Source organism: Pseudomonas sp. CBZ-4 (assembly GCF_000346755.1).
Classification (GTDB): domain Bacteria; phylum Pseudomonadota; class Gammaproteobacteria; order Pseudomonadales; family Pseudomonadaceae; genus Aquipseudomonas.
Genome location: NZ_ANNV01000063.1, coordinates 1 through 57671, shown reverse-complemented (window position 1 = coordinate 57671; position 57671 = coordinate 1). Strand labels below are relative to the sequence as shown.

Here is a 57671-nt window from a genome sequence, read left to right as displayed (position 1 = left end):
AATGGCGTCACGCCCGACGATGGGCTAAAAAAATACCTGTTGGAGCTGGTCAGCAAGGAAATCGGCAGCTTTGCCAAGCCGGAACTGATCCAATGGGCGCCGGCCTTGCCGAAGACCCGATCCGGCAAAATCATGCGCAGGATTTTGCGCAAGATCGCCTGCAACGAACTGGACAGCCTCGGTGACACGTCCACCCTGGCCGATCCCAGCGTGGTCGATGGCCTGATCGACAAACGCCTGAACCGATAGGAAAACCTGAGTCGCCATGGAATTTATCCGCAGCCGTATCGAAACCCAGTTGATGAGCCTCACGGGCTTGTCACTGGGCCAACTGGACCTGGAAAACCCCAAGGGCGACCCCGGCCTGTTCGGGCCGGACTCGGTCAGCTGGCAAGTCCATGGCGACTTCAGCAGCATGTTGATCGGCGGCATCAGCGCCTTGATGCTGCAAGCCTTGCACCCGCTGGCCCTGGCCGGCGTGTGGGATCACTCGAACTTTCGCCAGGACATGCTCGGGCGCTTGCGGCGCACGTCGCAGTTCATTTCCGGCACCACCTTTGGTTCGCGCAAGGACGCCGAATGGCTGATCGAAAAAGTGCGCACCATTCACCTGCAAGTGGTCGGCCATGCGCCGGACGGGCGGGCGTATGCGGCCAGCGACCCGGAGTTGCTGACCTGGGTGCATGTGGCGGAAGTGAGCAACTTTCTCGCCGCCCACCTGCGCTACCGCAACCCGCACCTGTCGGGGCGTGACCAGGACCGCTACTACGCCGAAATCGCCCTGGTCGCCGAACAACTGGGCGCGCGGCATGTGCCGCGTTCGCGGCAGGAAGTGTCGGATTACCTGGCGCGTATCCGCCCACAACTCTTGTGCGACGAGCGCAGCCGCGAAGTGTTGCGCCTGCTGCTCGATGCCCCGGCGCCAAGCACCCTGGCCAAACCGTTTGGCGCGCTGATGATGCAGGCCGGGATCGACCTGTTGCCGGACTGGGCCAGCGCCATGCTTGACCAGCACCAGAGCCCGCTGCAACGCCAGATGATCCGCGCCGGGGTCAAGCGCAGTGCACCGCTGCTGCGCTGGGCGATGCGCAATGGTTCGGTACAACGGGCGCATCGGCGGATGGGGCTGATGTAGGCCAGGCCCTATAGCTGTTAAACTCCGCGCCCACATTTACCCCCATTACTTAAGCAAGGCGCGCTCCATGTCTCCCTTGAATCAGGCGCTGCGCGCCGCCCTCGATCATCGCCAAGACCTGATCAACGAGCTGCACGCCCAAGGCACCGACTGCTACCGCTTGTTCCATGGCAGCCAGGAAGGCGCCGGCGGCCTGACCATCGACCGCTACGGCCCGCAATTGCTGGTGCAGAGCTTCCACCAGTCGCTGCAAACCGACGAGTTGCTGGACCTGCACCAACTGATCAACCAGTACATCGGCCTGGAATTGCTGCTGGTGTACAACGACCGTTCCCGTGGCAACTCGCGGATCGATCGCGAAGACACGGTGTACCGCGCCGAACCTGCAGCACTGGAAGACTTGGTCGGCCACGAATGGGGCCTCAACTACCGTGTACGCGGGCGCCATGCCGGGCAGGACCCGCTGCTGTTCCTCGACCTGCGCAACACCCGCGGCTGGGTCAAGGCCCACAGCGCCGGCAAAAGCGTGTTGAACCTGTTCGCCTACACCTGCGGCGTCGGCCTCAGCGCGGCGGCGGGTGGTGCCCGCGAGGTGTGCAACCTGGACTTTGCCGAGGGCAACCTGGCGGTTGGTCGCGAAAACGGCGAGCTGAACCCGCAATTGCCAGCCATGGAATTCGTGCAGTCCGACTACTTCCCGGCGATCCGCCAACTGGCCGGCCTGCCCATTACCCAGCGTCGCGGCCAGAAACTGCCGAGCTACCCACGCCTGGAACAGCGTCAGTACGACCTCGTATTGCTCGACCCTCCGGCCTGGGCCAAGAGCGCCTTTGGCACCGTCGACCTGTTGCGTGACTACCAAAGCCTGCTCAAGCCCGCACTGCTCGCCACGGCCGACAATGGCGTGCTGATCTGCTGCAACAACCTGGCGAAGGTCAGCATGGATGACTGGCGCGAACAGGTTCTGCGCTGCGCGGAGAAGGCCGGGCGCCCGGTACGCGACTGGAAAATCATGACGCCGGGGGTGGATTTCCCTTCACAAGACCAGCAGCCACCGCTGAAAACTCTGATACTGCAGCTGTAGGACGTTTCCCAATAGCCCTGCTCTTCGGAACCGAAAACCCGTGCCATACTCCAAGGCACTCCTGTTTGACATAGATGGCGCCGCCCCATGCCCAAAGGATTGATTCGCGCCACTGGCGCCTTGTTGACCGCCGTTGCCCTGTACAGCTTGCTGGGCTTTCTGATTTTGCCCGGCATTGCCCTGCGCATTGCCAACCAGCAACTGGCCAATTACGCCACGGTGCCGGCACGGATCGAGCGCATCGAGCTCAACCCGTTCAGCCTGGAACTGACGGTCTGGGGCCTGAAGATCGGCGAGCCGGGCAAAGAACAGATCGGTTTCGAACGCCTCTACGCCAACCTGCAGATCGACAGCCTGTGGACCCGCGCGCTGCACCTGGCCGATGTGCAATTGGACCAGCCGAAGACGCAGCTGCTGTTCGACAAGTCCGGCCAGTTGAACCTGGCGCAACTGTTCAAGATTCCGCCCAGCGAGCCCACCCCGGCCGACCCGAATGCCAAGCCCTTTCCCTTGCGGATCGACGCCATCAAGCTGGCCGGCGGCTATGTGCACTTCGAAGACTTGCGTCCCAGCGAGCCCATCGAATTCCTCTACGACAAACTCGACTTCGAGCTGAAAAACCTCAGCACCCTGCCCGAAGACAATGCCGACATGACCCTGGTCGCCGCCGGCCCGGAAGGCGGGCAGATCGACTGGAAAGGCAACTTCAGCCTGGTGCCGATCACGTCCGAAGGTACGCTGAAAGTCACCGACGGCAAGATGAAGGCCTGGTGGCCGTATGTCCGTGATGCGCTGCCGCTGGTGCTTGAGGACGGCGTGCTGAACTTCAGCACCGACTACAAATTCAGCCTGGACAAAGAGACCGAGCTGAACCTGACCAACACCGCCGCCAGCATCGCACCGTTTGCCCTCAAGGCCCCGGATGGCCGGCCGCTGGTGCGCCTGGAGCGCCTGGACGTCAGCGAAACCACCGTGGACCTGGCCAAGCAACAAGTGGTGGTGGGCAAGATCCGTAGCAACAAATTGGAAACCTGGGCCGCCCGCGAAGCCGACGGTCAACTGGACTGGCAGAAACTGTTTGCCAGCCAACCGAGCAAGTCGGCCCAGAAGCCGGAAGCCGCCACAGCGCCGGCTACCGCCGACTCCCCCAAACCGGCACCGGCAGCGCCCAGCAAACCGTGGCAAGTGCTGCTCAAGGACGTGCAACTGCGTAACTATCAGGTGCATCTGGCCGACCGCCAGGTCAAACCTGCCGTCGCGTTGGAGCTGGGCCCGCTGAACGTCGACGTGCAGAACTTCGACAGCCTCAACCAAAGCCCGTTTACCCTGAAGGTCGATACCGGCCTGGGCAAGCAGGGCAAGATCCTCGCGACGGGCGAGGTCAACCTGAACCCGATCAGCGCCAAGCTCAAGGTCAATACCCAGGACATCGACCTGCGGGTTGCCCAGGCCTATATCAGCCCGTTCATACGCCTGGAACTGCGTAGCGGCATGCTCGGCAGCAACCTGGACGTGAACCTCAAAAGCGCCGATCCACTCAAGCTGCAAATCACCGGACGCGCCCAGGTCGACCAGCTGCATACCCTCGACACCCTCAAGACCCGCGACTTCCTCAAATGGCAGCGCCTGGTGGTCGAAGGCGTCAACTACCAGCACGGCGAGAGCCTGTCGATCGACAAGGTCAACCTGCTGCAACCCTATGCGCGTTTCATGATCAACGACGACCGCACCACCAACGTCGATGACTTGCTGATTCCACAGGCGCCCGATAAGAGTCCGAAACCGGCCAGCAAAGACAAGCCGCTGGGCATTCGTATCGGGCAGATTGCGATCAACGACGGTTCGGCCAACTTTGCCGACTTCAGCCTGACCCCCAACTTTGCCACCGCCATTCAACAGCTCAACGGGCAGATCGGTACGATCGACAGCCGCCAGGCCAAACCGGCCAGCGTCGACATCAAGGGCAAGGTGGATCGCTACGCGCCGGTGACAATCAAGGGCAGCGTGAACCCGTTTGATCCGATGGCGGCGCTGGATATCGCCACCAGCTTCAAACGGGTCGAGTTGACGACCCTGACCCCCTACTCCGGCAAGTTCGCCGGTTTCCGTATCCGCAAGGGCCGGCTCAATCTCGACCTGCATTACGTGATCACCAAAGGCCAGCTGAAAGCCGAAAACAAAGTGGTGGTCGAGCAACTGCAACTGGGTGAGAAAGTCGACAGCGCCGACGCCGTGGACTTGCCGATCCGCCTGGCCATCGCGTTACTCAAGGACTCCGATGGCAAAATCTCCATCGAGCTGCCAGTGACGGGCGACCTCAACAACCCACAGTTCAGCGTGATGCCGATCGTGTGGCAGACCCTGCGCAACCTGGTGGTACGCGCCGCAACGGCACCGTTCAAGTTTATCGGTGGGTTGGTTACCGGCGGTGGCGCGGAGGACTTGGGCAATGTGTCCTTCGCCGCAGGTTCCAGCGAACTGAACAAGGATGCCGAAGGCGCCTTGAACACGCTGGCCAAGGCGCTGAAAGAACGCCCGGCCCTGCGCCTGGAAATCGAAGGCACGGCCGCTGCCAGCAGCGACGGGCCGTTCCTGGCCGCAGAGCGTCTGGAGCGTGAATACCAATACAACTACTACAAGATCCTTCAGCGCCGTGGCGACAAGGTTCCCGCCCAGGCTTCGCTGCTGGTTGTACCGGAGAAGGAAAAGGCGCCATTGCTGGAAGGCATCTACCGCACCCGCCTGAAACAGCAACCTCCGGCGGAATGGAAGGACCTGAGCGACAGTGACCGCACTGCGAAGCTGCGTGACGGCGTGATCAAGTTCTGGAGCGCCAGTGACGTACTGCTGCGCCAACTTGGCCAGGACCGTGCGAGCACGATCAAGGACTACCTGGTGGACAAGGGCCAGCTGGAAGATGACCGGGTGTACTTCATTGATGCCAACCTGGGTCAGGCGGAGAAAGATGGGCGGGTGGTGACACCGATGCATCTGGATGCCGAGTAAGCCACAAACATGTGGGTGGGCTTGTGTGGGAGCGGGCTTGCCCGCGATAGCGGTGGGTCAGCTTGAACAGCTTTGACTGATCCACTGCAATCGCGGGCAAGCCCGCTCCCACATTTGATCTTCATCGACTTATCGTCGGTATTCCAAGCCACAATAGAACAGGCCCCGACACAAGTGCCGGGGCCTGTAATGACCACATCCCTGTGGTCGGTCGCATGAACACGTGAGGTGCATTGAGTGGATATCTGGCTCACTCGTTGCCGCCGACGTTTTGTTCAAGACGATACGTTGGGCATTACTCTGCTTTCAGGCCATCGGCCGATACAGCTTTAACGCCTTTGATTTGCTTGGTGATGTTCACCGCGGTGGTTTTCTGTGCTTCGGTCACTGCGGCGGTCGAAGACAGGGAAACAACACCTTTGTTGGTTTCGACTTTGATGTCGGTGCCAGGAATGCCTTTCTCGGTCACCAGGTCAGCTTTCACTTTGGTGGTGATCCAGGTATCGGAAGTAGACTCTTTGGCGCCGGCGGCAGCGCTCTTGGTCTTGTCGACATTGTCGGCTTTGTAGGCGCCGCCTGCATGCAGGCTGTCGGCAGAGACCGCTTTCACGCCTTTGATTTTCTTGGTGATAGCGACAGCGGTCGCTTTCTGCGATTCGGAGATTTCTACGTCAGACGACAGGGTAACCACACCTTTGTTGGTTTCAACCTTGATGTCCGAACCTGGAATACCTTTTTCGGTCAGCAGATCAGCTTTTACCTTGGTGGTGATCCAAGTGTCCGAGGTGGACTCCTTGGCTTTGGTCACTTCGCCGGCTGCCAGAGTCATAGGCGCTTGGGAAGTCTGAGCAAAGGCTACGTTAGCAGCCATGGCCATGGTCAGAGCGGTAGCAGTAGCGAGAGCGAACTTCTTCATACGAGTAACTCCTGTTTTATTAAAAGTCTGCAGTGTGTGTACCTTGATGCTGCAGCGTTAACAGAGATATTGCAAGCGCTGTGCCAAGTTTTGCAGACCTATAAAATCCTTTTAAAACAACAAGTTAGAAAATCTCTCAATTTTCGGAATCGTGCAACTTGCATGAAGCCCATCGTGCCTGCGTGCAAGTTGCGGCTTTTTCCACAGCGTGGGCGGTGTTGATTTTCCTGCACTTTTTGCGCGCCCATAAAAAAAGGACTCCGAAGAGTCCTTTTTTTCAGCGTGAAGCCTGGGGGTGATTAAACGCCCGAAGCCTTGGCTGCTGCTACGTCCTTGATGGACAGCTTGATACGGCCGCGGTTGTCCACGTCCAGTACCAGCACTTCCACTTCCTGGCCTTCTTTCAGAATGTCGGTCACTTTCTCGACACGAGCGTCGCTCAGCATGGAGATGTGCACCAGACCGTCTTTGCCCGGCAGGATGTTGACGAACGCGCCGAAGTCGACGATACGCTCAACCTTACCGACGTAGATCTTGCCGATCTCGGCTTCAGCGGTAATGCCCAGGACGCGCTGGCGTGCAGCCTCAGCCGCTTCCTTGGTTTCGCCGAAGATCTTGATCGAGCCGTCGTCTTCGATGTCGATCGAAGCCTTGGTCTCTTCACAGATCGCACGGATAGTCGCGCCGCCTTTACCGATGACATCACGGATTTTGTCGGTGTCGATTTTCATCGCGATCATGGTCGGAGCATTTTCCGACAGTTCGGTGCGGGACTGACCAATGATCTGGTTCATCTGGCCGAGGATGTTCAGGCGCGCTTCCAGGGCTTGGCCCAGGGCGATCTCCATGATCTCTTCGGTGATGCCTTTGATCTTGATGTCCATCTGCAGCGCGGTCACACCTTTGGAGGTACCGGCTACTTTGAAGTCCATGTCGCCCAGGTGGTCTTCGTCACCCAGGATGTCGGTCAGGATGGCGAACTTCTCGCCTTCTTTAACCAGGCCCATGGCGATACCGGCAACCGGCGCCTTCATCGGCACACCGGCGTCCATCAGGGCCAGGGAAGCACCGCAAACGGAAGCCATGGAGCTGGAACCGTTGGACTCGGTGATTTCCGATACAACACGGATGGTGTATGGGAACACGTCGGCAGCCGGCAGCATGGCGGCGATCGAACGACGGGCCAGACGGCCGTGACCGATTTCACGACGACCAGCGCCACCCATGCGACCACACTCGCCCACCGAGAACGGCGGGAAGTTGTAGTGCAGCATGAACGGGTCTTTTTTCTCGCCTTCCAGGGTGTCCAGCAGCTGTGCGTCACGGGCGGTGCCCAGAGTCGCGACTACCAGGGCCTGGGTTTCACCACGGGTGAACAGCGCCGAACCGTGAGTCTTCGGCAGAACGCCGACTTCGATATTCAGCGGGCGTACGGTGCGAGTGTCGCGACCGTCGATACGTGGCTTGCCGTTAACGATGTTTTCGCGAACGGTGCGGTATTCGATTTCGCCGAAAGCGGCTTTGACTTCGCTGGACGAAGGCTGGCCTTCTTCACCGGACAGCTTGGCAACAACCTGATCCTTCAACTCGCCCAGGCGAGCGTAGCGATCGGCCTTGACGGTGATGGTGTAGGCGTCGGAGATCGCAGCGCCGAACTCGGAGCGGATAGCGCCCAGCAGTTCGGTCGCTTCGGCCTGTGGAGCCCAGGTCCAGGTTGGCTTGGCAGCTTCGGCAGCCAGCTCGGTGACAGCCTTGATAACAGACTGGAACTCGTCGTGGGCGAACAGTACTGCACCCAGCATCTGGTCTTCGGTCAGCTCTTTGGCTTCCGATTCAACCATCAATACGGCTTCCGAGGTACCGGCAACGACCATGTCCAGGCTCGATGCTTTCTGTTGCTCGTAAGTCGGGTTCAGCAGGTAGCCGGTGCTTTCGTGGAAAGCAACACGGGCGGCGCCGATCGGGCCGTCGAACGGAATGCCCGAGATAGCCAGGGCAGCCGAGGTACCGATCATCGCAGCGATGTCCGGATCGGTTTTCTTGCTGGTGGAAACGACGGTGCAGACAACCTGCACTTCGTTCATGAAGCCTTCTGGGAACAGCGGACGGATCGGACGGTCGATCAGTCGGGAAGTCAGGGTTTCTTTCTCGGAAGGACGGCCTTCGCGCTTGAAGAAACCACCAGGGATCTTACCGGCAGCGTAAGTCTTTTCCTGGTAGTGAACGGAAAGAGGGAAGAAGCCTTTGCTTGGGTCAGCGGTCTTGGCGCCAACAACGGTCACCAATACGGTAACGTCGTCGTCAACGGTAACCAGCACTGCGCCGGAGGCTTGACGGGCGATACGGCCTGTCTCAAGGGTAACGGTCGACTGACCGAACTGGAACTTTTTGATAACCGGGTTCACGGTGTCCTACCTTCTTTGTGGCTCTTGGGGAACTTGTCTTCTTGCGAAATTCTTGGGCAATCTCGGGAATCGGCCCGAGCCTCGTCCAGGGTAAAACGTGTATCCAGATAAAACTTGAGGCTGGGAGCCTGCCATGGGCCAGCGGGAATCCCACTGACACACGGCAGACAACCAACCTCTAGCGCAATCGCTTATTAGCGACGCAGACCCAGGCGACCGATCAGAGCCTGATAACGACCCAGATCCTTGCCTTTCAGGTAGTCCAGCAGCTTACGACGCTGGTTTACCATGCGGATCAGACCACGACGGGAGTGGTGGTCTTTACCGTTGGCCTTGAAGTGACCTTGCAGCTTGTTGATGTTGTGAGTCAGCAGTGCAACTTGCACTTCTGGCGAACCAGTGTCACCAACAGCTTGCTGATAGTCAGCAACGATTTGTGCTTTTTCTTGAACGTCGAGAGCCATGAGGCAATCCTTTTTTCAGGAAACCGCCCAAAGGGCAGTCTCAACAGGCCAGGGACAAATCCCTGTATCTAAAAATGAGTGTTGACCGTGCCTGTTAACAGCCACACTCGTTCGGTCATTCTGACCGAATCAGTCGACGCGGCGCGATGCGCCCGTCTTCGCTCACTTCACCGATACCGATAAAGCGACCGTTATGATCTTGTACCCGCACCATGCCGAACTTCGGCGCGTCCGGGGCACGTACCGGCTGGCCGTTGAGCCAGTAGAACGCGCTGTGCTCCGAGAAGTGCAGCAATGGCCAATCCAGCAAACCGCTGTCCGATGGCATCAGGAAGCGATCAACTGCTTCATTGCCGCCTTCGGCATGCACCGCTTCCAACTCTTCCAGCGTGACCGTCTGGGCCAGGGTGAAAGGGCCGGCCTGGGTGCGTCGCAGTTCTGCAACGTACGCGCCGCAACCGAGCTTTTCACCAATATCTTCCACCAGGGTACGGATATAGGTGCCTTTGCTGCAGTCCACGGCCAGGCGCGCAGTGTCACCTTCACAGGCGAGCAATTCCAAGCGCGCAATAGTAACAGAACGCGGTTCGCGCTCCACTACTTCGCCCGCACGTGCCAGCTTGTAAAGAGGCTGCCCATCACGCTTGAGCGCCGAGTACATGGGCGGTATCTGACTGATTTGCCCACGAAAACCGGGTAAAGCCGCTTCAATATCTGCACGACCAACGGTCACGTCGCGAACCTGCAAAACATCACCTTCGGCATCGGCCGTGGTGGTGGTCTTGCCCAGTTGCATCAGGGTTTCGTAACCCTTGTCGGAATCGAGCAGGTATTGCGAGAACTTGGTGGCCTCGCCAAAGCACAACGGCAACACACCGGTGGCCAGGGGATCGAGGCTGCCGGTGTGCCCGGCCTTCTCGGCATTGAGCAGCCAGCGAACCTTCTGCAAGGCGGCATTGGAGGTAAAGCCAATGGGCTTGTCGAGCAGAATGATGCCGCTGACGTTGCGACGGATACGTTTGACCTGAGCCACCACTTACTCCTTGGCGTCTTCAGGTGTGGACGGGTGCTGGCTGTCTTCAGCCACGGCGCGCTCGATCAGTGCCGACAGGTGCGCACCACGCACGACACTTTCGTCGTAGTGGAAGTGCAACTGGGGAACACTGCGCAGCTTCATTTCACGGGCCAACTGCATGCGCAGGAAGCCTGCGGCCGAGTTGAGCACCTTGATGCTTTGCGCGATTTCTTCGCTGTTGTCCTGCCCCATCACGGTGATGAAGATCTTGGCGTGACCAACGTCACGGCTCACTTCAACGGCGGTGATGGTCACCAGGCCAACGCGCGGGTCTTTGACTTCACGACGGATCAGTTGGGCCAGCTCGCGCTGCATCTGATCGCCGATACGCTGGGTACGGCTGTATTCTTTTGCCATGTCTTGTTACCTGTTACTGCCACACGGTGAAACCCGTGGGGTCTGAAAGCGGCAAACGCCCGGCCTGACAAAAGCCAGACCGGGCGTTGCGTTTAGAGTCCGTACGCTGCACGGGGCATTTGCATGCCCACACGCTGCGTGGCTCCGGAAGTGCGCGAGTTAGAGGCTGCGAGCAACCTGAACCTTCTCGAAGACTTCGATCTTGTCGCCAACCTTGACGTCGTTGTAGCTCTTGACGCCGATACCGCATTCCATGCCGGCACGTACTTCGGAAGCGTCATCCTTGAAGCGGCGCAGGGATTCCAGCTCGCCTTCGAAGATAACGATGTCTTCACGCAGTACACGGATTGGACGGTTACGGTACACGGTGCCTTCGACAACCATGCAACCGGCGATCGCGCCGAATTTCGGCGAGCGGAACACGTCACGTACTTCGGCGATACCCAGGATGTTCTCCCGGACGTCGCTGCCAAGCATGCCGGTAAGGGCTTTCTTGACGTCTTCGATGATGTCGTAGATGACGTTGTAGTAACGCATGTCCAGGCCTTCCTGCTCGACGATCTTGCGAGCGCCAGCATCGGCACGCACGTTGAAGCCGAACAGTACAGCGTTGGAAGCCAGTGCCAGGTTGGCGTCGGATTCGGTGATACCACCGACACCGCCACCGACAACGCGCACTTGCACTTCGTCGTTACCCAGGCCGTTCAAGGCGCCGTTCAACGCTTCGAGGGAACCACGTACGTCAGATTTGAGGACGATATTAAGCGTCTTCTTCTCTTCCTGGCCCATGTTCTCGAAGATGTTTTCCAGCTTGCCGGCGTGAGCACGGGCCAGCTTGACTTCGCGGAACTTGCCTTGACGGAACAGAGCCACTTCACGGGCTTTCTTCTCGTCGGCCACTACGCTCATCTCGTCGCCAGCGTCCGGCGTACCGTCCAGGCCGAGGATCTCGACCGGGATAGCAGGACCTGCTTCCTTGATTGGCTTGCCGTTCTCGTCGAGCATGGCACGTACACGGCCGTAGTTCGAACCGACCAGGACCATGTCGCCTTGGCGCAGGGTACCGTCTTGAACCAGTACGGTCGCAACCGGGCCACGGCCCTTGTCGAGACGGGACTCAACCACGACACCACGACCAGGGGCCGATGGGGTAGCGGTCAGTTCCAGGACTTCGGCTTGCAGCAGAACGGCTTCGAGCAGTTCGTCAACGCCGGTACCCATCTTCGCGGAAACCGATACGAATGGCGTCTCGCCGCCCCACTCTTCGGACGTCACGCCGTGAACCGACAGTTCGCTACGGATGCGATCGAGATCAGCGCCCGGCTTGTCGATTTTGTTCACGGCAACGACCAGCGGAACACCGGCAGCCTTGGCGTGCTGGACAGCTTCAATGGTCTGCGGCATCACGCCGTCGTCCGCTGCAACGACCAGGATCACGATGTCGGTCGCCTTGGCACCACGGGCACGCATTGCGGTAAACGCAGCGTGACCAGGGGTGTCGAGGAAGGTGACCATGCCGCGCTCGGTTTCTACGTGGTACGCACCGATGTGCTGGGTGATACCGCCGGCTTCGCCAGCAGCAACCTTGGCACGACGGATGTAGTCGAGCAGGGAAGTCTTACCGTGGTCAACGTGGCCCATTACGGTCACGACCGGCGCACGGGAAACTGCCTCACCTTCAAACTTCAGGGACTCGGCCAGGGAATCTTCCAGGGCGGTGTCGCTGACCAGGGTCACTTTGTGGCCCAGCTCTTCAGCAACCAGTTGGGCAGTTTCCTGATCCAGTACCTGGTTGATGGTGGCCGGAGTGCCCAGCTTGAACATGAACTTGATGATTTCAGCTGCCTTGACCGACATCTGCTGGGCAAGATCGCCAACAGTGATGGTCTCGCCGATCTTCACTTCACGCACGACAGGGCCGGTTGGGCTCTGGAAACCGTGGGCGTTGCGTTTTTTCAGCTTGGCCTTGCCGCGACCACCACGACGGAAGCCATCGCTTTCTTCGTCGGTAGTCCGTGGGGCAACGCGTGGAGCAGGCGCTTTCTCTTTGACCGAAGCACGATGCGGAGCGTTTTTGCGCTCGCCATCGCCACCGCCGCTACGACGATTGTTATCGTCGGCACGTGGTTTGTCCGGGCGACGAGGTTCGTCACGCTTGCGAGCGTCGGCTGCAGGAGCAGGTGCAGCGGCAACCGGAGCGGCCTCACGCACAGCTTCAACAGGCGCAGCGACCGCTTCAGTACCAGCAGTTTGCGCAGCAGCAGGCTGGCGACGCGCTTCTTCTTCGGCGCGACGCTTGGACTCTTCTTCAGCCTTCTGACGAGCAGCATTTTCTACTGCGCGACGTTCTTCCAGTTCGCGCTTGCGCTCGGCTTCGATTTCTTCCGGGCTGCGTTGTACGAAGACTTTCTTCTTGCGTACTTCAACGCTGATGCTCTTGCTACCAGCAACACGCAGGGTGCTGGTGGTTTTGCGCTGCAATGTAATCTTGCGCGGTTCTTCCACTTTCGCCTTGTGGCTGCTCTTCAAGTGAGTCAGCAAAGACTGCTTCTCACTATCGCTCACACCTTCATCGGCGGCGGTGTGCGGCAGACCTGCCTCACGCATCTGCTGCAACAGGCGCTCTACCGGTGTTTTGACCTCATCGGCCAGTTGTTTCACCGTGACTTGCGTCATGCACTTCTCTCCTCAGGCCGCGCCTAGTTACTCGAACCAATGGGCTCGGGCGGCCATGATCAACTTGCCGGCACGATCATCGTCAATGCCGTCGATGTCGAGCAGATCGTCAATAGACTGCTCGGCCAGGTCTTCGCGGGTAATTACGCCGCGCACCGCCAGTTCCATCGCCAAATCCTTGTCCATACCCTCAAGCGAGAGCAGGTCTTCGGCCGGATGGGCGTCTGCCAGCTTTTCCTCAGTAGCGATGGCTTTAGTCAACAAACGATCCTTGGCCCGAGCGCGAAGCTCGTTGACGGTGTCTTCGTCAAAGCCGTCGATGTTGAGCATTTCTTCCAACGGTACGTAGGCAATCTCTTCCAGACTGGTGAAGCCTTCATCTACCAGCACCTGCGCCAGGTCTTCGTCGACTTCCAGCTCGTCGATGAAGTTGCGCAGGATGTCACCGGTTTCAGCTTGCTGCTTAGCCTGGATGTCCGATTCGGTCATCACGTTCAGGGTCCAGCCGGTCAGTTGGCTGGCCAGACGCACGTTCTGACCACCACGACCAATGGCCTGAGCCAGATTGTCTGCGCCAACGGCGATGTCCATTGCATGGGCATCTTCGTCAACGATAATTGCCGCCACTTCAGCCGGCGACATGGCGTTGATCACGAACTGCGCCGGGTTGTCGTCCCACAGGACGATGTCCACACGCTCACCGCCCAATTCGCCCGACACTGCCTGGACGCGCGAACCGCGCATACCAATGCAAGCGCCTTGCGGGTCGATGCGTTTGTCCTTGGAACGGACCGCGATCTTGGCACGCGAACCCGGGTCGCGGGACGCAGCCATGACTTCGATCAGGCCTTCGGCGATTTCCGGCACTTCGATACGGAACAGCTCGATCAGCATTTCCGGCGCGGTACGCGACAGGATCAACTGAGGGCCGCGGTTCTCGGTGCGGATTTCCTTGAGCAGCGCACGCAGACGCACGCCAACACGGAAGGTTTCGCGAGAGATGATGTCTTCACGGGCCAGCAACGCTTCGGCGTTGTTGCCCAGGTCGACGATCACGTTGTCGCGGGTCACTTTTTTCACGGTGCCGGAGATGATTTCACCCAGGCGCTCGCGATAAGCGTCAACGACTTGCGCGCGCTCGGCTTCGCGGACTTTTTGCACGATGACTTGCTTGGCAGTCTGTGCAGCAATGCGGCCGAACTCGATGGACTCGATCTTTTCTTCGACAACATCACCGACCTTGGCGCCAGGGTGCGTTTGCGCAACCTTGCTTGGCCAGGTTTCGATGGCCGGATCATCAAGATCGTCCTCTTCGACAACCGTCCAGCGACGGAAAGTCTCGTAGGCACCGGTGTGGCGGTTGATTTCCACACGCAGATCAACTTCGTCTTCAAAACGCTTTTTGGTAGCAGTGGCCAGGGCCAGCTCCAACGCTTCAAAAATCACGCTTGCCGGTACACCCTTTTCGTTGGATACCGACTCAACAACCAGCAGTACTTCTTTGCTCATCGTACGCCTCGCCTTTCGCAAGCCATTGGATCCGCGGGATCCGCGTCTCAGTCAAAACTGGGAATAATGTTGGCCTTGTCGATCATATCGATCGGCAACAGGAACTCATGGTCGTCTACCTGCACCACGACATCCTGTTCTTCTACACCGCGCAGAAGGCCCTGAAAATTGCGTCGCCCTTCAAAAGGGGAGCGCAGCTTGATCTTCACTTGGTCACCGGCATATTTGGCAAACTGCTCGATAGTGAACAGTGGGCGTTCCATGCCTGGCGAGGAAACTTCGAGGGTGTATTCAACGGAGATTGGATCTTCAACATCCAGGACACCGCTGATCTGACGGCTGACAATGGCGCAATCGTCCACCAGCACACCGCCCTCTTTATCGATATAAACGCGCAACATTGAGTGGCGACCTTGAGCCGAAAACTCAATACCCCAGCATTCATAGCCTAGGGCCACGACCACCGGGGCCAGCAAGGCCTGCAACTCTTCTAGCTTGCTCGACACCTGAACCCCCTCGTGCATGTATGTGCATGCTGTGCAAAATAAAAAAATGGGCGAAACGCCCATCCTTGAAACGCCGTCGAACAGCGGCGTTGAAAGTGTCCAGCTAACAAAAAGCCCCTTAAAAGGGGCTCCGCTAAAACTGGTTGCGGGGGCCGGATTTGAACCGACGACCTTCGGGTTATGAGCCCGACGAGCTACCAGACTGCTCCACCCCGCGACAAAGCTGGGGCGGAAGTATACGACCGATCCCTTGCAGGGTCAATGTAACCTTCCACCTACAAGAAAGCCCGCAACAGCGGGCTCTCCTGATAATTGGTACCGAGAAGGGGACTCGAACCCCTACACCCTATGGGCACAACCACCTCAAGGTTGCGTGTCTACCAATTCCACCACCTCGGCAATACAGCGTTTACAACCCTTCTTACTTCTGCTCTTGAGCTTGAGGTACGTCAGTCGCTGGAGTAGCCGACTTTTGCTCTTGAAGCACCGGGACATCGTCAGAAGCCGGTTTTGCTTTTGGTACTTCCAGCACCGCTGGGTTTGGCAAGCCTACTTGAGTCAGCACATGAGCTTTCTCTTTAGCAAAGTAACCTAACCCTAAGCTGGTTATGAAAAAACCTGCGGCAAGTATAGCAGTAAACTTACTAAGAAAGGTAGAGGAACCTTGGCTTCCGAACACAGTATTTGAAGCACCTGCACCGAAAGACGCACCAGCATCCGCACCTTTACCCTGTTGCAACAAAACCAGGGCAACTACGCCCAGGGCAGCCAACAGATGAAAAACGACTACGACTGTTTCCAGCATTTTTTCAGTTTCCCGCGGCGCGACAGATCGCACCGAACTCATCTGCATTCAGGGAAGCTCCACCAATGAGCCCCCCATCGATATCCGGCATGCCGAACAGTTCGACCGCATTGGCCGCCTTCACGCTGCCGCCGTATAGAAGCCGCACACCTTGTGCGACCTCAGAATTCTCTGCCGCCAACTGCGCGCGGATGGCTGCGTGCACATCCTGCGCCTGTTGCGGTGTAGCAGTCAGCCCGGTACCAATGGCCCAGACCGGCTCGTAAGCAATTACTGCCTTTGCAAACGCACCAACACCCAGCTCCTCGATGATGCTGCCCAGCTGACGCGAGACAACTTCAAGAGTCTTGCCCGATTCGCGCTCCGCCAAGGTTTCCCCTACGCACAACACTGGAATCAAGCCACAAGCCTGTGCCGCTGCGAACTTGCGGTTGAGTGTTCCATCACGCTCGCCCATCATCTGACGACGCTCGGAGTGCCCAACGAGCACATAGGAACAACCCACATCAACCAGCTGACTCGGCGAAATCTCACCGGTCAACGCACCTTGCATCGCTTCCACCGCAGAGTTCTGCGCGCCGACCTGAATCGACTTGCCTTTCAAGCCATCAACCACTTGGGCGATATGCAAGCAAGGCGGAAATACAGCGATATCAACACCGCTAGGCAAGGCCAAGTGACGAAGGCCATTTACCAGCTCAGCGACACTGGCGCGGGTACCGTGCATCTTCCAGTTACCAGCTACCATAGTGCGACGCATGCTGTACCTCGTCGGTCAAAGTGGGCGCAGATGTTACCCAACCACATCATCACTGGCAAGCCGAATTCAGGCGCAAACTTCACTTACCAGTTTTGCCAGGCTTTCAGCGTGCTCGCGAACCTGTGTTTCATCGTCACCTTCGACCATGACACGCACCAGAGGCTCTGTGCCGGACTTGCGCAACAACACGCGCCCACGCCCCGCCATTGCTAGCGTTACGCGCTCGCACGCCTCTTTGACAGCCGGGTGCTCGATCGGGTTTTCGCCACCCGCGAAGCGCACATTGAGGAGCACCTGCGGACACTTGCGCAGCGCCTGACGCGCCTGGGCAAGACTCTCTTCACGGCGGCGCAACGACAGCAACACCTGCAGCGCAGCAATAATCGCGTCGCCCGTGGTGGTGTGCTGGAAGCAGACCACATGCCCGGAGTTCTCGCCGCCGACCTGCCAGTTACGTTCCAGCAACTCGGCAATCACATAACGGTCACCCACGTTGGCGCGAACGAAAGGTATGCCGAGATCTGCCAAGGCCAGCTCCAGCCCCAGATTACTCATTAACGTGCCGACTACACCGCCTTGCAGCTTGTCACGCTCATGCAAATCACGCGCAATGATGAACAACAGATCATCGCCATCGACCACGGCCCCCGTGTGATCGACCATCAGCACGCGATCGCCATCACCATCAAAGGCAATACCGAGGTCGGCATGTTTGGCGAGTACGGCGGCCTGCAACTGCTCCATATGAGTGGAGCCGCAGTTTTCGTTGATGTTCAAACCATCCGGCTGAGCCGACAACACGGTGACATCCGCGCCCAACTCCTTGAAGACACTCGGGGCTACCTTGTAGGTCGCACCATGCGCGCAATCGACGACGATTTTCAGCCCGGCAAAATTGGTGCTGGTCGGCACGCTGCTCTTGCAGAACTCGATATAGCGGCCCGAGGCGTCGTTGATGCGCGACACCTTGCCCAATTTGCTGGACTCGACCACGGTCATCGGCGCATCCAGCAACTCTTCGATCATCAGTTCGATTTCATCAGGCAACTTGGTGCCCTGACCGGAGAAGAACTTGATGCCGTTGTCATCATGGGGATTGTGCGAAGCACTGATCACGATACCGGCTTCAGCGTGAAAGGTACGCGTCAGGTAGGCGATCGCAGGCGTCGGCATCGGCCCCAGCAACATCACATCAGCACCGGCGGCAGATAAACCCGCCTCCAGCGCAGACTCAAACATATAACCCGAAATCCGGGTGTCCTTGCCCACCAGGATGCGGCACGCGCCCATACTGCGGAACGCCATGCCTGCCGCCCAACCCAGTTTGAGCATGAAATCAGGGGTAATCGGGAACTCGCCGACCCGACCACGGATACCGTCGGTACCAAAGTATTTTTTAGTCATAAGTGCTCCATCATTCTTATTCGGCGGATTCTACAGCGGCCAGCATGCGCACCACATCGACCGTCTCGGCGACGTCATGTACGCGCAAGATGCGCGCGCCCTTGGTCACGGCAAGCGCCGCAAGCGCCAGGCCACCATACAACCGCTCACCCACTGGACGATTCAAGGCCAGCCCTATCATGCTCTTGCGCGAAACCCCTACCAACAGCGGGCGACCAAGGGCATGGAGGGATTCGATGTGCTTAAACAGACTCAGATTATGTTGCAGGGTCTTGGCAAAACCAAACCCGGGGTCAAGGATGATCTTCTCGGCGGCGATCCCTGCACTGGCGCACTGGGCGATCCTTTCAGCCAGGAAACCACTCACCTCGCCAACCAGGTCGTCGTAATGCGGGCTGTCCTGCATATCCCCAGGCTCCCCCAGCATATGCATCAGGCACACAGGCAAACCGGTGGCTGCCGCCGCATCCAGGGCACCATCACGCCGCAATGAGCGTACATCGTTGATCAGCCCAGCCCCAAGGCGCGCAGTTTCACGCATCACCGCCGGGGTGGACGTATCAACCGAGATAATCACATCCAGTTCACGGGCGATGCGCTCAACAATCGGCGCAACCCGCTCCAGCTCCTCCAAAGGAGAAACCACACGCGCACCGGGACGAGTGGACTCACCACCCACATCAATCAACGTAGCCCCAGCCGCCACCATCGCCTCGGCATGGCGCAAGGCAGCATCAAGCTGACTGAAGCGGCCACCGTCGGAAAAGGAGTCGGGGGTTACATTAAGAATGCCCATCACGTGCGTATGGGCCAAATCAAGAACCCGATTGCCGCAAGGCAACCGGGTGGAGGACAACACAGAAGTCATTTCAAACCTTAAAGGTCAGCCGCAGGGCCGCCGATCGGGGTTTCCGGGCGTTCATTCTGAGCCACTGGCGGGGTACCCGAAGTACCCGAGCCACCTTCCCAATCGCGTGGTTCACGCGGGGCGCGACCCGCCATGATGTCGTCGATCTGGTCGGCATCGATGGTTTCATACTTCATCAGCGCGTCAGCCATCGCATCCAGCTTGTCGCGATTGTCGGTCAGGATCTGCTTGGCCGTGCCGTAGCATTGGTCAATGATGCTGCGCACCTCGGAGTCGATCAGCTTGGCTGTCTCGCCGGAGAAGCTTGCGCTTTGACCACCGCCGCCACGACCCAGGAACACTTCGCCCTCTTCCTCGGCATACATCAACGGACCGAGTTTTTCCGACAGGCCCCACTTGGTCACCATGTTTCGTGCAATCTGGCTGGCACGCATGATGTCGTTGGAAGCACCGGTGGTCACACCGTCGAAGCCCAAGGTCATTTCTTCAGCGATACGGCCACCGTACAGCGAACAGATCTGACTGATCAGTGCACGCTTGGAGAGGCTGTAGCGATCCTCTTCCGGCAGGAACATGGTGACACCCAATGCCCGGCCGCGAGGAATGATCGACACCTTGTAGACCGGATCATGCTCAGGCACAACGCGCCCCACAATGGCGTGACCGGCTTCGTGGTAAGCGGTGTTCTGCTTCTCTTTCTCGGACATGACCATGGATTTGCGCTCAGCGCCCATCATGATCTTGTCTTTCGCCAGTTCGAATTCCTTCATTTCCACGATGCGCTTGCCAGTACGGGCGGCAAACAGCGAGGCCTCGTTCACCAGGTTGGCCAGGTCGGCACCGGAGAAGCCTGGAGTACCTCGGGCAATCACGGCCGGAGCCACGTCGTCGCCCATTGGCACTTTGCGCATATGCACTTTGAGGATCTGCTCGCGACCACGGATGTCCGGCAAACCAACCACCACCTGGCGGTCGAAACGGCCTGGACGCAGCAATGCAGGGTCCAATACGTCTGGACGGTTGGTCGCAGCGATGACGATGATGCCGTCATTCATCTCGAAACCGTCCATCTCGACCAGCAACTGGTTGAGGGTCTGTTCACGTTCATCGTGACCGCCACCCATGCCCGCGCCACGATGGCGACCAACGGCGTCGATCTCATCGATGAAGATGATGCAAGGCGCGTGCTTCTTGGCCTGTTCGAACATGTCGCGAACACGGCTGGCGCCCACACCGACGAACATCTCGACGAAGTCAGAACCGGAAATGGTAAAGAAAGGCACCTTGGCTTCGCCGGCAATCGCCTTGGCCAGCAAGGTTTTACCGGTACCCGGCGGGCCCACCATCAGCACGCCGCGAGGAATACGGCCACCCAGGCGCTGGAACTTGCCCGGATCGCGCAGGAACTCGACCAGCTCACCCACTTCTTCCTTGGCTTCATCGCAACCTGCGACGTCAGCCAGGGTGGTCTTCACCTGGTCTTCGGAAAGCAGGCGCGCCTTGCTCTTGCCAAAGCTCATCGGCCCGCCCTTGCCTCCCGCACCACCTTGCATCTGGCGCATGAAGAACATGAACACGGCGATAATCACCAGGATCGGGAAGCTGGCTACCAGGAGCTGCGTCCAGATGCTCTGCTGCTCTGGCTGCTTGCCTTCGACAACCACGTGGTTGTCCACCAGATCGCCAATCAGGCCGTTGTCCGGGATATTCGGGCGAATGGTCTTGAAGCTATCGCCATCGCTGCGCTTGCCGTTGATCACAAAGCCATCAATCGCTACACGCTCGACCTTGCCATCCTTGACCTGCTGGATGAAGTCGGAATAGTTGAGGGTCTGCGGCTCGTTAGGGCTGGAGAAGTTGTTCATCACCGTCACCAGGACAGCTGCGATGATCAACCACAGGATCAGATTCTTTGCCATATCGTTCAATTAACTACCCTCTGAAGCAAGCTCCGCTACTGGCGCGCGCTTCGCATGATATTCACCGGCCTAACTTACTACATTACCTACAACACTGGCAGGCGCCGTCTGTAACCCTTTGTGAAACTTTGACTACACAATATTCGTAAAGCTTCGTGACGAAAGCGACATAAAAAAACCTATCGCCTTCCTCGGCTTTCTTAAAAACGCTCTTCGCTCGTCGCACCTTCGACGCCACGGAAGCCGCGGCACAGCAGGTATTGTTCCCTGGAGCGGTCTCGGGAAGAGTCTGGCTTACGCGTCTGCACCTTATCGAACAACTTGCGTATGTTCTTGTGGTACTCGTCGAAACCTTCACCCTGGAAGACTTTCACCAGGAAATCGCCACCAGGGCGCAATACCCGACCCGCCAAATCCAGCGCCAGCTCGCAAAGGAACATTGCACGCGGCATATCGACGGCCGGTAATCCACTCATATTGGGGGCCATGTCGGAAATCACAAGGTCTACCTGCGAATTTCCCACCGCCTCGAGGATTTCAGCGAGCACCGTGTCCTGGGTAAAGTCACCATGAACAAAGGTCACGTCAGGGATGCTGTCCATCTCAAGGATGTCGGAAGCGATAAGGCGACCTTGCCCACCAATCAGACGACTGGTCACCTGGGACCAGCCACCGGGGGCGGCACCAAGGTCGATAACGCTCATGCCTGGACGAATCAACTTGTCCTTGTCCTGGATCTCCAGCAGCTTGTAGCTGGCGCGGGAACGGTAGCCGTCCTTCTGCGCCTTTTTGACGTAAGGGTCGTTGAAATGCTCTTGCAGCCACTTAAGGCTAGTTTTGGAACGGGCCACGGGCCACCTCGAAAATAAAACGGGTCGTGATTAACTGGGCGGTCCCGGACTCGCTCGGGTAAACTGGCCGCCGCTTTTTACAAGATCAGACGCAGGGGTCAGATTATGCCGCTCACTCAAGAGCAGAAGAAACAGTACAAATCCATTGGCCACCATCTGAAACCAGTTCTGATTGTGGCAGACAACGGTTTGACTGAAGGTGTGTTAGCCGAACTTGAACGCGCATTGGGCGATCACGAACTGATCAAGATCAAGGTCAACATCCTTGACCGCGAAGCGCGCCTGGCCGCCATTGCAGAACTGTGCAAGGTGGGCAAAGCGGACCTGGTTCAGGTCATCGGCAAGATGGCGCTGCTGTATCGCAAGAATTTCAGCGTCAACAAGCAACTGTCGAACGTTCATCGCTTCAAATGATTCAAAGGGTCACGGGCGTGCTTCGCGCGCCCTGCCACTCCATCCCGGCGCCGGCTGTACCACCAGCACCAAGCCAGAGAACCCCAATACAAGATAGCTGAACAACTGCCAGCGCAACGCTTCCGGCAGCCACACATGCACGATGCAGAACATTGCACACGCATACAGCGCCATCAACAGCAGTTGGCCGCGAATATCCCGCCACAAACTCCCCCAGCCTTCGGCCTTGACCAGCACCAGCGCCTGGAGTGTCACGCACGCCGCCGCAAAACCCACCAGCAGTGCACTCAGTAATCCGCCGATCTCATCGATCAGCAACGGTGCCAGGCCAATCAGGCCCAGCGCCGGCAAAACACCAATGTGCAACAACCACAGGCCGCCTACCCAGAGCATCTGGGAGAGCTGCCAAAGCATGGCGCCCGCACGAAGCGGGCGCCGCCGTTCAGACGTGACGAACTTCAACAATCTCGTACTCGATCACGCCACCCGGCGTCTTGACAGCCACCACATCACCCTCTTCCTTGGCAATCAAGGCGCGAGCGAGCGGCGAGCCGACGGAGATTTTGCCGAGTTTGAAGTCAGCTTCATCTTCACCAACGATGTGGTAAACCACGCTCTCGTCAGTCTCGACGTTGGCGATTTCCACGGTGGTGCCGAAAATCACCTTGCCCGTCTTCGGAATGGTCGTCACATCGATGACCACCGAATTCTGCAGGCGACCTTCGATGTCACGGATCCGCGCCTCGACCATACCCTGCTGCTCACGGGCAGCGTGGTATTCGGCGTTTTCCTTCAAGTCACCCAGCTCGCGGGCCGTACCGATGTCCTGGCTCAGCTTTGGACGTACGACCTTGGTCAGGTGGGCGTGCTCCTCTTCCAGGGCCTTGAAGCCCTGGACGGTCATTGGGTATTTGGTCATGCCTTCAATCCTGCGTGTAGATCCTGCAAGCGGCGCACGGTTTTTTCAGGACCGAACTTGAGCGCTTCGCAGATGGCTTCGCCAGCAGCAATGGTGGTGGTGCAGTAGATCTTGTGCTGCAAGGCGTTACGGCGAATGGAGTAGGAATCCGCGATCGACTGGCGACCTTCGGTGGTGTTGATGATCAGGGTGACTTCGTCATTCTTGATCATGTCGACCACGTGCGGACGGCCTTCCGTCACCTTGTTCACGCGACGCACTTTCAGGCCGGCAGCTTCGATCAGCTTGGCGGTCCCGGCAGTGGCCACGACTTCGAAGCCCAAGTTGATCAGATCACGGGCCACGCCTGCAACCAGTGGCTTGTCGTCATCACGCACGCTGATAAACGCAGTACCGCCGGTCGGCAGCACTTCGCTGGCGCCCATCTGGGCCTTGGCGAAGGCTTCACCGAAGGTATCGCCCACACCCATCACTTCACCGGTGGACTTCATCTCTGGGCCCAGGATCGGGTCCACACCAGGGAATTTGGCGAATGGGAACACCGCCTCTTTCACACTGTAGAAGTTCGGAATGATTTCCTTGGTGAAGCCGATTTCCTTCAGGGTCTTACCGGCCATCACGCGGGCAGCGATCATGGCCAGGGACACACCGATGCACTTGGAAACAAACGGCACGGTACGCGAAGCACGCGGGTTGACTTCGATGACGTAGATGTCTTCGCCTTGCAGCGCCAACTGTACGTTCATCAGGCCGACCACGCCCAGCTCCAGGGCCATTTTCTTGACCTGTTCACGCATCTCGTCCTGGATGTGCAGGGGCAGCGAGTACGGCGGCAGCGAGCACGCGGAGTCACCGGAGTGAACGCCCGCTTGTTCGATGTGCTGCATGATCGCGCCGATCACCACATCAGTACCGTCGCAGACAGCATCCACGTCCATTTCAATGGCGCAGTTGAGGAAGTGGTCCAGCAGCACCGGGCTGTCGTTGGACACTTTCACCGCATCACGCAGGTAACGCTTGAGCTCTTCTTCTTCGTAGACGATTTCCATCGCACGACCGCCCAGTACGTAGGACGGACGCACCACCAACGGGTAGCCGATCTTGCTGGCGGCACGAATGGCCTCGTCTTCGCTGCGCACGGTGGCGTTTGGCGGCTGACGCAGGTTCAGGCGCTCAACCATTTGCTGGAAGCGCTCACGGTCTTCGGCACGGTCGATGGCGTCAGGGCTGGTACCGATGATCGGTACGCCAGCGGCCTCAAGGGCGCGGGCCAGTTTCAACGGGGTCTGGCCGCCGTACTGGACGATCACGCCTTTCGGCTTCTCGACGCGCACGATTTCCAGCACGTCTTCCAGGGTCACTGGCTCGAAGTACAGGCGATCGGAGGTGTCGTAGTCGGTGGAAACAGTTTCCGGGTTGCAGTTGACCATGATGGTCTCGTACCCGTCTGCGCGCAGGGCCAGAGCGGCGTGCACACAGCAGTAGTCGAACTCGATGCCTTGGCCGATACGGTTCGGACCGCCACCCAGGATCATGATCTTGTCGCGACCCGACGGCGCAGCTTCGCACTCTTCCTCGTAGGTGGAGTACAGGTATGCGGTGTCGGTGGAGAACTCGGCGGCGCAGGTGTCAACGCGCTTGTAGACCGGGAAGATCTCCAGCTTGTGGCGATGGGTGCGCAGGTTCTTCTCGGTCACACCCAGCAGCTTGGCCAGACGCTGGTCGGAGAAACCCTTGCGCTTGAGGTGGAACATCATGTCGCGGTCGATGCTGGCCAGACCCAGGGTCTTGACCTTCTCTTCTTCCTTGATCAGATCTTCGATCTGTACCAGGAACCACGGGTCGATCATGTTCATGCCGAAGATGTCTTCGACGGTCATGCCGGCACGGAAGGCGTCAGCCACGTACCAGATACGCTCGGCACCCGGCACGGTCAGCTCGCGCTTGAGCACGCTCATGCTTTCCGGGTTGCTCAGGTCGAGCTTCTCGTCCAGGCCGCAAACGCCCACTTCCAGGCCGCGCAGGGCTTTCTGCAGGGATTCCTGGAAAGTCCGGCCGATGGCCATGACTTCACCCACGGACTTCATCTGCGTGGTCAGGCGTGCGTCAGCCTTGGCGAACTTCTCGAAGGCGAAACGTGGCAGCTTGGTCACAACGTAGTCGATGGACGGCTCGAAGGACGCCGGGGTCTTGCCGCCGGTGATGTCGTTCGACAGCTCGTCCAGGGTGTAACCCACCGCCAGCTTGGCCGCGACCTTGGCGATCGGGAAGCCGGTGGCTTTCGAAGCCAGGGCCGACGAGCGGGATACACGCGGGTTCATCTCGATCACGACCATGCGGCCGGTGTCCGGGCAGATGCCGAACTGAACGTTGGAACCACCGGTCTCCACGCCGATCTCGCGCAATACCGCCAGGGAGGCGTTACGCAGGATCTGGTATTCCTTGTCGGTCAGGGTCTGTGCCGGAGCCACAGTGATCGAGTCACCGGTGTGCACGCCCATCGGGTCGAAGTTTTCGATGGAGCAGACGATGATGCAGTTGTCCTTCTTATCGCGGACAACCTCCATCTCATATTCTTTCCAGCCGATCAGGGATTCGTCGATCAGCAGCTCTTTGGTCGGCGAAAGGTCCAGGCCACGGGCGCAGATTTCTTCGAATTCTTCACGGTTGTACGCGATGCCACCACCGGTGCCGCCCATGGTGAAGGACGGACGGATGATGCACGGGAAGCCCAGGGTCTCGAGGACCGCATTGGCCTCTTCCATGCTGTGGGCGATACCGGAACGCGGGCACGCCAGGCCGATGGACTTCATCGCCTTGTCGAAACGCGAACGGTCTTCAGCCTTGTCGATGGTGTCGGCATTGGCACCGATCATCTCTACGCCGAACTTCTCCAGGACGCCTTCGCGCTCCAGGTCCAGGGCGCAGTTCAGGGCGGTCTGGCCGCCCATGGTTGGCAGCAGCGCGTCCGGGCGCTCCTTCTCGATGATCTTGGCAACGGTCTGCCATTTGATCGGTTCGATGTAGGTGGCGTCGGCCATGTCCGGGTCGGTCATGATGGTGGCCGGGTTGGAGTTCACCAGGATGACGCGGTAACCCTCTTCGCGCAGAGCCTTGCAGGCCTGAGCGCCGGAGTAGTCGAATTCGCAGGCCTGGCCGATCACGATCGGGCCAGCGCCGAGAATCAGGATGCTTTTTATGTCTGTACGTTTTGGCATGGGTTTGTCACTCAAATCCGCAGGTCAGTCGGCAAGCCGTCTTGAACAATCCTTGAAGTGCCCGCGGGGGCCACCGAAATTCGGGGCCGCCCGCAGGTCGCTCAGTCAGCGTCGCTTGGCCATCTCATTGATGAAACGGTCGAACAGCGGCGCTACGTCGTTCGGGCCCGGGCTGGCTTCAGGGTGGCCCTGGAAGCTGAACGCGCTCTTGTCAGTGCGCTCGATGCCTTGCAGGGAACCGTCGAACAGCGACTTGTGAATGGCGCGGACGTTGCCCGGCAAAGTCGCTTCATCCACCGCAAAACCGTGGTTCTGGCTGGTGATCATCACAACGCCAGTGTCCAGATCCTGCACAGGGTGGTTGGCACCGTGATGGCCGTGACCCATTTTCAGGGTCTTGGCGCCGGAGGCCAGGGCCAGCAGTTGGTGACCGAGGCAGATACCGAATACCGGAATCTCGGTCTCCAGCACTTCCTTGATCGCCTGGATGGCGTAGTCGCACGGCTCAGGATCGCCCGGGCCGTTGGACAGGAACACGCCGTCCGGCTGCAGGGCCAGGACATCGCTGGCCGGGGTTTGCGCCGGCACCACGGTCACGCGGCAGCCGCGCTCGACCAGCATGCGCAGGATGTTGTACTTGACGCCGTAGTCGTAGGCCACAACGTGGTATGGCAGGTCAGCGGCTTCGAGGGTCGCGTGGCTGTCGGTCTTCAAGTCCCAGACAGTGGAGCGCCACTCGTAGGATTCCTTGGTGCTGACGACTTTCGCCAGGTCCATGCCTTTCAGGCCAGGGAAACCCTGTGCTGCAGCAATCGCCGCGGCTTCGGAAATGTTGTCACCGACCATGATGCAGCCGTTCTGCGAGCCTTTTTCACGCAGGATGCGTGTCAGGCGGCGCGTATCGATACCGGCGATCGCCACAACGTTGTTGGCTTTCAGGTAATCGGACAGCGACATCGTGTTACGCCAGTTGCTCGCAACCAGTGGCAGGTCACGAATCACCAGGCCGGCCGACCAGATACGATCAGACTCGACGTCTTCCGGTGTAGTGCCGGTGTTGCCGATGTGCGGATAGGTCAGGGTAACAATCTGTTGGGCGTAGGAAGGATCGGTAAGGATTTCCTGATAGCCGGTCATGGCAGTGTTAAACACCACCTCTCCAACGGTCTGACCGTCGGCTCCAATGGCTTCGCCGCGAAAAATGCTGCCATCAGCAAGGGCGAGTATGGCTGGCTTAGTCAAGAAGACCTCCCGTAAATAAAGCCTGAAAGGGCGATCGCAGGTTGTAAAAAAGCGGAGTGACGTATGGACACGTCACCCCGCTTCTTCACTGAATTATTCTGCGCGCTTTTAGTGGACACACTAAAGCTGTAGCTTACAGAAAAAGGCTTTTTTGGTCCACCGCTAATGAGCCTAAAAGGCAGGGGAATGCGACAGGACGTCGCTTAGCGGGTAAAAACGGGGCCTCAGGATAATCCTGAGGCCCCGTTTTAGCTACTGATTAGTGCAGATCCAGCACGTCGCGCATGTCATACAGACCCGGTTCGCGACCTTCCAACCACAGCGCAGCACGTACCGCACCCTTGGCAAAGGTCATGCGACTGGATGCCTTGTGCGTGATTTCCAGGCGCTCGCCCTCAGTGGCGAACAGCACCGTGTGATCACCGACCACATCACCCCCGCGCACGGTCGCAAAACCAATGGTGTCACGCGCACGCTCACCGGTATGGCCTTCACGGCCGTACACCGCCACCTTCGACAGATCACGACCCAGCGCGTCGGCAATTGCCTCACCCATGCGCAGCGCAGTACCCGACGGCGCGTCGATCTTGTGACGGTGATGGGTTTCGATAATCTCGATATCCGCTTCATCGCCCAGCACACGAGCGGCCAGGTCCAGCAACTTGAGCGACAGATTCACGCCGACACTGAAGTTGGCGGCAAATACGACCGGAATCTCCTTGCCCGCCTCCACCAGCAACTGCTTCTGCTCAGCGCTCAAACCTGTAGTACCGATAACCATGGCCTTGCCCGCCTTGCGGCAGAACGCCAGGTTTTTCAGCATCACGTCCGGCAGCGTGAAGTCGATCAGCACGTCAAACTCATCGGCCACCTGCGCCAGGTCGCCCGACAACGGCACACCGATACGCCCCAACGAGGCCAACTCACCGGCGTCCGCACCGATCAGCGTGCTGCCGGGGCGAACGATCGCCGCCGTCAGCCCGGAGACCGGCGAGCGCTGCTGCACCGCCTCGATCAGCGTTTTTCCCATGCGCCCGGCAGCGCCCATCACGGCTATACGTCGCATATTCATTCCTTACAGGTCGCCGAAGAAGCGCTTCACACCATCGAAAAAGCCCGTGGTCTTCGGCGAGTGGGAGTCATCACCCGCCAGCGAACCGCGGAACTCTTCAAGCAGTTCGCGCTGGCGACGGTTCAGGTTGACCGGCGTCTCGATCGCCACACGGCACATCAGGTCGCCAGCACCGCCACCGCGCACCGGCGCAACGCCTTTGCCACGGATACGGAACTGCTTGCCGGTCTGCGTCCCCTCAGGAATCTTGAGCTTCACCCGGCCGTCAAGGGTCGGAATCTCCAACTCGCCGCCCAAGGCTGCATCGACAAAGCTGATAGGCACTTCGCAGAACAGGTGCTTGCCGTCACGCTGGAAGATCGAGTGCTCACGCACATTGATCACCACGTACAGGTCGCCCGTTGGTCCGCCCTGGGTACCCGCCTCGCCCTCGCCCGACAGGCGGATGCGATCACCAGTATCGACGCCCGCCGGCACTTTCACCGAAAGGGTCTTGTACTCTTCGACGCGGCCTTCGCCGTGGCAAGCGTCGCATGGATCGGAAATGATCTTGCCCTGGCCATGGCAACGCGGGCAGGTCTGCTGCACCGAGAAGAAGCCTTGCTGCATACGGACCTGACCAATACCACCACACGTCGGGCAGGTGATCGGCGAGGAGCCTTTCTTCGCGCCCGAGCCATCGCATGGCGTGCAGTTGACCAGCGTTGGCACGCGAATATTGACGCTGGTGCCGCGCACAGCTTCTTCCAGGTTCAGCTCCAGGGTGTAGCGCAAGTCGCTGCCACGCTGGGCGCCACCACGCTGGCCACCACGGCCACCGCCGAAGAAGTCACTGAAGACATCGCCGAAGATATCGGAGAAGTTCTGACCACCAAAACCGGCGCCGCCGCCACCCATACTTGGGTCGACACCGGCATGGCCGTACTGGTCGTAGGCCGCACGCTTGTTGGGATCAGACAGGCATTCGTAGGCCTCGTTGGCCTCTTTGAACAGCTCTTCGGATTCTTTGCTATCCGGGTTACGGTCCGGGTGATGCTTCATCGCCAGGCGACGGTAAGCCTTCTTCAGGTCCGCCTCGCTGGAGCTGCGCTCCACACCCAACACAATGTAATAGTCACGCTTTGCCATAAGTCTTTGCACTCTTAAGGACGTTCGGCCAGACCCTCCTGAGCCCTGCCAAACTCGTTGAGCCCCAATACAGGCCCGGACCCAACTCACGTCAATTCAACGATCCTGGTCATTACTACTTTTAGCCAGGTGCCCGGCCAAAATGCGGTATTTACTGCTCGGAAAGCAGGAGCATTCCCGATCACACCGCCAGCACCCGAACGCTGTCGCATGCTGTAAAAATTCGTATACCCCAGACACGCCAACGCGGGAGCAAGCTCCCGCGCGGCGACATCCTACCAGTCACCGCTTGATAGCGGTCAACCGGGCGACCAACTTACTTCTGGTCTTTGACTTCTTCGAACTCGGCATCGACAACGTCGTCGTGCTTGGCTTCAGGCTCTGCCTGTTGCGCGCCGCCCTCAGGCTGAGCCTGTTGTTCGGCGTACATTTTCTGAGCAACCGGCGCGGAGACTTTCGACAGCTCCTCAACCTTGGCATCGATGGCAGCCTTGTCGTCGCCTTTGACAGCGGCTTCCAGGGCAACCACGGCAGCTTCGATTGCGGTCTTCTCTTCGGCAGTCACTTTGTCGCCTGCATCAGCAACCATTTTGCGCGTCGAGTGAACCAGGGCATCACCTTGGTTGCGAGCAGCGGCCAACGCTACAAACTCCTCATCCTTGGCAGCGTTGGCTTCACCATCACGAACCATCTGTTGAATTTCTTCATCAGTCAGACCGGAGCTGGCCTTGATCGTGATCTTCTGCTCTTTGCCAGTCGCCTTGTCTTTCGCGCCGACATGCAGGATGCCGTTGGCATCGATGTCGAAGGTCACTTCGATCTGTGGCACGCCACGTGGTGCTGGTGGAATCTCGGCCAGGTCGAACTTGCCCAGGGACTTGTTCTGAGCAGCCTGTTTGCGCTCACCTTGCAGCACGTGAATGGTCACAGCGCCCTGGTTGTCATCGGCAGTCGAGAACACTTGCGATTTCTTGGTAGGAATCGTGGTGTTTTTCTCGATCAGCGCGGTCATCACGCCGCCCATGGTTTCGATACCCAGGGTCAGCGGGCTGACGTCCAGCAGCAGCACGTCTTTCACGTCGCCGGCCAATACCGCGCCCTGGATAGCAGCACCCATGGCAACCGCTTCGTCCGGATTCACGTCTTTACGTGCTTCCTTGCCGAAGAACTCGGTGACCTTCTGCTGAACCAGTGGCATACGGGTCTGACCGCCCACCAGGATCACGTCGTTGATCGCGCCAACGTCGATACCGGCGTCTTTCAGAGCAATGCGGCAAGGTTCGATGGTGCGCTGAACCAGGTCTTCAACCAGCGATTCCAACTTGGCGCGAGAAATCTTCACGTTCAAGTGCTTAGGACCGGTGGCGTCTGCAGTGATGTACGGCAGGTTCACGTCGGTCGCATTGCTGGACGACAGTTCGATCTTGGCCTTTTCAGCAGCTTCTTTCAGGCGCTGCATCGCCAGCGGGTCACCCTTGAGGTTCATGCCGCTTTCTTTCTTGAATTCGTCGACGAGGTAGTCGATCAGACGAATGTCAAAGTCTTCACCACCCAGGAAGGTGTCGCCGTTGGTGGCCAACACTTCGAACTGGTGCTCGCCGTCAACTTCAGCGATCTCGATTACGGAGACGTCGAAAGTACCACCACCCAGGTCATAAACGATCACGGTGTGGTCGCCTTTGGCCTTGTCCATACCGTAAGCCAGAGCAGCTGCGGTTGGTTCGTTGATGATACGTTTTACTTCCAGGCCCGCGATGCGGCCGGCGTCTTTGGTCGCCTGGCGCTGGCTGTCGTTGAAGTAGGCCGGAACGGTGATCACCGCCTCGGTCACTGGCTCACCCAGGTAGTCTTCGGCAGTCTTCTTCATCTTTTTCAAGACTTCAGCCGAGATCTGTGGAGCCGACATTTTATTGCCGTTCACTTCAACCCAGGCGTCACCGTTGTCAGCCTTGGCGATTTTGTACGGAACCATCTTGATGTCTTTCTGTACGACTTCTTCGTCGAACTTACGACCGATCAGACGCTTTACTGCGTACAGGGTGTTGTGCGGGTTGGTTACAGCCTGGCGCTTGGCCGACTGACCAACCAGGATCTCACCGTCATTGGCGTAAGCAATGATCGACGGCGTAGTACGCGCGCCTTCGGCGTTTTCGATAACTTTAGCTTTACCGTTTTCCATAACGGAGACACACGAGTTGGTGGTCCCCAGGTCGATACCGATAATTTTGCCCATGATTTACTCTCCCGAAACTTGAATTTGGTTGCCGCAGCAGTGGTGGCTAACTGCGGTAGCACTTAAACGCTTGACTTATAAATGGGGGCCTTGCGGCGGATTTCAAGCCTGCTCATCAATAGAAGGTGCAACAGGTGCAGGAGCCTTGCTCACCACCACCATTGCCGGGCGCAACAAGCGACCGTTGAGCAGATAACCCTTCTGGAACACTTTCAGCACGCTGTTCGGCTCAAGATCATGGCTTTCCTGCATGGCCATGGCCTGGTGATGCTCAGCGTTGAACGGCTCGCCGCCTTGTGGATCAATGGCTTCCAGCTGATAACGCTTCAGGGTGTCCTGGAACATTTTCAGGGTCAGCTCGATCCCTTCGCGCATTGGGCGGATGTTTTCGTCGTCCGCGTTGGACAACTCCAGGCCACGTTCCAGGCTGTCGATGATCGGCAGCAAGTCACCGGCGAATTTTTCCAGTGCGAACTTGTGGGCCTTTTCTACATCCTGCTCGGCACGGCGGCGGACGTTCTGCAGATCGGCGGCAACACGCAAAGCCTGATCATTCGCAGCGGCCAATTGCTCTTCGAGCACTTGCACACGAGTTGCCATGTCATCGCCGGCAGCCGCATTAGCGTCTGGAGTTTGCGTATCCTGCGTCTGTTCGTCAGCCATAGTTTTCTCCTTTCAAAATCATGCGCGAACTCAACTCGCGCTTCTGTTCCGGTATATGGGGCCACAATTTCCAGGTTCAAGGGCGCGAGCATTACCAAAAGTCTTTCGTGTGTCCCGGATCAATTCCGCCACGGTCATTCCTGATTGCGCTAAAAAAATAAGCCATTCAAGCAAATCGAGCTAAGCGTCAGGATTGTCAGCCCAGAACAAAACACTGTATAAATAACCAGACCTAACGCCTGGGAGCGGCCGTCATGCTCGTGCACCTGTCTGTACATAACTACGCCATCGTTGAACACCTGGATCTCGAACTGGATCGCGGGATGAGCGTAATCACAGGCGAAACCGGCGCCGGCAAGTCGATCATGCTCGACGCCCTGGGCCTTACCCTCGGCGACCGCGCCGACAGCGGCGTTGTGCGCCCAGGCGCCGACAAGGCCGACATCCTGGCGACCTTCGACCTGGCGGATATCCCAGAAGCCGAAGCCTGGCTCGCCGAACGCGACCTGAATAACGACGGCCCGTGCATCCTGCGCCGGGTCATCACCGCCGAAGGCCGCTCCCGCGGCTACATCAACGGCACGCCCTGCCCCCTTGGCGATTTGAAAGCCCTGGGCGAGCTGCTGATCGACATCCACAGCCAGCACGAACACCAGTCCCTGCTGAAAACCGACACTCACCGCCGCCTGCTCGACGAGTACGCCGGCGCCACCGACCTTGCGCGCCAAGTCCAGTTGGCCGCCCAGCGCTGGCGCCAGACGCGCCAGGAACTGGAACGCCTGTCCAATTCCGGTGACGAGCAGCGCGCTCGCCACCAATTGCTCAGCTATCAACTCGAAGAACTCGAAAGCCTGGGTCTGGGCGAAACCGAACTGGAGCAACTTGAGCAGGAACACAAGAACCTCACCAACGCCGAAACCCTGCTGGGCATTTGCCGCCAGGTGGTCGAGCAATGCAGCGAGAGCGATTCGGGCAATGTACTCAACGCGCTGACCGCCAGCCTCAATCGTCTGTCCAGCGTGAACAATGCGTCCGGCTCGCTGAACGAAGCGACCACCCTGCTGACCAGCGCGCAGATCCAGGTCGAGGAAGCCGTTGGCGAACTGAATCGCTTTCTGGACCACTTCGATGCCGACCCAGCGCGACTACAGGAAATCGAAGAGCGCCTGGACACTATCTATACCCTGGCGCGCAAACATCGAATCCAACCCACCGAAGTGGCGACGATGCAGCAAAAGCTGCTGGATGAAATCGAAACCCTGAACGCCAACGACGAATCCATTGAACGCCTTGCCGATGAGCTTGCTGCTTTTGCCCGACACTACCAAGAGAAGGCACGAGAGCTGAGCGATCTGCGACAACAGGCCGCCAGCAGCCTCGCCAGCGCCGTGGAACAGGAAATCCAGCGACTGGGCATGCCTGGCGGACGCTTCACCATTGAGCTGCGGGCCAATACCAACAATGAACTGCAACCTCACGGCCTCGAACAGGTAGAGCTGCTGGTCAGCGCCAACCCTGGGCAACCGCTCAAGGCACTGGCAAAAGTGGCGTCCGGCGGCGAGTTGTCGCGGATCAGCCTGGCGATCCAGGTCATTACGGCGCAAACGTCTCGCGTACCAACGCTGGTATTCGACGAAGTGGACGTGGGCATTGGCGGGCCGACAGCGGAAATTGTCGGCCAACTGCTACGTCGCCTGGGGGATCGCGGCCAGGTACTGACGGTCACTCACTTGCCACAAGTAGCGGCCCAGGGGCATCAACACCTGTTTGTACATAAAGTGCGCGGCAGCGATGCGACGCACACGGCCGTGTCCAAGCTGAATAAATCGGAACGCGTGGAAGAAGTGGCGCGGATGCTCGGCGGCATCGACCTGACCAAAGAGTCTTTGGCGCATGCGAAGAAAATGGTGGTGGCGTCAAAAGCCTGATCTGCGATTTTCACCTTTTATAGAAAGCACGAAGGCGACCCTAGGGTCGCCTTCGATCGTTTCACAGGGCAAATCTGCGCTGTTTTTACTTTTTCTTACGGATGTACAACACGAGATTGTGGTCAACCAGATCGAAGCCATGCTCCTCAGCAATTTTGTGCTGGAGCCTTTCGATTTCCGGGCTGGTGAACTCGATAACCTCATTGGTATCCAGGTCAACCATATGGTCGTGATGACCACCGTCAGCCAATTCAAACACCGCATGGCCACCGTCGAAATTGTGACGAACCACCAGCCCTGCGGCCTCAAACTGGGTCAGTACACGGTAAACCGTGGCCAGGCCAACGTCTTCGTTTGAGTCCATCAGCGCCTTGTAGACATCTTCGGCACTCATGTGGCGCTGCTCAGCAGAATCGAGCATTTGTAGAATCTTGACTCGTGGCAGAGTCACTTTAAGACCGGCTTTGCGTAGTTCGCTATTTTCAACCATGGTTAGCTTTCTCGCGGATGCTGCTTCGCAGCTTCTCTTAATACGGGTATGATCGGCGTTTACGTTGTCCCAGCCAAGATAGTGGAAGTCGCCCACCGATGCAAAACACCAAGCTCTTGCTAACCAGTTTCACCTTTGTGGGACTGCTCGCACTCGCCGGTTGTTCATTCCCCGGGGTTTACAAAATCGACATCCAGCAGGGCAATGTCGTCACGCAGGACATGATAGACCAGTTACGCCCGGGAATGACCCGACGGCAAGTACGGTTTATCATGGGCAACCCCCTGCTGACCGACACTTTCCATGCTGATCGCTGGGATTATCTCTACAGCATCCAGCCTGGTGGCGGTGAACGCCAACAGGAACGCGTCAGCGTCATTTTTAATGGCAATGACCAGCTTGTGAGCCTGTCCGGCGACTTCATGCCCGGTGTAAGCCGTGATGAAGCCTTGCTCGGCAAGGACAACGGCACCACCCCGACTGCGCCAGCGCAGGAAGGCGAGAAGCCGAAGTCCGAAGTACCGGCCAAGCCGGGCTCCCTGCTCGACAAGATCCAGAAAGACGTCGACGGCGTGGAAACTGTTCCAGTTCCGACGCCGCAGCCTCTGGACACCAGCCCGCAGTAAGTTTGCGGCGCTCAACAAAAAGCCCGGCATGCCGGGCTTTTTGTTGCCTGCCATTTGGCAAGCCTAGGAATTCTGCTGCCTGGCCAACGCTGCCTTGGCAGCACGCAACCGACGCACCTCCTTTGGGTCCGCCAGCAAGGGCCGATAGATCTCAATCCGATCTCCCGCTTGCACAGCCCGAACCTCAGGGTCCGCAACCACCTTGCCAAATATCCCCAACGGGCATTCCGCCAGCACCACTTCAGGAAACTGCGCCGCGATCCCCGATGCCTGCACCGCCGCCCGCAGGCTGGTGCCCGACGGCACCGCCACCACTCGCAAGACCTGGCGATCCTCGGCGGCGTACACCACTTCAATCTCAACCATGCAGTTGCTTGGCACGCTGGCAGAACGCGTCCACCAGGGTATTGGCCGCCTGATTGAACAAAGGACCCAACGTCGCGCGCACAAGCGGCCCCGCGTAATCAAAGGAAAGATCCAGGCTGATCTTGCACGCCTTGTCAGTCAACGCCTTGAATACCCACACACCGTGAAGCTGGGTAAACGGCCCTTCCTGCAGATTCATTTCGATGGACTTCCCAGGCACCAGGACATTGCGCGTAACAAAGTGCTGGCCAATCCCGCCCTTCGCCACGCCGACACTGGCCACCATGTGTTCATCACTGCTCTCCAGCACCTCGGCGGCCGAACACCACGGCAAGAATTCCGGGTAACGCGCCACGTCGTTGACCAGGTCATAGAGCGCCTGCGCCGGATAGGGCAGCAGGGCCGAACGTTGAATGTGCGTCGTCATGTGAGCGTTATTTCCACTGCTGAGGCAAACATCGCGAAACAACAGGCCGATCCGCGAGAGAAAAAAACCAAAGAACTGCCCGTATTGTCCGGGATTCATCCAACACGCTCAAGCACGCAGGTTGACCGTAGCCGACACGCTCGCAACTCCCTATAATGCCGCCCCTATGGCTAAACAAAAGAAACACCCCACAGGGACCATCGCGCAAAACAAAAAGGCGCGACACGATTACTTCATCGAACATCGGTTCGAGGCTGGCTTGGTCCTGGCCGGCTGGGAAGTAAAGAGTCTGCGTGCCAGCAAGCTGCAACTGGTTGACAGCTACGTGCTGCTCAAGGATGGCGAGGCGTGGCTGCTGGGCAGTCATATCACCCCGCTGACCACCGCGAGCACCCACGTGATTGCCGACCCGGTGCGCACACGCAAGCTATTGCTCAATGCGCGCGAACTGGAAAAGCTCGCCGCTGCCGTACAGCAGAAAGGCTATGCCTGCGTCTGCCTGTCCTGGTACTGGAGCAAGCACCTGGTCAAGTGCGAAATCGCACTGGGCAAGGGCAAGAAGGAATACGACAAACGCGATACCGAGCGCGAACGCGACTCCAATCGCGAGCTGCACCGCGCCGTGCGCAACAAAGGCAAGGAAGAATAGTCCTTGCCGCGCTGTAGCCTTGGGTGAGTCACCCTTGGCTACATGCCTTTGCGCCGCTCTGCCCGCGCCACACGCTGAACCTCCTGACGCACTTCCTCCAAGACTTCCTGCACATACTGCAAATGACGTGTGGAGACTTCGCGCGCCTCCTCCGCCCGCCCTTCGATAATCGCCAGGTACAAATCCCGGTGCTGATTGATCAGCATGTCGCGGGTTTCCGTACGCTGTTGATACATGCCACCGATATTGGTCACCACATTGCGCTTGAGCAAATCGAACAGCCCACGAATGGTATGCAGCAACACGGCGTTATGACTGGCCTCGGCAATCGCCAGGTGAAAGCTCGCATCTGCCGCGCCTTCTTCCGCGCGACTGACCTCATCGACACGCGTATAGCAATCCTGCAGCGCCTCAAACGCCGCAGTCAGCCGTTCACGATCAACCTCGGTGGCACGCAACGCCGCGTAATAGGCGCATGACGCTTCAAGGGTCTGGCGAAACTCCAACAGATCACGTTGCGCCTCGGGATTGTTTTCCAACAGGTGCAGCAACGGATCGCTGAACGTAGACCCCAACGAATCAACAACGTAGTTCCCCCCGCCCTGGCGACTGACCAGCAAGCCCTTGGCCGCCAGCTTCTGGATCGCCTCACGCAACGACGGGCGCGACACACCAAACTGCTCCGCCAGTGCGCGCTCGGCCGGCAAGCGCTCGCCCGACTTCAGCGTGCCCTCGAGGATCATGCCCTCAAGCTGCTCGACAATATCGTCGGACAAACGGCGCTGACGCACCTGATCAAACCCCATAACTCACTCTCCACCATCCCGACCACTCGCCGGGCCCTCTATTCTCGCCTATCGCAGCGCTTGCAGCACCTATCAGAGCACCCTGGATTTAGCCGATCAGATCCCCTCACCCACCGACCTACGACCAAAGTTTCGCGGGCGGCAAATTGACACACCACCCCGAAGACTCTTAACCTAGCCAACAGCGATTGTAAATTGGTATTACCAATTAACCAAGCTAACAAAAAAATGCATGACCAACAACAATTAGGGGCCACCCCATATGCAAACCTGGCAACAGCTCTACAGCCCTCTCGGCAGCCTCGGCCTGTCCGCACTGGCCGCCGTTATTCCCATCGTATTCTTCTTTCTGGCCCTGGCCGTGTTCCGCCTCAAAGGCCACGTGGCCGGCAGTATCACCCTGGCCCTTTCGATCCTGGTGGCGATCTTTGCCTTCCAGATGCCCGTGGACATGGCGCTCGCCGCCGCCGGCTACGGTTTTGCCTACGGCCTGTGGCCCATCGCGTGGATCATCGTCGCTGCCGTATTCCTCTACAAATTGACCGTCAAGAGCGGCCAGTTCGAAGTCATCCGCAGTTCGGTCCTGTCGATCACTGACGACCAACGCCTGCAAGTATTGTTGATTGGCTTCTGCTTCGGCGCCTTCCTCGAAGGTGCTGCCGGCTTTGGCGCCCCCGTGGCCATCACCGCCGCGCTGTTGGTGGGCCTGGGTTTCAACCCGTTGTACGCCGCCGGCCTGTGCCTGATCGCCAACACCGCACCAGTGGCGTTCGGCGCCCTGGGCATCCCGATCATCGTTGCTGGCCAAGTAACCGGCATCGACGCGTTCAAGATTGGCGCCATGACCGGCCGCCAACTGCCGCTGCTGTCGCTGTTCGTACCGTTCTGGCTGGTGTTCATGATGGACGGCCTGCGCGGCGTGCGTGAAACCTGGCCGGCCGCACTGGTCGCGGGCCTGAGCTTCGCCATCACGCAGTACTTCACGTCCAACTTCATCGGCCCGGAACTGCCGGACATCACCTCGGCCCTGGCCAGCCTGATCTCCCTGACCCTGTTCCTGAAAGTCTGGCAACCCAAGCGCACCGCAGGCGCACAGATTGCCGGCGCGACCACCAGCGCCGCCGTGACCGCCAGTGCCGGCGGCTTCGGTCTGCCGCGCAGCACCGTGGCATCGCCTTACAGCCTGGGGGAAATTTTCAAGGCCTGGTCGCCGTTCTTGATCCTGACCGTGCTGGTCACCATCTGGACCCTCAAGCCGTTCAAGGCCATGTTCGCCGCTGGCGGCTCGATGTACAGCTGGGTGTTCAACTTCGCGATCCCGCACCTGGACCAACTGGTGGTCAAGGTGGCCCCGATCGTGACCAACCCGACCGCGATTCCAGCCGTGTTCAAACTGGACCCGATCTCCGCGACCGGTACAGCGATTTTCTTCTCGGCGCTGATCTCGATGCTGGTGCTGAAAATCGACATCAAAACTGGTCTGACCACTTTAAAAGAAACCTTCTACGAGCTGCGCTGGCCGATCCTGTCCATCGGCATGGTGCTGGCCTTCGCCTTCGTCACCAACTACTCCGGCATGTCGTCCACCATGGCGCTGGTATTGGCCGGCACGGGCGCAGCCTTCCCGTTCTTCTCGCCTTTCCTCGGCTGGCTGGGGGTTTTCCTGACAGGCTCGGACACCTCGTCCAACGCCCTGTTCAGCTCGCTGCAAGCCACCACTGCGCACCAGATCGGCGTCAATGACACCCTGCTGGTCGCGGCAAACACCAGCGGCGGCGTGACCGGCAAGATGATCTCGCCGCAATCGATCGCCGTGGCCTGCGCAGCCACCGGCCTGGTCGGCAAGGAATCGGACCTGTTCCGCTTCACGCTCAAGCACAGCCTGTTCTTTGCCACCATCGTCGGCCTGATCACCCTGGCCCAGGCCTACTGGTTCACCGGTATGCTGGTGCACTAAGGCCTGCACGCAATAGAGTAAGAATCGACGCCGGACCACGATTCCGGCGTCAGCTATTTCTGGAGGACCGATGAGCCTGCCTGCTGCTTTCCTGCACGACGTCGCACACCTGATCCCGAACGATCGGCGCTTCGACGACCCGCTTTCCACCCTCGCATTCGGCACCGACGCCAGCTTTTACCGATTGATCCCACAGTTGGTTATCCGCGTGGAGTCAGAAGACGAAGTCGTCGCCCTGCTGCAACTGGCCCAGCGCGACCGCGTGCCCGTGACCTTCCGCGCAGCCGGCACCAGCCTGTCTGGGCAAGCGATCAGCGACTCCGTGCTGATCGTCCTGGGTGATAACTGGAACGGCCGCGAAATTCGCGGGCAAGGCACGCAGATCCGCCTGCAACCCGGCGTCATCGGCGCCCAGGCCAACGCGTGGCTAGCGCCATTCGGACGCAAGATCGGCCCGGACCCGGCGTCGATCAACGCCTGCAAAATTGGCGGCATCGTCGCCAACAACGCCAGCGGCATGTGCTGCGGCACGGCGCAAAACACCTACCACACCCTCGCGGGTATCCGCCTGGTATTGGCTGACGGCAGCCGTCTGGATACCGAAGATGCGGCCAGCGTTGCGGCCTTTCGTGAACAGCAGGGTCCACTGCTTGAACGCCTGGCGACACTCGGTCACGAGACGCGGGCAAATACTGAATTGGCGGCCAAGATCCGCCACAAATACCGTCTGAAAAACACCACCGGCCTGTCCCTCAACGCCCTGGTGGATTTCGATGACCCGCTGGACATCCTCAGCCACCTGCTGGTGGGCTCCGAGGGCACCCTGGGGTTTATCAGCGCCGTGACCTACGACACGGTGATCGACCACCCGAACAAAGCCTCCGCACTGATTGTGTTCCCGGACGTCGAGACGTGCTGCAACGCAGTGACAGTGCTGAAAACCCAACCAGTCTCCGCCGTCGAGCTGCTGGATCGGCGCAGTATGCGTTCGGTGCAGAACAAACCCGGCATGCCCGCATTCGTACAGCACCTGTCGGAAAACGCCTGCGCACTGCTGATCGAATCCCGCGCCGCGTCGTCATCGCTACTGCAGGAACAACTGGCACTGATCATGGCGTCACTGGCGGCGTTTCCAGTAGAAAAACAGGTCGACTTCACTGAAGACCCGCTGGAAAACGCGCGCCTGTGGGCCATCCGCAAAGACACCTTCCCGGCCGTCGGCGCCGTGCGTAAAACCGGCACCACGGTGATCATCGAGGACGTGACCTTCCCAGTCGAACAACTGGCCATCGGTGTAAACCGCTTGATCGAACTGTTCGACAAACATCACTACGACGAAGCCATCCTTTTCGGACACGCCCTGGAAGGCAATCTGCACTTTGTGTTCACCCAAGGCTTCAACAGCGCGCAAGAAGTCACACGCTACCAGGCGTTCATGGATGACGTGGCACAGTTGGTGGCCGTGGAGTTCGGCGGTTCGCTGAAGGCCGAACACGGCACCGGCCGCAACATGGCGCCGTTTGTCGAGCTGGAATGGGGCAGCGATGCCTATCAGCTGATGTGGCAACTCAAGCGCCTGCTCGACCCCAACGGCATCCTCAACCCGGACGTGGTCCTCAGCGAGGACCCGCAAATCCACCTCAAACACCTCAAGCCGCTGCCCGCCGCCGACGAGCTTGTGGATAAGTGCATCGAGTGCGGGTTTTGCGAGCCGGTGTGCCCGTCCAAAGGGCTGACGCTAAGCCCGCGCCAGCGCATTGTGATCTGGCGCGACATCCAGGCGAAACAACGCGCCGGCATCGACACCAGCGAACTGGAAGCGGCCTATCACTACCAAGGCATCGAGACGTGCGCCGCCACCGGTCTATGCGCCCAGCGCTGCCCTGTAGGAATCAACACCGGCGACCTGGTGAAAAAGCTGCGTAGCCGCGACGCCGACCGTACGAAAACCGCTGAATGGTTGGCCACCCATTTCTCCACCGCACTGCAAGGCGCACGCTTCACCTTGCACGTAGCCAATGGCGCACGGATGCTCTTGGGCGCGCCTCGCCTGGCGAAGCTGTCAGCCACGGTCACCAAACTGTCCAAGGGGCAGATCCCGCAGTGGTCCAACGCCATGCCGCAACCGGAAAAAGCCATCCGTTTCAGCCCTCCCGTGACCGACGAGCGGCCACGCGTGGTCTACCTGGCCGCCTGCGTCTCACGCGCCATGGGCCCGGCAGCTGGGGATAAAGAGCAGATGTCGCTGTACGACAAAACCCGTGGCTTGCTGGAAAAGGCCGGCTATCAAGTCGTCTCCCCCGACAACCAGGACAACCTCTGCTGCGGCCAGCCCTTCGCCTCAAAAGGCTATGCCGAACAAGCCGAACACAAGCGCCAGGAACTGATCGGCGCGCTGCTCCACGCCAGCCGTGGCGGCCTGGACCCGATCTATTGCGACACCAGCCCCTGCACCTTGCGCCTAGTGCAAGACCTGGGCAACACACGCCTGGACCTTTACGACCCCGTGCGTTTCATCCGCACCCACCTGATGGATCGCCTCGACTTCACACCGCAGGAAGCCCCCATCGCCGTCCACGTGACCTGCAGCACCCAACACCTGGGCGAAAGCCAGGCCCTGATCGACCTGGCCCGACGCTGCGCAAAAACCGTGGTCATCCCGGAAGGAATCCATTGCTGCGGCTTTGCCGGCGACAAAGGCTTTACCACGCCGCAACTCAACGCCCACTCACTGCGCTCCCTCAAGGACGCCGTGCAATATTGCAGCGAAGGCATCTCCACCAGCCGCACCTGCGAAATCGGCCTGAGCCAGCATGGCGGCATTGATTACCACGGGCTGGTCTACCTCGTGGACCGCGTCACCCAGGCCCGCGCCCACTGAGCCAGCAAAAAAACCGAACCCCTGCGCGCCCACGCAGTCATCTGCATAGGCCTCGGCGAACGAGGCCCCTCAGTGATGTCGCTGGCAGCCCGTGAACGCCAGCAGCGTCGAGCCCTTTTGCGCAAGGAGATACCCTATGAAGCGTTCCGCTCTTGCTGGCTTGTTCATCACCGCTGCGATGCTGGCCTCCCCCGTTTTCGCTGCCGGTGACAAAGACCTGTGCGAGATCAATCTCAACAAAATCAACGACGGTAAAGCGACACTCGCCACCGACAGCACTGGCAAAAGTGGCGAGATCGACACAGCCGTCGCGTCGGCCAAGGCTGCCCATGCCGCAGGTGATGACAAAAAGTGCATCGAGATCACCTCCAAGGCCCTGCAGGATCTGCAGAACAGCGAGAAAGGCGGCCAATAGGCGCCTCACCCGCTCGAGGCCAACCTTCGGGTTGGCCTTCCGTGACGGTTTGGCGTACACTGCACAGGCTTGTCACTCACTATGAAACAACGAGTTACAAGCACGGGGCCGTTTAGGATTCGACGCCGGTTGCGAAACTTTAGGTGCATGCCGAGTTGGTAACAGAACTCGTAAATCCACTGTTGCAACTTCTTATAGTTGCCAATGACGAAAACTACGGCCAGGAATTCGCTCTCGCTGCGTAAGCAGCCTTAGCCCTGAGCTTCTGGTACCTTCGGGTCCAGCAATCACCAGGGGATGTCTGTAAACCCAAAGTGATTGTCATATAGAACAGAATCGCCGTGCAGTACGTTGTGGACGAAGCGGCTAAAACTTACACAACTCGCCCAAAGCACCCTGCCCTTCGGGTCGCTGAGGGTTAACTTAATAGAAACGGCTACGCATGTAGTACCGACAGCGGAGTACTGGCGGACGGGGGTTCAAATCCCCCCGGCTCCACCATTTAGTCTTCCCAGGAAGACCCAGAAAAGCCGTAAAGCCTAGAGAAATCAAAGCTTTACGGCTTTTTTCTTGCCCGCGTTTTCCCACCTGATCCCAGGGCATCCCACAGTTGACGGGGGCATATATGGGGGCATAAAACGCTCATCAGCTCGCTCGGAGAGGATGTGCCCCCAATGCCCCTGAAAGACACCAACTGCCGCAACGCTAAGCCCCAGGACAAGCCCTATCGGCTATACGACGAACAGGGTCTGTACCTTGAAGTGCAGCCCAACGGAGGCCGTTACTGGCGCTTGAAATACCGTTTTTTGGGAAAGGAAAAACGCCTGGCTCTTGGTGTTTACCCTGAGGTCGGCTTGCAGGAAGCTCGGCGCAAACGTGATGACGCTCGCGTCCAACTTGCCAGCGGCCAAGATCCTTCGCTGCAAAGACGCATGGCCAAGGTGGTCAGCCAACTTGATCACCAGCACACTTTTGAATCGGTTGCCACGCAGTGGCTCAATATTCGCGAATCCTCCTGGGACCCGGAGTACACCCGGACTGTACGGCAGCGCCTTGAGCTCAATGCCTTCCCCTGGCTGGGAAAACTCCCGATTAGCAGCATCAGCACGCCCATGCTGGTCGAAAACCTCCAGCGCATTATCAAGCGCGGCGCTCGCGAGACGGCGCGTCGTGTTGCCCAGATCTACAAACAGATTTTTGAGTTCGCCGAAGCTGCCGGCATCACCCCGCCCAACCAGATAGGGAATCTCTCACGGACGCTCCCAGCCAAGCGGGTGAAACACTTTGCTGCCGTGACCGATCCTGAAAAACTCGGGGCACTGCTCAAAGCACTGGATAGCTACACGGGAACAATGCCTGTTTGTTGTGCACTCAAACTGGCCCCATTGCTGTTCTGCCGGCCCGGTGACCTGCGCCACATGGAGTGGTCGGAGGTCAATCTGGATGCGGGCGAGTGGTTGATTCCCGGCCACAAGATGAAAGGGCTCACTGCCACCAAACAGGATCGGCCGGATCATTTGGTTCCTCTCAGCCAACAAGCAATCGCGGTTCTGCGCGAGCTGAAACCACTCACCGGCAGACATCGGTACGCCTTCCCCTCGGCACGAGGAGGCGACCGGCCGATGTCCAACAATGCAGTACTCAGCGCGTTACGCCGCATGGACATCAGCGGCGACGAAATGACTGGGCACGGCTTTCGTGCGACAGCGAGAACCATAGGCGCTGAGGTGCTGGGGTTTCGCCCCGATCTTCTGGAGCATCAGCTTGCTCACACGGTAAAAAATCCGCTGGGACGTGCGTACGATCGAACCACCTTCTTGCCGGAGCGGCGTGAAATGATGCAGATCTGGGCCGACTTTTTGGACTCGATAAAACGCTGAATGCAAGCGCCCCCATCAGCCAGCAAGCCTTCAAGCTAATACGAGCACTATCTTATCGCTCCAGTACTGGCTGAATTGCTAAACTGCGCCGATTTGGCGCCTGTAATGCGCCAGGCGCAGTCCAAAAGGAATTCCTACCGATGTCAGCCTTATCAGCTTTGCTGAATACCTACCGCAGCGCTTCTGTCACCGAACGCGAAAAAGGTACTTACTTCGAAGAGCTGATTTGCACTTACCTCCGCAACGAAGCCACCTACCGTGACCTTTACGACAGAGTATGGACGTATGCGGAGTGGGCGAAGGAACAAAGCCTCAGTGGCAAGGATGCGGGCATTGATTTAGTGGCTCGCACCCAAGGCACCGGCGAGTACCACGCCATCCAGTGCAAGCTGTACGCCGAGGACTACAAGGTCCAGAAGAAGGACATAGACAGTTTCTTCACCGCCTCGGGCAAGGCACCGTTCTCGCACCGCTTCATCGTCGCCACCACCAACAACTGGAGCGAGCACGCTGAGGACGCGTTGCAGGGCCAGCAGCCTCCGGTCAGTAAAATCGACCTGCAAGCCCTGGAAGACAGCCAGATAGACTGGGCCAAGTACCAGCCCAATCAGGCAGTCGCTCTCAAGGCCAAGAAGCAGCTGCGAGAGCACCAGCAAACCGCGTTGAATGCCGTGGCCGCTGGCCTCAAGGACGCAGAACGCGGCAAGCTGATCATGGCCTGCGGCACCGGCAAGACCTTCACCAGCCTGAAAATTGCCGAGCAGCAGGCCGGTAAGGGTAAGCGTGTACTGTTCTTGGTGCCCAGCCTGTCGCTGCTATCGCAGACCCTTACCGAATGGACGCAGGAAAGCGCAACCCCGCTCCACAGCTTTGCCGTCTGCTCCGACAGCGACGTTGGCAAGAAGCGCAAAGCAGAGGATGACGCGGTTCAGGTGTTCACCCACGAGCTACGCTACCCAGCCACCACTAAGGCAGATCGCCTCGCAGCGGAAATGCTCAAGCGCCATGATGCCGAGCACATGAGCGTAGTGTTCTCCACCTATCACTCCATCGACGTGATCAGCCGTGCCCAGGCTGATCATGGCCTGGCCGCTTTCGATCTGGTGATCTGCGACGAAGCGCACCGCACCACGGGCGCCACCTTTGGCGACGATGACGAAAGCAACTTTGTGCGCGTTCATGATGCCGACTACATCCGCGCCACCAAACGTCTGTACATGACCGCCACGCCGCGCATCTACGGTGACAACGCGAAGCTCAAGGCCGAGTCCGGTGAAGTCACCCTGTGCTCGATGGATGACGACGCGCTCTACGGCAAAGAGCTGTTCGTCATCAACTTCTCCGAGGCCGTTCAGCGGGGCCTGCTCACCGATTACAAGGTGCTGGTACTCACCGTCGAGGAGAGCACCATCAGCCGGCGCCTTCAGGAGATGCTGAAGGACGAGAACAACCAGCTCAAGGTAGACGACGCCGCCAAGATAGTCGGTTGCTGGAAGGCGCTGGCCAAGCAGGGATTGGCCGAAAACCTGGTGGGTGATGATCAGCCCATGAGGCGCGCTGTAGCTTTCTGCCAGGTCATCTCGCCCAACTACAAGGGCACCAAGCACAAGGTCAGCTCGATCAACATCGCCAGCATGTTCCAGTCGGTGGTGGAGGCTTATCAGGAGTCAGAAAACATCGATGAGGCCTCACGCATCATCTGCGAAGCCGCACATGTCGATGGCGGCATGAACGCCAGCGCCAAGGAAGCCAAGCTCAACTGGCTTAAGGAAGAACCGCCAGCCAACACCTGCCGCATCCTCAGTAACGTGCGCTGCCTGTCGGAAGGTGTGGACGTACCGGCGCTTGACGCCGTGCTCTTCCTCACCCCGCGCAATTCCCAGGTCGACGTTGTGCAATCGGTGGGCCGGGTGATGCGCAACGCACCGGGTAAAAAACGCGGCTACGTGGTGCTGCCCGTGGTCATTCCGGCCGGCATGGAGCCCCACGAAGCGCTTAATGACAACCAGACCTACAAAGTGGTCTGGCAGGTGCTTCAGGCACTGCGTTCGCACGACGACAGCTTCGACGCCATGGTCAACAAGCTCGACCTGATCGGCTCTGACCCGCGCAAGATGGAAGTCATCGCCATCACCGACAAGGCCGATAAAAAAGCCAGGAAAACTAGCGGCACCAGCAACGGCCAGGCAGGCAAAGGCCAGTACGGCATTGGTGAGAAACGCGCTAAGTACGATGTCGAAGGCCAGATGACCCAGCAGGCGGAGCTGGCCTATGAGGTGGGGGAAATCGAGAAGGCCATCTACGCCAAAATCGTCGACAAGTGCGGCAACCGCCATCACTGGGAAGACTGGGCAAACGACATTGCCAAGATCGCCCGCACCCATATTGACCGCATCCAGGGCATCTTGGAGAACCCGGCCAACATCCAAGAAAAGGCTGCCTTCAACGCCTTCGCCGCCGAGCTGCGCGACGACCTCAACGACAGCATCAGCGATGGCGAGATTGTCGAAATGCTCGCCCAGCACCTGGTAACCAAGCCGGTATTCGATGCGCTGTTTGACGAGTACAGTTTTGCCAGCAACAACCCCATGTCCAAGGCCATGCAAGGCGTGCTGGACGCGCTTCATGAGCACCACCTGGCCAAGGAAGCTGACACCTTGGAGAAGTTCTACGCCAGCGTGCGTCAGCGCGCTGCCGGCATCAACAACGCCCAAGGCAAGCAGAAGATCATCGTCGAGCTGTACGACAAGTTCTTCCGCAACGCCTTCCCCAAGATGACCGAGCGCCTGGGTATCGTTTACACCCCGGTCGAGGTGGTGGACTTCATCCTTCACAGCGTCAACCACCTGCTGCAACAAGAGTTCGGTCAGACCCTGGGCAGTAAGGGCGTCCACATCATCGACCCCTTTACCGGCACCGGTACTTTTATCACCCGCCTGATTCAGTCAGGTCTAATTAAACCGGAAGAGCTGCCGCATAAGTACAAGAATGAAATCCACGCCAACGAGTTGGTTTTGCTGGCCTACTACATAGCTGCCATCAATATCGAAGCTGCCTACCACGGCGAAGTAATCGATGAGTACGCGCCGTTTGAAGGTATCTGTCTGACCGACACCTTCCAAATGTACGAGAAAGACGACCTGGTGGACGCCCTGTTGGAGGACAACAGCGCTCGGCGTAAGCGTCAGAAGGCGCTGGATATTCGGGTGATTGTGGGTAATCCACCGTATTCGGCGAAGCAGGATAGCGGTAATGACAACAATGCTAATTTGGCCTATCTCAATCTCGATTCCTCCATTCGTGAAAGTTATGCTGCGCGCTCAGCTGCGACCAATAAAAACGCCTTGTACGACAGCTACATTCGAGCTATTCGATGGGCCAGTGATCGTATAGGGGGAGCAGGCATTATCGGATTTGTAACCAATGCGGGGTTTGTTGAATCCAACACAGCAGATGGCGTTCGCAAGTGTTTGGTGGATGAGTTCTCCAGCCTCTATGTGTTCCATTTACGTGGTAATCAGCGCACAAGCGGCGAAACCTCCCGCAAGGAAGGTGGCAAGATTTTCGGCAGTGGCAGTCGCGCCCCTATCGCAATCTCATTGTTGGTCAAGAACCCTCAATCACCGGCTCACGGTCAGATTTATTTCCACGATATTGGTGACTATCTCAGCCGCGAGGAAAAACTAGAGCTGATCGCCAGCTACGTCAGCGTGGAAGGCATTAGGAATTGGCAAACCATCACCCCGGATGAGCACGGTGACTGGCTCAAACAGCGTGACGACAGCTTCAACCATTTCATAGTTTTGGGCGATAAGGAGGACAAATCAGCACCGAGCTTGTTTGAGAACTACTCACGAGGAGTTGAATCGGGACGAGACGTTTGGGTTTACAACTCAAGCAAAATCGCTGTGGCTGAGAATGTCAGCGATATGCTGGCCGTCTATCACAAAGAGGTGACGGCTCTCACCAACGCCGATCTGAAAGGAACAAAGAAAGATCGGATTGCCCAAGCTGTTCAATTGGTTTGTAACGACCCCACAAAAATTAGCTGGACAAGTAGCTTGTTAGCCGATGCGGCGAGCGGTATTCAGCATAGCTTCGATGGCGATGCTCTATGTCATGCCCTCTACCGACCATTTACCAAACAGTGGCTGGTTTATGATGCGTCTGTTATTCATCGAGTAGGCCAGATGCCACGAATTTTTCCAAGATCGCCTAGTCAGAATATAGGAATTTGTGTTCCTGGCTTAGGCGGGGATAAAGGATTCTCGGCACTAATAGTTAATCGTATTCCGGATCTGAATTTGGCTCCAGGCATGGGGGGATACCAATGCTTCCCCCTCTACCTCTACGACGAAGCCCCCCACCCCGCAGAGAACGATCTCTTTTCCAAGTCAACTGAAGGTGGCTTGCGCAGCCGCAATGCAATTACTGACACCGGCCTTGCTCATTTCCAAGCAGCCTACCCTGGCGAGCAGATCAGCAAAGAAGACCTGTTCTACTACGTCTACGGTATCCTCCATTCCCCGGACTACCGCGAGCGCTTTGCCGACAATCTGAGCAAGGAGCTGCCGCGTATCCCGGCAGTGAAGAACGCCGTCGACTTCTGGGCGTTCAGCAAGGCTGGCCGTGCCCTGGCCGAGCTTCACCTGAACTACGAAACCGTCGAGCCCTACCCGCTGACCATCGAGGCCAAGAGCACGCTCACCGACGCAGATTACCGCGTGGAGAAGATGAAGTTCGCCAAGAAGGGCGACAAGAGCGCCGTCATCTACAACCACCGCATCACCCTCAAGGGCATCCCTGAGGCGGCATGGGACTATGTGGTCAACGGCAAGGCCGCGTTGGACTGGGTGATGGAGCGCCAAGCCGTGCGCACCGACAAAGCCAGCGGCATCGTCAACGACGCCAACGACTGGGCCGTGGAAACCATGGGCAACCCCAAGTACCCTCTGGAGCTGTTCCAGCGCGTGGTCACTGTTAGCCTGGAAACCCAGAGAATCGTCAAGGCGCTGCCCAAGCTCGATATCGCTACAGATAACTAGTTGAGCCCGATAAACGCTGAGCTCTCAGATAACCACTGCCCTGGTTGGGCACCCTTTCCCAACCAAGGCAGAGCACTGCTGATTGCCAGCCCGGCACTCTCATGTTAAAAAGTCTCCGTCCCAAGCGATCCCTATCGATCCGCAAAGGTCCGCCACGTCGCCTTGGTAACGACGTTAAAAACTTTCGCCTCGTTCGCATCCGCTGAACGGGCCGCAGCAACTGCAATTGGTTGATTTGCGTATCTGGCAGAACACTCTCAGTCCGTTGTGCCCCTAGAAGCCTTACGGCCCTAGAATTTCTGTAGCCCACAACGACCTCCGACGCTACCGAACATTAATCTCGGAAACGCGCATATACCTATGCGTGTGGCAAATGCCCCTGCTCGCTATATAGCCAGCCGATATCCGTCTTTTACCCTTTTTAGCAGTAGTGCCGGAGGACGCTGCCTCACGCTTCAGGACCTAGGACTCAAATCTATGGCAATGCACGTTAGCAACTTTGACGACGTCAGCGACGATGACAAAATTCTTCGTTTACGCGATGTCGAGGCAATCGTCGGACTAAAACGCTCAACGATCTACCGCAAAATATCGGAGGGCCTTTTCCCGCGACAACGTCTTTTGTGCGGTTCCAGCGTCGGCTGGCGTAACAGCGAAGTCCAGGCTTGGATTCGGCAAAGGGAGGCTTTGTAATGCAGCCCCAAACACCTCAACAGCCAGGCTGGATGGTGGAACTCACAGCAGCGGTCGATATTCCAGTGGAAAAGATCCAGTGGATTTGGCCAGGCTGGCTGCCAAGGGCAAAGCTATCCATTCTTGCCGGCGCTGGTGGGTGCGGCAAAACCACGTTGGCAATCTCGCTGGCAGCCAGGCTTAGTAAAGGAGATGCCTGGCCAGATGGCAGCAAATGTGAGGCCGCAGGCAACGTCATAATCTGGAGTGGTGAGGATGGTATAGCTGACACGATAATTCCTCGCCTTACGGCTGCAGATGCAGACCTAAACCGCGTGCACATTATCGAAGGGCTCAGGGATCAGAGTGGGAATAGGCGACAATTTGATCCTGCAGCCAACTTTGCCCTTTTGAACGAGGCAGCCACACGGATTAACGGCGTTTCATTGCTGATTTTCGACCCACTGATCAACCTCATTCGGGGGGACATGCACCGAGCAAACGAAGTTCGACAGGGGCTACAAATGGTAGTGGATTTTGCAGAGCGGCATTGTTGCGCTGTCCTCGGCATATCTCACCTGAGCAAAGGTACGGCCCAGTCCTCCGCAGCTAATCGTGTAATCGGCAGCCAGGCATTCTCCGCGCTCGCTCGCACTGTACTGGTGGCAGAGAAGGATCAGAATTCAGAAGCCAGGGTGCTTGTCCGAGCCAAGTCTAACGTTTCGATTGATAGCGGGGGGATCGAGTATTTCGTTGAGCCCATCGTTATAGACGAGCAGTTGGAGACAACCTGCATCCGATGGGGAGAGGCCATCGAAGGAAGCGCTGAAGCCATTCTGGCTGCTATCGAGCAAACGAACAGCCCAATACCAGCATCAGCCATTCAAGAAGCGTGCAGCTTTCTGGAGGAGACGTTACAAGCTGGGCCTGTTGCAATCACTGCGTTGAAGTCTCTAGCTGAAGAGTCTTGCATTTCGTGGGCATCAGTTCGTAGAGCTCGGAAAAAGCTCGGTATACGGTCACACAAAACAGGTATGCAGGGCGGATGGGCATTGGGACTGCCCACCTCTTCCTGAAGGTGCTCAACGAATATCGAAGGTGCTCAATACTCGTCTTGAGCGCCTTCGCTTTTATTGAACACCTTCGACTCGCGCGAGAGTCTGTATGACTGATTCCGCAGATAAAATCCCGACACGCCAGTAGCACTGGTCGACCACGAACTACTTCCCAATGAAATAGAGATTGCCGTTCTTGTTGTAAATCGCGGCAGGCCGGAAGTCCTTAGGCCAATTCCGCCCAGGATAGTATGCATACATCCATTCGGGCAGGTGACGAGCAATACCCGCCAGCGCATCCATGCCGTCCTTATCAGCTCTGCTAGCGTCAGCAAATAGTTCGCCTGAGGGATCGGTCAGGAAAATCGGGCCGTAGGCTTTCTCGGCCGAAATGAACGCTGGCGCAGCGCTCGCCGGAGCGTCGAACGGCGCGGGGTTCCCAGCAGCCAAATCTGCAAGCCTGTCGTATTTCTTGCCTGATCCGTCAGCGTACTTAGCCGGCTCATGACGCAACTTTGAGATTTTTCCACCAAAGTATTTTTCTCTCGCATCAAGCCAGGCCGACCTGACCAACGCAGATGCCTCCTTCGGGTTAGACGCGAGTTCCTCAGGCACCCACGCAGCAACCTGGTAGCGATAGACAGGGCCAGCACTGCCACCACCCAGCAAGAATAACCCGACGCCAAGAGAGGCTGCGCCTGCGCTGCTAAAACCAGTTGGAGGCGACACGTATCCCAAACCCGCCGTTGCTAAACCTCCAGAGCTTCCCGAAGATCGCGGCGCGCTCAGGTTATCTACTTCATTCCCGACCATTACCCTTGGAATATCGCGCTGACCATCGATGCGCATGGCTTCCAGAACCAACATGGCATCGGACCATTTTTCGCGAGGAACATCTTTAGGTTCTGGCAACGTTACCTTCGGGGTACTGGAGCAACCCACCAACGCAACCAACAGCAAGGTACCAACGCATCCCTTCACAGAAAAAAGCACCGACATGAAAACGCCCTATTTTTATTCAGTGGTAGTCCGGCACACTTAGAACGCCGGAGATATCCTTCACTTGCCTGCTAGGTCATAGCGCCCAAAATTTTCTGGGCAACTTCAGCGGAAAACAACACCACCACTTAAACGACCGCAGATGATTTCGGCGAACCGACGTAGCGGTAAAGCGTTGTTCGAGAAACGCCATACCGTCGGGCAACATCGGTTACCTGTATCTCAGGATCTCTGAGAAGAGCTCGTATCTCACGCACCTGACGATCATCCAGCGCAGGCTTGCGTCCACCTTTTCTCCCACGGGCACGAGCCGCAGCCAGTCCTGCACGAGTTCGTTCTCGAATGAGGTTGCGCTCAAACTCAGCCAGGGCAGCGAACACGTGAAAAATCAGCTTGCCGGCAGCGCTGGTGGTTTCGATTCGTTCAGTTATGGATTCGAAGGCCACCCCTTCCTGCTCCAAGCTACTGACAATCCCAACCAAGTCAGGCAAAGAGCGACCGAGGCGGTCCAGTCGCCAGACAACCAGAGTGTCACCGTTACGCAGAGCTTTAAGGCAATGCCCCAGCTCCGGCCTGTCCGCCGACTTGCCGCTCATGGTCTCCTCGTAGACTGTTGAGCACCCAGCCAGAGCAAGTGCATCTCGCTGCAGGTCGAGGTTCTGATCATCAGTCGACACTCGGGCATATCCAATCCGCTTTCCCATACGTTTTTCTCTCACTGATTTCGGTACAGGAAAAGTGACAGGAAAGCGGTAAATCCCAAGTCCAAAAGATCAGCTGGAATATGTGTGCCGTAAACGACCGTTTACGGGACGGATGCGCTCGTCAATTTCAGGTGCTGAAAGCGACCGAAAACGAACCACAGGATATTTTTTCTTCCTCAACATTCCCTACAGCAGCTCAGCACCTGAGCTGATTGGAGGAATGACCATGAAGCAGAGTTTCCACCTACATTTTGATCGGGACTTGAGCAAGGCCGGTTCGGCGATCCTCAGGGAGGCAGTCCGGCGCGGCCTCCTCAGCCAACACGAGGCAATGATCCACGACCAGCAGTGGGCCCAGTTTAGTATTTACGCCAAGGAGTCTCATGAGGTGGACATCCTGGAGCTCGTCAATAAAAAACTGGTGCGGCAATACGGCGAAGAACTCTGTATCCAGGTGTACCACGGGAATCTCTCGCAGCAAGGCGCGGCGAACTTGCTTGAGACCGTGTATTCAGTAATGGCCCTTGCAACCGATGGTGGCTGGAAAGTCGCGACAGCTGACGTTGGCGACCGTATTGGCTTTCCTAACCATGCACGGATTACCGTCCCGCGCAGCCTTGATCAAGCGAGGTTCGAGGCAGCTGTAGAAGACGTTCAAACTCGCCTCTCTGAGCACCTGGCGGTGGTGATTATGTTAGTGCGGTATCTGGGCATTTCGCTGCGTGAAGCGTTTTTCTTCGATGCCCGAATAGCTCTGAATGACGCCAAAGCAGACGGATATCATTCGGTAAGTAACGGCAGCGAAGATCCATACGATCACCGCAAAATTAATATCTCAGGGGGCAAGCAGATCGCCGTTTTGGAAACGGCCTCGGCAGTTCAAGGTGTGCGGCACTGTCACCATCCAAGACAAGAAGCATGGCGGATATGGCGGCAAAACAGCCTACCTGCAGCTAAGGAGCTTTTGCTTGCTCATGGGTTAAATTTTGATGATTGCCGCTCAGCGTATGCCTGCGAGCTCTACGAACAATGGGCCGATCATAAAGCTCCGATTCTTGGGGGAAACGCTCCCCACGACGAGGATCTAGAGGCGCGGGATCACGTCGCCTACGAGCTCGGAAATTTACGTATCTGGGAAACTGATGCATACGTCGGTGCCCGAGCCACCCTACTGAAGGAAGCAGCTGGTACCAGCCGCTAAGGCACTACGCAGCAGATTTGGGATTAGATCAGACGCCCTTAAACTTGGCTTACCTCGAGTCAAAGGAGTCAGGGCGTGGATCGTTTTGAATTGTTGGTATATGCGGTACTTGCGGTCATCAGTGCGCTCACCATCACAGGTGCTGTTGGCTACATGGTCGCAGCGTATCTGGACAAGAAGCGTGGCGACGATTGAGTCTTCAGCGGTATGACCAGATACCTGTAACAAACTGTCCGCTGCCTTTTCATCGGCAGCGGGCGCCTACCCGAATCCACCTGCAAGGCATCACTACTGCGATACGCAATATTTGCCACCCAAGTCCATGAGATCAGCGATGACCTTGGCTGGGTAGTCAGTTGCCGCGTCAATGCGAAAATGACCGGAGCGCCGAAGCGCTTAGATCAACGGCATGCTCGCTTCTCGATGTGGCGAATTAGCTTGCCCGGTACGCCATAACCCGTGCGCCGACTCGCAGGCAACATCTGATCTTGGGTTTTCCTAAAACTACCGGAGAGTGTCTAGCGACCTCATCTATCCGGAGCACCACCATGGAATTTCGCCACCTCGGTAACGGGCAGTACTTCCCACCCATTGCACCAAACGGTCGGGTTTACGCCGTACCTCTTGGGCAGGAAACCCAGGTAGAAATTTTCTGCCTGACACCAGTAGGCATCATGGGCGCGGGCGTCCAATCGCACTGGTCAGAAATCGTTGGTTTTTACTACGACGACGAATCATGGGAGATCATCCCGCGCAATTACTCGGGACGAGGAATGCGCTTCCGCAGAGGCCTCTCCTGCATCATGGTGATCGCCGGCAGCGAGGCTCTCACGACCCACATCCAGGGCTACCCCATCCCCATCTGCGTAATGAACCGCATTGCATTCGAACAGCAGCGATGCAGTGAAGGGTAGCGCATCACCGCCGCCATCCGCTGCGCGACACAGGTACCAGCTAGACCGGCACCTACCAATGTTTATTTTATGAAAGTGAAGCCTCTCACTGCTAATACAGATCGCAGTTGGCCAGCAGCCTTGGACGTACGCATCACTGCTAATAGCAAATATAGCCTGTGAACCCCGCATGCACTGGCCTGCTGGCTGGCAGCGAGTAGATTTAGCGCACTACACTGCTTATAGCCCGTAACCTACTCAAGCGCTGCAACATGTCGCACAGGAATTCACTGCTGATACAAGAAAGCCCCGTCAGACCATGCTGCACGGGGCTTTCGGACGCTAAAATCGGTTCAGATCCGTTCGGCACTGCTTATAGGCACTCAGCCTCTACTCTCCCGAATAGAGACCGCCATGATCAAGCGCTTGGTATCTAGACAGTTTCTTTTCATAAGCGACCAACGTCCGACGCAGCTGACGATTCTCGCTGGCAATGCTACGAATCTCAGCAAGACGCTCCTCAACCTGCAAAACCAGGCGGCGGTAAGGGTATTTAACAAACTCGAACGAGGAAGCCGGGTATTTGTGTTTGCCATTGCCCTTGGCAATAGTAAGGGGCGCGAATTTGTTTTTTTGCCCATGCAGTGGCACCAGTTTGCACCAGTAGATCGAGTACGCATTCGGGCTCGTTTGCTTGATTGACACGGCAGCTACAACAGATCTGGCCCCAGTCTTTTTGTACAGCTTCATGGACGCATCCACATAGCTTGTTACCAGGCGTCTCGCGTCCACCAACAACTGCTCATATTGCTGATCCAGCAAGGCGACTATCGCTTGCGGTTCTTTGCTCATGGCCAAGGCTCCAACTGCTTCTAGAGCCCAAATGGTGGCATCTCATCCGGTATCAAAAATTCGCTTTCAGGCGATTTTACCGTCAGAAATTTACGGAAGCGGAGTTGGCAATGCACCGCTGCCGCTCTGCCGCGCGTTAGATGGGCGGCAGATGACGACATTGCAGACGTACAGCAACATTACGTGCAAAGGATGCACAACAGACGACGACGGATGCCCTGGCTCGAGATTGAACAGAATCAACGAATGCCAAAGTGACGATAAGCAGGCAATGGCCAAGAGCTGATCCTTCTGATCGACGGCTTCCGCCCCAAGCCGGATCTTTACCGCTCGCGCTTCGAACATTGCGGTGTTGGTTCGCAAACATTCCCAACCACAAGCAGAATGGCAGTTGCGCAAAACAAAAACGGTTATGACCCGCCTTTCCCGACTGGCGAATGCAAAGTCGTAGGCAGCGCACGGGTAGCACGGAGTTCTTCCGCGATAATGGTCGCCTGCTGCAGAGCGGCACTGTCAAGAAACGAAGCGTTCAGATCGAACGTGATGGCATCGTCGTCGGAGCTTTCCTTTATCGCATAGGGCCCGAAGAGGATGTCGTTGCTTCCCTCAACATGGGGCTGGAAACGTGACAGGGGATTACGACTGTCGTTCCCATTGTGTATCGCTATCGCGGAACCATTGTCGCTATACATGGTACGCAGAACGGAGGGATCGCGCTTGCCGCTAATCCATTGCCGGGGCGTGACAGGATCGCCGTCCATTACTAGGGGCACGCGCAAGAGGTAAATTACCTCGTCCGCGTCCTCGAGCCTACTGAACGCAGCATCATAGTCCGGCTGCCTGCCCAACACGCAGTCGATGTCCACCTGTATGTCGAAGAAGGCCACTTTGCCGGCATTCGCTCGCACGTCATAAAGGAGATCCAGAAGTTTTGGGCTACCTTGGTCAGCCGCGGTAGGGCAGAACGTGTACCAGCCGGAAATGACGGGCATCTCAACACCTATCACTGCTGGCGTAATAGCTGGCTCTGCCTGGCTCGGAATTGCTTTCTGGGAACTGTTTGCTGCCGGGGATGCCACAGAGCCTGACACTTCTGCTCCAGGAGGAGGTGCGCTGTCAACTGCAGGACCCTCATGCAACAAAGCCCATAATCTAGGCTTTGTACGAAAAGTATTGCCGCATGCAACGTAGGCTGC

At 58.0% G+C, this 57671-nt stretch carries 47 protein-coding genes, 2 tRNA genes and 1 other RNA gene (1 of these 50 running past the window's edge); 18 read left to right on the top strand and 32 right to left on the bottom strand.

Annotated features, from left to right (window positions below; translation table 11 throughout):
- The 4 genes from acs to B348_RS0107720 all read left to right on the top strand — a co-directional run.
- On the top strand, window positions 1-249 hold the end of the coding sequence (acs, locus tag B348_RS0107735) for an acetate--CoA ligase (protein WP_017735559.1). It extends 1689 nt beyond the left edge of the window; 249 of the gene's 1938 nt are visible here — the last part of the coding sequence; its start codon lies beyond the left edge, outside the window; its stop codon occupies window positions 247-249.
- 16 nt (window positions 250-265) lie between these two features.
- The gene (locus B348_RS0107730) at window positions 266-1135 is read left to right on the top strand and encodes an oxygenase MpaB family protein (protein ID WP_017735558.1); all 870 of its coding nucleotides are present in this window, start codon (window positions 266-268) and stop codon (window positions 1133-1135) included.
- Between the two features lie 67 nt (window positions 1136-1202).
- Window positions 1203-2219: a class I SAM-dependent rRNA methyltransferase gene (locus tag B348_RS0107725; RefSeq protein WP_017735557.1), complete on the top strand. Its 1017-nt coding sequence runs from the start codon at window positions 1203-1205 to the stop codon at window positions 2217-2219.
- A gap of 87 nt (window positions 2220-2306) precedes the next feature.
- Window positions 2307-5225, top strand: a complete 2919-nt coding sequence (locus B348_RS0107720; protein WP_017735556.1) for a DUF748 domain-containing protein — start codon at window positions 2307-2309, stop codon at window positions 5223-5225.
- Between the two features lie 295 nt (window positions 5226-5520).
- Here B348_RS0107720 and B348_RS0107715 read toward each other — a convergent pair whose 3' ends face one another.
- The 16 genes from B348_RS0107715 to rlmE all read right to left on the bottom strand — a co-directional run bounded on the left by B348_RS0107715 (window position 5521) and on the right by rlmE (window position 21740).
- On the bottom strand, window positions 5521-6141 hold the full coding sequence (locus B348_RS0107715) for a BON domain-containing protein (protein WP_026136643.1): 621 nt from the start codon (window positions 6139-6141) through the stop codon (window positions 5521-5523).
- A 299-nt stretch (window positions 6142-6440) separates the two neighbouring features.
- Window positions 6441-8546, bottom strand: coding sequence for a polyribonucleotide nucleotidyltransferase (gene pnp, locus B348_RS0107710; RefSeq protein ID WP_017735554.1), 2106 nt, complete (start codon window positions 8544-8546; stop codon window positions 6441-6443).
- Window positions 8547-8740: 194 nt separating this feature from the next.
- The gene (gene rpsO / locus B348_RS0107705) at window positions 8741-9010 is read right to left on the bottom strand and encodes a 30S ribosomal protein S15 (RefSeq protein WP_003176135.1); all 270 of its coding nucleotides are present in this window, start codon (window positions 9008-9010) and stop codon (window positions 8741-8743) included.
- Window positions 9011-9125: 115 nt separating this feature from the next.
- Entirely contained in the window at window positions 9126-10043 is a 918-nt protein-coding gene (gene truB / locus B348_RS0107700) for a tRNA pseudouridine(55) synthase TruB (protein WP_026136642.1), read from the bottom strand.
- 3 nt (window positions 10044-10046) lie between these two features.
- Entirely contained in the window at window positions 10047-10442 is a 396-nt protein-coding gene (rbfA, locus tag B348_RS0107695) for a 30S ribosome-binding factor RbfA (protein WP_003176137.1), read from the bottom strand.
- Window positions 10443-10601: 159 nt separating this feature from the next.
- The gene (gene infB / locus B348_RS0107690) at window positions 10602-13118 is read right to left on the bottom strand and encodes a translation initiation factor IF-2 (protein ID WP_017735552.1); all 2517 of its coding nucleotides are present in this window, start codon (window positions 13116-13118) and stop codon (window positions 10602-10604) included.
- 27 nt (window positions 13119-13145) lie between these two features.
- On the bottom strand, window positions 13146-14627 hold the full coding sequence (gene nusA / locus B348_RS0107685; protein ID WP_017735551.1) for a transcription termination factor NusA: 1482 nt from the start codon (window positions 14625-14627) through the stop codon (window positions 13146-13148).
- 47 nt (window positions 14628-14674) lie between these two features.
- Window positions 14675-15133, bottom strand: a complete 459-nt coding sequence (gene rimP / locus B348_RS0107680; protein ID WP_032864760.1) for a ribosome maturation factor RimP — start codon at window positions 15131-15133, stop codon at window positions 14675-14677.
- Between the two features lie 140 nt (window positions 15134-15273).
- Window positions 15274-15350, bottom strand: a tRNA-Met gene (locus B348_RS0107675).
- Window positions 15351-15446: 96 nt separating this feature from the next.
- Window positions 15447-15532, bottom strand: a tRNA-Leu gene (locus B348_RS0107670).
- A gap of 22 nt (window positions 15533-15554) precedes the next feature.
- Window positions 15555-15938, bottom strand: a complete 384-nt coding sequence (gene secG, locus B348_RS1000000130755) for a preprotein translocase subunit SecG (RefSeq protein ID WP_026136641.1) — start codon at window positions 15936-15938, stop codon at window positions 15555-15557.
- 4 nt (window positions 15939-15942) lie between these two features.
- A complete protein-coding gene (tpiA, locus tag B348_RS0107660; protein WP_026136640.1) occupies window positions 15943-16698 on the bottom strand; it encodes a triose-phosphate isomerase in 756 nt (251 codons plus the stop codon).
- Window positions 16699-16764: 66 nt separating this feature from the next.
- Window positions 16765-18102, bottom strand: coding sequence for a phosphoglucosamine mutase (gene glmM / locus B348_RS0107655; protein ID WP_017735548.1), 1338 nt, complete (start codon window positions 18100-18102; stop codon window positions 16765-16767).
- 16 nt (window positions 18103-18118) lie between these two features.
- Window positions 18119-18970: a dihydropteroate synthase gene (gene folP / locus B348_RS0107650; RefSeq protein WP_026136639.1), complete on the bottom strand. Its 852-nt coding sequence runs from the start codon at window positions 18968-18970 to the stop codon at window positions 18119-18121.
- Window positions 18971-18978: 8 nt separating this feature from the next.
- Window positions 18979-20889, bottom strand: a complete 1911-nt coding sequence (gene ftsH / locus B348_RS0107645) for an ATP-dependent zinc metalloprotease FtsH (RefSeq protein ID WP_017735546.1) — start codon at window positions 20887-20889, stop codon at window positions 18979-18981.
- Window positions 20890-21089: 200 nt separating this feature from the next.
- On the bottom strand, window positions 21090-21740 hold the full coding sequence (gene rlmE / locus B348_RS0107640; protein ID WP_017735545.1) for a 23S rRNA (uridine(2552)-2'-O)-methyltransferase RlmE: 651 nt from the start codon (window positions 21738-21740) through the stop codon (window positions 21090-21092).
- 105 nt (window positions 21741-21845) lie between these two features.
- Between rlmE and B348_RS0107635 the strand changes: the two genes are divergently transcribed.
- The gene (locus tag B348_RS0107635; RefSeq protein WP_017139256.1) at window positions 21846-22154 is read left to right on the top strand and encodes a YhbY family RNA-binding protein; all 309 of its coding nucleotides are present in this window, start codon (window positions 21846-21848) and stop codon (window positions 22152-22154) included.
- 9 nt (window positions 22155-22163) lie between these two features.
- Here the strand turns inward: B348_RS0107635 and B348_RS0107630 are convergent, their stop codons facing one another.
- From B348_RS0107630 to grpE, 8 genes are all read right to left on the bottom strand, one after another.
- Window positions 22164-22568, bottom strand: coding sequence for a hypothetical protein (locus B348_RS0107630; RefSeq protein WP_026136638.1), 405 nt, complete (start codon window positions 22566-22568; stop codon window positions 22164-22166).
- 28 nt (window positions 22569-22596) lie between these two features.
- Window positions 22597-23073, bottom strand: coding sequence for a transcription elongation factor GreA (gene greA / locus B348_RS0107625; RefSeq protein WP_003235048.1), 477 nt, complete (start codon window positions 23071-23073; stop codon window positions 22597-22599).
- The gene (gene carB / locus B348_RS0107620; RefSeq protein WP_017735543.1) at window positions 23070-26291 is read right to left on the bottom strand and encodes a carbamoyl-phosphate synthase large subunit; all 3222 of its coding nucleotides are present in this window, start codon (window positions 26289-26291) and stop codon (window positions 23070-23072) included. Before carB ends, greA begins: the two co-directional genes overlap by 4 nt.
- A 105-nt stretch (window positions 26292-26396) precedes the next feature.
- A complete protein-coding gene (gene carA, locus B348_RS0107615; protein WP_026136637.1) occupies window positions 26397-27533 on the bottom strand; it encodes a glutamine-hydrolyzing carbamoyl-phosphate synthase small subunit in 1137 nt (378 codons plus the stop codon).
- Window positions 27534-27792: 259 nt separating this feature from the next.
- Window positions 27793-28599: a 4-hydroxy-tetrahydrodipicolinate reductase gene (gene dapB, locus B348_RS0107610; RefSeq protein WP_026136636.1), complete on the bottom strand. Its 807-nt coding sequence runs from the start codon at window positions 28597-28599 to the stop codon at window positions 27793-27795.
- Window positions 28600-28608: 9 nt separating this feature from the next.
- The gene (dnaJ, locus tag B348_RS0107605; protein ID WP_017735540.1) at window positions 28609-29733 is read right to left on the bottom strand and encodes a molecular chaperone DnaJ; all 1125 of its coding nucleotides are present in this window, start codon (window positions 29731-29733) and stop codon (window positions 28609-28611) included.
- Window positions 29734-30049: 316 nt separating this feature from the next.
- The gene (gene dnaK, locus B348_RS0107600; RefSeq protein WP_017735539.1) at window positions 30050-31966 is read right to left on the bottom strand and encodes a molecular chaperone DnaK; all 1917 of its coding nucleotides are present in this window, start codon (window positions 31964-31966) and stop codon (window positions 30050-30052) included.
- A 102-nt stretch (window positions 31967-32068) separates the two neighbouring features.
- The gene (gene grpE / locus B348_RS0107595; protein ID WP_017735538.1) at window positions 32069-32629 is read right to left on the bottom strand and encodes a nucleotide exchange factor GrpE; all 561 of its coding nucleotides are present in this window, start codon (window positions 32627-32629) and stop codon (window positions 32069-32071) included.
- 254 nt (window positions 32630-32883) lie between these two features.
- Here grpE and recN point away from each other — a divergent pair, with 254 nt between their 5' ends.
- Window positions 32884-34557 carry a DNA repair protein RecN gene (gene recN / locus B348_RS0107590; RefSeq protein ID WP_017735537.1) on the top strand — a complete coding sequence of 558 codons (1674 nt, stop codon included), beginning with the start codon at window positions 32884-32886 and terminating at the stop codon, window positions 34555-34557.
- Window positions 34558-34642: 85 nt separating this feature from the next.
- Here recN and fur read toward each other — a convergent pair whose 3' ends face one another.
- On the bottom strand, window positions 34643-35047 hold the full coding sequence (gene fur, locus B348_RS0107585) for a ferric iron uptake transcriptional regulator (protein WP_026136635.1): 405 nt from the start codon (window positions 35045-35047) through the stop codon (window positions 34643-34645).
- A gap of 98 nt (window positions 35048-35145) precedes the next feature.
- On the opposite strand from fur, the gene B348_RS0107580 reads away from it, so the two are divergent.
- Window positions 35146-35673: an outer membrane protein assembly factor BamE gene (locus tag B348_RS0107580; protein WP_017735535.1), complete on the top strand. Its 528-nt coding sequence runs from the start codon at window positions 35146-35148 to the stop codon at window positions 35671-35673.
- Between the two features lie 63 nt (window positions 35674-35736).
- On the opposite strand, the gene B348_RS0107575 is transcribed toward B348_RS0107580, so the two are convergent.
- The gene (locus B348_RS0107575) at window positions 35737-36039 is read right to left on the bottom strand and encodes an RnfH family protein (RefSeq protein WP_017735534.1); all 303 of its coding nucleotides are present in this window, start codon (window positions 36037-36039) and stop codon (window positions 35737-35739) included.
- Window positions 36032-36466 carry a type II toxin-antitoxin system RatA family toxin gene (locus tag B348_RS0107570; RefSeq protein WP_017735533.1) on the bottom strand — a complete coding sequence of 145 codons (435 nt, stop codon included), beginning with the start codon at window positions 36464-36466 and terminating at the stop codon, window positions 36032-36034. Before B348_RS0107570 ends, B348_RS0107575 begins: the two co-directional genes overlap by 8 nt.
- A 166-nt stretch (window positions 36467-36632) precedes the next feature.
- Here B348_RS0107570 and smpB point away from each other — a divergent pair, with 166 nt between their 5' ends.
- On the top strand, window positions 36633-37115 hold the full coding sequence (gene smpB, locus B348_RS0107565; RefSeq protein ID WP_014719962.1) for an SsrA-binding protein SmpB: 483 nt from the start codon (window positions 36633-36635) through the stop codon (window positions 37113-37115).
- A 38-nt stretch (window positions 37116-37153) separates the two neighbouring features.
- Here smpB and B348_RS0107560 read toward each other — a convergent pair whose 3' ends face one another.
- Window positions 37154-37921 carry a GntR family transcriptional regulator gene (locus B348_RS0107560; protein ID WP_017735532.1) on the bottom strand — a complete coding sequence of 256 codons (768 nt, stop codon included), beginning with the start codon at window positions 37919-37921 and terminating at the stop codon, window positions 37154-37156.
- 262 nt (window positions 37922-38183) lie between these two features.
- Here B348_RS0107560 and B348_RS0107555 point away from each other — a divergent pair, with 262 nt between their 5' ends.
- From B348_RS0107555 to B348_RS0107525, 8 genes are all read left to right on the top strand, one after another.
- Window positions 38184-39878, top strand: coding sequence for a lactate permease LctP family transporter (locus tag B348_RS0107555; RefSeq protein WP_017735531.1), 1695 nt, complete (start codon window positions 38184-38186; stop codon window positions 39876-39878).
- A 70-nt stretch (window positions 39879-39948) separates the two neighbouring features.
- Window positions 39949-42759, top strand: a complete 2811-nt coding sequence (locus tag B348_RS0107550; protein WP_017735530.1) for an FAD-binding and (Fe-S)-binding domain-containing protein — start codon at window positions 39949-39951, stop codon at window positions 42757-42759.
- A gap of 136 nt (window positions 42760-42895) precedes the next feature.
- Window positions 42896-43174, top strand: coding sequence for a hypothetical protein (locus B348_RS0107545; RefSeq protein WP_017735529.1), 279 nt, complete (start codon window positions 42896-42898; stop codon window positions 43172-43174).
- A 104-nt stretch (window positions 43175-43278) separates the two neighbouring features.
- Window positions 43279-43675: a transfer-messenger RNA gene (ssrA, locus tag B348_RS1000000130750) on the top strand.
- A 173-nt stretch (window positions 43676-43848) separates the two neighbouring features.
- The gene (locus B348_RS0107540; RefSeq protein WP_023109106.1) at window positions 43849-45054 is read left to right on the top strand and encodes an integrase arm-type DNA-binding domain-containing protein; all 1206 of its coding nucleotides are present in this window, start codon (window positions 43849-43851) and stop codon (window positions 45052-45054) included.
- Window positions 45055-45194: 140 nt separating this feature from the next.
- Complete coding sequence (locus B348_RS0107535; RefSeq protein WP_023109107.1) at window positions 45195-50099, top strand: type ISP restriction/modification enzyme; 4905 nt, start codon at window positions 45195-45197, stop codon at window positions 50097-50099.
- Window positions 50100-50459: 360 nt separating this feature from the next.
- The gene (locus B348_RS1000000132180) at window positions 50460-50792 is read left to right on the top strand and encodes an AlpA family transcriptional regulator (protein ID WP_306341803.1); all 333 of its coding nucleotides are present in this window, start codon (window positions 50460-50462) and stop codon (window positions 50790-50792) included.
- On the top strand, window positions 50792-51847 hold the full coding sequence (locus B348_RS0107525) for an AAA family ATPase (protein WP_017735525.1): 1056 nt from the start codon (window positions 50792-50794) through the stop codon (window positions 51845-51847). Before B348_RS1000000132180 ends, B348_RS0107525 begins: the two co-directional genes overlap by 1 nt.
- A gap of 144 nt (window positions 51848-51991) precedes the next feature.
- On the opposite strand, the gene B348_RS0107520 is transcribed toward B348_RS0107525, so the two are convergent.
- Window positions 51992-52825: a hypothetical protein gene (locus B348_RS0107520; protein ID WP_023109108.1), complete on the bottom strand. Its 834-nt coding sequence runs from the start codon at window positions 52823-52825 to the stop codon at window positions 51992-51994.
- A gap of 128 nt (window positions 52826-52953) precedes the next feature.
- Window positions 52954-53529 carry a recombinase family protein gene (locus B348_RS0107515; protein WP_017735523.1) on the bottom strand — a complete coding sequence of 192 codons (576 nt, stop codon included), beginning with the start codon at window positions 53527-53529 and terminating at the stop codon, window positions 52954-52956.
- A gap of 226 nt (window positions 53530-53755) precedes the next feature.
- Between B348_RS0107515 and B348_RS0107510 the strand changes: the two genes are divergently transcribed.
- Both B348_RS0107510 and B348_RS0107500 read left to right on the top strand, forming a co-directional pair.
- Complete coding sequence (locus tag B348_RS0107510) at window positions 53756-54730, top strand: hypothetical protein (RefSeq protein ID WP_017735522.1); 975 nt, start codon at window positions 53756-53758, stop codon at window positions 54728-54730.
- Window positions 54731-55278: 548 nt separating this feature from the next.
- Window positions 55279-55644: a hypothetical protein gene (locus tag B348_RS0107500; RefSeq protein WP_017735521.1), complete on the top strand. Its 366-nt coding sequence runs from the start codon at window positions 55279-55281 to the stop codon at window positions 55642-55644.
- Window positions 55645-56013: 369 nt separating this feature from the next.
- On the opposite strand, the gene mobI is transcribed toward B348_RS0107500, so the two are convergent.
- Both mobI and B348_RS0107490 read right to left on the bottom strand, forming a co-directional pair.
- Window positions 56014-56475: a conjugative transfer protein MobI(A/C) gene (gene mobI / locus B348_RS0107495; RefSeq protein WP_014754508.1), complete on the bottom strand. Its 462-nt coding sequence runs from the start codon at window positions 56473-56475 to the stop codon at window positions 56014-56016.
- Window positions 56476-56885: 410 nt separating this feature from the next.
- Complete coding sequence (locus B348_RS0107490) at window positions 56886-57467, bottom strand: hypothetical protein (protein ID WP_017735520.1); 582 nt, start codon at window positions 57465-57467, stop codon at window positions 56886-56888.
- Window positions 57468-57671 lie beyond the last annotated feature (204 nt).

Coding starts and splice junctions, on each gene's coding strand:
- B348_RS0107730 (WP_017735558.1), top strand. CDS start 266: ATGGAATTTATCCGCAGCCGTATCGAAACCCAGTTGATGAGCCTCACG.
- B348_RS0107725 (WP_017735557.1), top strand. CDS start 1,203: ATGTCTCCCTTGAATCAGGCGCTGCGCGCCGCCCTCGATCATCGCCAA.
- B348_RS0107720 (WP_017735556.1), top strand. CDS start 2,307: ATGCCCAAAGGATTGATTCGCGCCACTGGCGCCTTGTTGACCGCCGTT.
- B348_RS0107715 (WP_026136643.1), bottom strand. CDS start 6,141: ATGAAGAAGTTCGCTCTCGCTACTGCTACCGCTCTGACCATGGCCATG.
- rpsO (WP_003176135.1), bottom strand. CDS start 9,010: ATGGCTCTCGACGTTCAAGAAAAAGCACAAATCGTTGCTGACTATCAG.
- rbfA (WP_003176137.1), bottom strand. CDS start 10,442: ATGGCAAAAGAATACAGCCGTACCCAGCGTATCGGCGATCAGATGCAG.
- infB (WP_017735552.1), bottom strand. CDS start 13,118: ATGACGCAAGTCACGGTGAAACAACTGGCCGATGAGGTCAAAACACCG.
- nusA (WP_017735551.1), bottom strand. CDS start 14,627: ATGAGCAAAGAAGTACTGCTGGTTGTTGAGTCGGTATCCAACGAAAAG.
- secG (WP_026136641.1), bottom strand. CDS start 15,938: ATGCTGGAAACAGTCGTAGTCGTTTTTCATCTGTTGGCTGCCCTGGGC.
- tpiA (WP_026136640.1), bottom strand. CDS start 16,698: ATGCGTCGCACTATGGTAGCTGGTAACTGGAAGATGCACGGTACCCGC.
- glmM (WP_017735548.1), bottom strand. CDS start 18,102: ATGACTAAAAAATACTTTGGTACCGACGGTATCCGTGGTCGGGTCGGC.
- folP (WP_026136639.1), bottom strand. CDS start 18,970: ATGACTTCTGTGTTGTCCTCCACCCGGTTGCCTTGCGGCAATCGGGTT.
- ftsH (WP_017735546.1), bottom strand. CDS start 20,889: ATGGCAAAGAATCTGATCCTGTGGTTGATCATCGCAGCTGTCCTGGTG.
- B348_RS0107635 (WP_017139256.1), top strand. CDS start 21,846: ATGCCGCTCACTCAAGAGCAGAAGAAACAGTACAAATCCATTGGCCAC.
- B348_RS0107630 (WP_026136638.1), bottom strand. CDS start 22,568: ATGCTTTGGCAGCTCTCCCAGATGCTCTGGGTAGGCGGCCTGTGGTTG.
- greA (WP_003235048.1), bottom strand. CDS start 23,073: ATGACCAAATACCCAATGACCGTCCAGGGCTTCAAGGCCCTGGAAGAG.
- carB (WP_017735543.1), bottom strand. CDS start 26,291: ATGCCAAAACGTACAGACATAAAAAGCATCCTGATTCTCGGCGCTGGC.
- dapB (WP_026136636.1), bottom strand. CDS start 28,599: ATGCGACGTATAGCCGTGATGGGCGCTGCCGGGCGCATGGGAAAAACG.
- dnaJ (WP_017735540.1), bottom strand. CDS start 29,733: ATGGCAAAGCGTGACTATTACATTGTGTTGGGTGTGGAGCGCAGCTCC.
- dnaK (WP_017735539.1), bottom strand. CDS start 31,966: ATGGGCAAAATTATCGGTATCGACCTGGGGACCACCAACTCGTGTGTC.
- grpE (WP_017735538.1), bottom strand. CDS start 32,629: ATGGCTGACGAACAGACGCAGGATACGCAAACTCCAGACGCTAATGCG.
- recN (WP_017735537.1), top strand. CDS start 32,884: ATGCTCGTGCACCTGTCTGTACATAACTACGCCATCGTTGAACACCTG.
- fur (WP_026136635.1), bottom strand. CDS start 35,047: ATGGTTGAAAATAGCGAACTACGCAAAGCCGGTCTTAAAGTGACTCTG.
- B348_RS0107580 (WP_017735535.1), top strand. CDS start 35,146: ATGCAAAACACCAAGCTCTTGCTAACCAGTTTCACCTTTGTGGGACTG.
- B348_RS0107575 (WP_017735534.1), bottom strand. CDS start 36,039: ATGGTTGAGATTGAAGTGGTGTACGCCGCCGAGGATCGCCAGGTCTTG.
- B348_RS0107570 (WP_017735533.1), bottom strand. CDS start 36,466: ATGACGACGCACATTCAACGTTCGGCCCTGCTGCCCTATCCGGCGCAG.
- smpB (WP_014719962.1), top strand. CDS start 36,633: ATGGCTAAACAAAAGAAACACCCCACAGGGACCATCGCGCAAAACAAA.
- B348_RS0107560 (WP_017735532.1), bottom strand. CDS start 37,921: ATGGGGTTTGATCAGGTGCGTCAGCGCCGTTTGTCCGACGATATTGTC.
- B348_RS0107555 (WP_017735531.1), top strand. CDS start 38,184: ATGCAAACCTGGCAACAGCTCTACAGCCCTCTCGGCAGCCTCGGCCTG.
- B348_RS0107550 (WP_017735530.1), top strand. CDS start 39,949: ATGAGCCTGCCTGCTGCTTTCCTGCACGACGTCGCACACCTGATCCCG.
- B348_RS0107545 (WP_017735529.1), top strand. CDS start 42,896: ATGAAGCGTTCCGCTCTTGCTGGCTTGTTCATCACCGCTGCGATGCTG.
- B348_RS0107540 (WP_023109106.1), top strand. CDS start 43,849: ATGCCCCTGAAAGACACCAACTGCCGCAACGCTAAGCCCCAGGACAAG.
- B348_RS0107535 (WP_023109107.1), top strand. CDS start 45,195: ATGTCAGCCTTATCAGCTTTGCTGAATACCTACCGCAGCGCTTCTGTC.
- B348_RS1000000132180 (WP_306341803.1), top strand. CDS start 50,460: ATGCGTGTGGCAAATGCCCCTGCTCGCTATATAGCCAGCCGATATCCG.
- B348_RS0107525 (WP_017735525.1), top strand. CDS start 50,792: ATGCAGCCCCAAACACCTCAACAGCCAGGCTGGATGGTGGAACTCACA.
- B348_RS0107520 (WP_023109108.1), bottom strand. CDS start 52,825: ATGTCGGTGCTTTTTTCTGTGAAGGGATGCGTTGGTACCTTGCTGTTG.
- B348_RS0107515 (WP_017735523.1), bottom strand. CDS start 53,529: ATGGGAAAGCGGATTGGATATGCCCGAGTGTCGACTGATGATCAGAAC.
- B348_RS0107510 (WP_017735522.1), top strand. CDS start 53,756: ATGAAGCAGAGTTTCCACCTACATTTTGATCGGGACTTGAGCAAGGCC.
- B348_RS0107500 (WP_017735521.1), top strand. CDS start 55,279: ATGGAATTTCGCCACCTCGGTAACGGGCAGTACTTCCCACCCATTGCA.
- mobI (WP_014754508.1), bottom strand. CDS start 56,475: ATGAGCAAAGAACCGCAAGCGATAGTCGCCTTGCTGGATCAGCAATAT.
- B348_RS0107490 (WP_017735520.1), bottom strand. CDS start 57,467: ATGCCCGTCATTTCCGGCTGGTACACGTTCTGCCCTACCGCGGCTGAC.